The sequence below is a fragment of the Pantoea sp. BAV 3049 genome (assembly GCF_009765445.1).
In the GTDB taxonomy this organism is placed as follows: domain Bacteria; phylum Pseudomonadota; class Gammaproteobacteria; order Enterobacterales; family Enterobacteriaceae; genus Erwinia.
In genome coordinates this window covers 2,705,580-2,763,029 of the sequence record NZ_WHOY01000031.1, presented here as the reverse complement: position 1 = coordinate 2,763,029, position 57,450 = coordinate 2,705,580, and the positions used below count along the sequence as shown (strand labels likewise).

Genomic DNA, 57,450 nt, shown 5'->3' with positions numbered 1-57,450 from the left:
GGCCGAAGACCTCAATCGGTTTACCGTCGGCGGTGGATATCAGATAGCCACTGATGAAAATGGCAAACAGGATGCCGTACAGCAGCAGATGAACGCCGACGGCACTGATGCGGGTCAGAGCGGAATAGCTGGAGAGCGGCTTCGGTGGCGGAGAGATAAATCGCCAGATCGCTCTCAGGATCATCACCGCAAACAGCGTGATGCCTATGCTTTTATGCAGCTCCGGAGCTGGGTGGTACCAGCTGTCGTAATAGCCGAGAGTGACCATCCACAGGCCCAGAGCGAACATGCCATACACGGCCAGGGCCACCAGCCAGTGAAGCAGCACGCTGAGATGACCTAAACGGGTTGAGGTATTTTTCCACTGCATCAGGATGTCCAGCCAGTCATTTTTTTGCCAAGCCTGACCAGGCTGAAACTTAAAATCAACAACTAATTACCATAAGTAAACAAAATTATAATTTTGTTCAAAATTACTGCAATAAATGATGTTTTATGTGCATTTATTTCGGCCTTACTCAGAAGTTACGGAGGGAACTCCCTGTCATTTCCAGAGATGTGCGTGCCTTTTATGAGTGGGTTTAATTCTATTTATTTGATGTTATTTAAAATGTATGTCAATTATTTGTCATTTTGTGTCAGCATCACACTGCGGAATTGATAATTTTATTTTATTAATTCCGCCATGAGTTAATTTTTAATGCGGTGCAAAAGTTTCCCAATAGTGACCAAAGTATAAAAGTCCCGGTGGAGATTTATAGCGAACATCAGGGTTTAAATGGCGGATAGACGACGGTTTTTGGATAAAATCAGCGATAACTGTCACAAACTTGATAAATCAAAGTCTGTCGTATAGAGTAAATTACCGTAAAGAGCCGTTGTTAAAGCGCCTCGCTGTTCATTCTCGCTGCTTTATAGCTTTCTTTCCCTTCACCACTCCAGTACCCAGGCAACGAAAGCTATGACGCTGCTTCATTCATTCCATCATCAAGGGGATCCGTATGAGCACCGCATCTGAATCATCCACAAAGCCGAAGAAGCACTTCTGGCAGAAAAAGTCGAAAGAACTGACCGTTGAAGACATCACCATCGTTGACGGCGATATGTTAAAGCGCGCCGTTGGCGCTGCCGCACTGGGCAATGCCATGGAGTGGTTCGACTTTGGCGTCTACAGCTATCTGGCCGTGACCATCGGTAAGGTGTTTTTCCCCGGCGGCAACGCAGCGGCACAGCTGCTGGCAACCTTCGGTGCTTTTGCCGCGGCCTTTCTGGTGCGCCCGGTCGGTGGCCTGGTATTCGGTCCTTTAGGTGACAAAATTGGCCGCCAGAAGGTGCTGGCCATCACTATGATCATGATGGCGGTAGGGACTTTCTGTATCGGGCTGATCCCCAGCTACAGCTCTATTGGCATCCTTGCACCAATCCTGCTGCTGGTGGCTCGTCTGGTGCAGGGGTTCTCTACCGGAGGGGAATATGGTGGTGCGGCCACATTTATCGCCGAATACTCAACCGATAACCGACGTGGCTTTATGGGCAGCTTCCTGGAGTTTGGTACGCTGGGAGGCTATCTGCTCGGAGCCGGGCTGGTTACCGTGCTCACTGCTGCGATGCCGGAAGCCACACTGCTGGACTGGGGCTGGCGCATCCCGTTCTTTATCGCCGCGCCGCTCGGCCTGTTTGGCCTGTATGTCCGCCTGAAGCTGGAAGAGACGCCAGCGTTCCAGAAACACATGGAAAAACAGGAGGCGCTGGAGCACAGCAAGCCACGTCTGACGCTGTTGCAGATGCTCAGCAAGTATCGTGCGCAGATGTTGAAGTGTATCGGTCTGGTGCTGCTGTTTAACGTCTCCAACTACATGCTGACTTCCTACATGCCAAGTTACCTGACCGGTATTCTTGGCCTGAGCGAAATGAGCAGCCTGATGCTGATCCTGGTGGTGATGTTTGTAATGATGCCGCTAACCCTGTTCTGGGGACACTGGAATGACCGTCTGGGACGCCGTCCGGTGATCTGGGGAGGCGCGGTGTCGCTGATCGTTCTGTCAGTGCCGTGTCTGATGCTGATCGGCACCGGCAATATGCTGTGGGTGTTTGTCGGCCTGATTATTCTGGGCGTGATCCATACCTGCTTTAGTGGTTCGATGCCTGCCACGCTGCCAGCCCTGTTCGCCACCGATATTCGTTACAGTGCGCTGGCGATAGGTTTTAACCTCTCAGTTTCCCTGTTCGGGGGGACCACTCCGCTGGTCACGACCTGGCTGGTGGAGAAAACCGGTAACCTGCTGATGCCGGCTTACTATCTGATGGGAGCTGGGGTGATTGGGGTGATCACCGTGTTTACCATGCGTGAAACCGCCCGTAAGCCGCTGTCCGGTTCTGCGCCCGCCGTTGCCACTGAAGCAGAGGCACGCAGCCTGGTGAAGAAATTGCGACTGCGTCAGCAAAAGAAAGAAGCCGCAGCACTGGCCGCGTCAAAATAAAATAAAGCGGGACGACAGTATTCGCCCCGCGATGAAATAAATGGCAATCAGATAAAACTTAATTCAGATTTCATCGCAAAAGACGGCCTCATTCAGGCCGTCTTTTTTATTCAGAAGCGGGACAGTGCAAAGGGAGATAAATCAAATTCTGCCGGTTTACCCTGGGCAAAATTCGCGGCAATTTCACCTAATACGGTGGCGAATTTAAAGCCGTGGCCGCTTAGTCCGCTAATTAACAGCCTATCCGGTGAGCCGGGCAGGGTATCAATAATAAAGTCTTCATCCGCCGTATTATCATAGGTGCAGGCCTCACCTCGCAGGCAGACCCCCACCCCAGGTAAGAAATGGCGCAGGAACGAAAACAGTTCGCTGCCATCTTCTGCCACCGCACCGAAAGCCTTGCGCTGCTGCGGAGAACTGATGGCCTGGCCACCATTGTGCTTACCAATTTTGATTGCGTTGTTATCCGCCGGGAAGCCATAGAAGTGATCGCCGTCAGGCATTTCAACGGTGAAGGCCGGGAACTTGTTGTTTTCACTGTAGCGTCCATCCGCCTGATGCCAGGCGAAAACTTTGCGTACCGGCGTGATGGGCAGTTCCGGGAACAACGTTTTCACCCAGGTTCCTGCACTCAGCAGCAGTTTTCTGCCGCTATAGATACCGTCATCAGTGTGTACCAGCTGCAGGCCATCGCGCTCTTCAAGAGAGTGTACGGGGCAGTTGAACAGCTGGGCGCAACCAGACTGCTCGGCAAGGCGGACCAGCTGGCGGACAGCAATTTCAGATTTCAGATAGCCGGAATTGGGCTCAAAAATACCGGTATAGCCTTCAGGAACAGAGAGTTGCGGCCAGCGGCGGATCACTTCTTCCCCGGTCAGCGTTTCCACCGGCAGCGAAAATTCTGCCGCACTCTGACGAACATTCCGGATAAATTCTGAGGATTCGGGAGCCAGGTTGATCACTCCACTGCGGTGCATAATGCGTTCGCCACACTGTGCTTCAAGTTCATCCCACAATTTCTGCGCGCGCAGCACCATTGGCACATAGCGCGAACCTTCGCCGTATGCATGGCGGATCAGGCGTGATTCGCCGTGGTGGCTGCCGTCACGATGAGGAGGATGAGCACGGTCAATCATCAGCACCTTCAGGCCCGCCTGAGTTGCATACCTGCCTGCGGCCGCACCGACAGACCCGCTGCCCACCACTATTAAGTCATAAATCATTCCCGGCTCCTCTGATATACAGGCAATACCGGCAGAATAGCAAAATGTGGTGGGAATGAAAAAGGCACCCCGTGGGGTGCCTTGCAGGTATCGCGTTGGGAATTAGTGCTTTTTGTAATCGCGGTCCTGATATTCTGTTGCTTCGATCTTAGCAATGCCAGCTTCGAGAATGGAGATAAATTGTCTGGCGACGTCAGTGGTTAACCAGTATGTCTGACCAACCTCTGCTTCATCAGCCTGCTGCTCGTTGGAGGTGAGCGAATGCAAACGGATCATCATGGCATCGTAGCTGTCTACGGTACTGATATCCCACCCAATGAGGGGATGTGTCTGGATAACATCTTTGTTTCTGTCCATTATAACCCCCTTTATTACTCGTGTTAGTAATGCAACGAAGTGATTTATCGAGGTTCAATGCGGCCATTTTTGTTACAGAGCAAGGTAATTATAACAGGATTTTTATTTCGCGCAGAATGAAATTTTTATCGCGGGGAGTGAACTTTTAATTTCAGCTGATTTGAATGGGGGCCGATAATAAAAGCCCCCAGAATAAATTTTCAGGAGAGAGGGACGGCTGATTCTGGCGAAATATTAATCACCCCATGGCGCTTTTCCAGTTCGTCGGCCAGCGCGGAAAAATGCTGCTGCATATTTTCATCGCGATCCTGATTTTGTGCTTCCAGTCGCAGGCTCTGGATTAGCAGCAGCGAGGCTTTAGCATCCAGGCAAAAAGAGAGCGAGGAAAAGGCGTTTTCCAGTACGCTGAGGCGCCGCTGCTGATCGGCAATCAGCGTCAGCAGTTCACCAAACGTCATGGCCTCTTCCGGGTTTTCCGCATTCATAATCACACCTTATTCAGTCTGGGAGAGCCAACCTGTAAAACAGTTTACTACGACTGATGGCATCAGGCGAATTTATGGGCGGGAAAGCAAAAAAGCCGGATAGCGACACCCGGCAAACAACGGCAAAAGTGGCGGCAGGGATCAGTCGGTAATAAACCAGTCGTCCGCGCTTTCCCAGGTTTCCTGCAGGATCTCGGTGATGCGATCTTTCGCCTCATGGCCGCCGCCCATCACCGTCAGGTTGTTGGCCCCGGCATAGCGTACGGAGACGCAGTGGGTTGATTCAGGAAACTGCTTGTCAATACGCTTACTCAGTTCCGAGGTCAGTGCGTCAATGGCACCGGCCGGGAGAGAGGTGGTTTTTGCTACAGTGACTTCAATACGCATAAAAGCCTCCGGTTAATATACTGTAAATATATACAGTAAAATAACCGAAGGCAATATTTATTATGCCGTTCAGGGCAGATGATTATAGCTCAACGCTCCAGTTTAGCGTTTCACCTGCCAGGAATGGCACCAGGCTGTGCTCACCCAGCTTGACACTCTCCGGGACGGTCCACGGCTTGCGTACCAGCTTCACTTTACCTTCATTCAGCGGCAGACCGTAGAAGCGCGGGCCATTCTCCGAGCAGAAGGCTTCAAAATGCTGCAGGGCATTCATCTCTTCAAACACCGTCGCGTAGGCTGGCAGGGATGACGGAGCATTGAAGACGCCTGCACAACCACAGCTGGCTTCTTTCAGGTGGCGCAGGTGCGGGGCGGTATCGGTGCCCAGGAAGAAGCGATCATTGCCACTGGCGACCACGTTACGCAGCGCTTCCTGATGCACGTTACGCTTGAGGATCGGCAGGCAGTACAGGTGCGGGCGCACGCCGCCCACCAGCATATGGTTACGGTTAAACATCAGATGCTGAGGGGTGATAGTCGCGCCAAGGAAACGATTGCCTTCCTGCACGTAAGTTGCCGCTTCTCTGGTGGTGATATGCTCGAACACCACTTTCAGCTCCGGATACTGTTTACGTAGTGGCTCCATCACCGTTTCGATAAAGCGGGCTTCGCGGTCAAAAATATCGATGTGCGAGTCGGTCACTTCACCGTGGATCAGCAGCGGCATGCCGATTTTCTGCATGCGTTCCAGCACGGTAGCAATGGAAGCAATGTTGGTCACGCCATGGCTGGAGTTGGTTGTGGCATGTGCCGGATAAAGCTTGGCTGCGGTGAACACGCCTTCGCTGAAGCCTTTTTCCACTTCATCCGGGTCCAGCGAGTCGGTCAGGTAGCAGGTCATCAATGGGGTGAAGTCATGCCCGGTCGGGACAGCGGCATAGATACGGTCGCGATAGGCGATGGCCGCGGCCACGCTGGTGACGGGCGGAACCAGGTTTGGCATCACGATCGCACGTGCAGAGACCTCGCTGGTAAAAGGCAGCACGGCCTTCAACATTTCATCATCACGCAGATGAATATGCCAGTCGTCAGGGCGGCGGATCAGAAGTTCCTGGGGTTTTGCAGTCATAAACAGGCTCCGGCAGAAGTGACATCGGTGTGGCTGATTTGGCCGGGTTCCAAGCATAAGGATAAAGGCGGGGCTTTGCACCTGCTTTATTACGGGCGGCAGAAAATAGTCGTCAGGCAGTGGAGAACGGCAGAACGTTCTCTGCCCACAGAGGAACAGAGAACAGTTATCGCTTAGTCGGTGAAAGGGATCACCAGCTCGCCGGGCTTCACTTCCAGCCCTTTGGCAAAGCGCTTAGCCAGGGATTCCGCTTTGCTGCGGTCGCTGCTGAGTATGTAGGCCGGTTTCTGGTTGAAGTAATCCTTCAGCGATTGGTTCAGATACGGTGTCAGGGTTTTCAGTACGCCCTGCATTTTTTCTGGCTGGACCTGCACATCCACCAGTTCCATATCTTTCAGATACACCGCACCCTGATCTTTATTAAATACCGGCTGCGCCTTCATGGTCAGTTTCATGTCGGCGCTCTGTGGACCAAACAGCGAGCTGATGTTCACTTTGGCATTGCCGGTCAGCATGATTTTGTTTGGCTCCTCGCGGCCAATCTGGCTGTTGAGATCGGTCAGGACAATATGGGCATCAACCAGCCCGGCCACGCCAATCTGCTTCTCATAGTTATTGTGTTTTTGCAGCGCCTGGTTCACTTCCTGTTCGCTGATAGTGTATTGCGTCAGTTGGTTACAGCCGCTCAGTAATCCCACCAACAGCAGGGCACTCAGCCCGGCTAAAAACTTCTTCATAGCTATCCTCATGATGTGATGCCGTCAGTTACCCTTCTGACGGGAGGGCATAGCTTGCACGACATTATGGCCCGAGTCACCAGGATAACCGATAAAGAAAAAGGGGAAACTGTAACGAGGGAAAAAGAGCCGGCTGAACCGGCTCCTGAAGATCAGGCAGCGATTGAAGATAACAGGTTAATTTGGGTCTGCTTAGCCATGTTGTCGCGATAATCCGCAACGCGACTTGGGTATTCCACTCCGGCAACCAGTGACAGCGAACGCAGCACAGGGAACAAATTGATATCGTCCAACGACAGTTCGCCGTTCACCGCGTTGGGCTTCACAATCAGCTTATCGAGCTTGCGCAGATCGTCATTGATGTTTTTGATAAAGCCTTCAGAATGCAGTTTCAGTTCATCAAAGCTGCCCATATTGGCTTCCTTCTTATGATGGAAGTTGCTGCGGGCCTCCGGTGTGGCGAATTCGGCAAAGGGCGCGGCGGCGATGCGTGGCAGCAACAGCTTGTTGAGGTAGCCGTTGATGTGGCGCAGCCAGTCAGTGATCGCCGGATTGGTTTTGCCAATAAGCAGGGGTTCGCGATCTTTTTTATCGACATAGCTGACGATATCCAGGCTCTCCGGCATGCAACTGCCATCTTCCTTCATCAGGATCGGTGCCATTTTCTGGCCGATCAGTTTCTTCGGCGTCTCTTCGTCGTCGCTGAGCATCACCACCAGCTCAACGGGCACATTTTTCAGGCCGAATATCATCCGGGCCTTCACGCAGAATGGGCAGTGATCGTAAATAAACAGTTTCAAGAACGCCTCCTTACAGCGATGACGGCGGCGGTGGCCACCATCAATCTTTTGAATGCATTAAGGAAGTATGGAAGAGAAAAGCGCCCAGGGCAAACCGCAGCGGGCGCTTCTCCGAACATTTCCGGCTCGACAGCGCGACGGTAAAACTGGCGGTAAAGGGCAAAAAAGGTGATAAGACCGACGGTTGCGAGCATCAGCCACGGCAGTGCCGGTTGATTAAATTCCCGTCCCATATCGTACATCCAGCCGCCGCCTGTATAGCCCACCGCGCCACCAAGTGCCAGACCCAACCGGCTGAAGCCCATGTAGCTTCCGCGCGCTCTGGCATTGGCCAGCGAGGCCCCCAGAGTTTCACGAGCCGGTTCGGCAATAATCGAGCCGATATAAAAGGTACAAATCAGCATAAAGACCTGTTGCAGCGAGGTGACCATACCGATTGGGGCAAGGCTCAGGCTCATTACCAGCAGCCCGGCCATCAGCCTCTGCTCCAGACGAAAGCGTTTTTCGCTCCAGCGGGCAATGGGATACAGCAGGGTCAGCGACAGGGTAGCCTCAATGGCATACATCCATTTCACCGCTCCCGGCGCACCGGCAATCTGGTTCACCACGATGGGTAGCATCAGCATGACCTGCACAGCCAGAGTGTAGTAACCCGTCAGGGTAATGACATAGGCGCAGAAGCGTCTGTCATGCAATACGCTCAGCAGCCCTTCACGCATGGGTGTCCGTACGGTCGAAAGACGCCAGGGAGGGAGCAGGAAGTAGTTACAGGCTGCGGCGAGCACAAACACCAACGCACCGACCCAGCAAACCACACGAAAGTCCCACGCCAGCAGCCAACTGCCGATCAGTGCGCCGATCACTGCTCCCGCGCTGTCCTGCATCATCAGCAGGGAGAAGAAGCGTCCGCGCTCGTGCGGACGAATCAGTTTGATTACCATAGCCGTGCGCGGCGGGTCAAACAGCGTACCGCCCAGCCCGGAAAGAATACAGGAAAGCCACAGTACCCAGGGTTGATGCGCCAGTGCCATGCAGGCGAAGCCCGCTGCCCGTAGCAGCATTCCGGTGACGATCATCGGTCTGGCACCAAACCGGTCCGCCACCGCACCGCCAAAAATCCCCAGTCCCTGCTGCACCAGCTGGCGCAGGCCCAGGGCAATGCCCACCATCAAAGCGGCCCAGCCGAGCTGGTCGACAAAGCGGATAGAGATAAGCGGAAAGACAACGAAAAAGCCTAATACCACCAGCATATTATCCAGCAGCAGAAATGCTTTACCCAGGCTTCTTGCCCGTGCGGTCCGTGACATGTTGATTCCTGACAGGGGAGAGTGGAAAACCTTCCAGATGGTCCATTTTCACCCGCGGGTTGGGCTTTTCCCAGCGAAAGCAGGATGATATTTTTTCATCGATGGTTTGCTTTTTATGCGAGTTTTTCAGTCGCTTCCATGACAAAATCCCGGAAATTTTCTCCGCAGCGTTTTACCCGCCCATAATTACGCGGTTATAGTGGTGAGTAACAACCGAAAATGGCGGTCAGCGGTGAGACGGGCTGACCGGCAGCGGCGGTTTATCAATCAAATTTATTCATCTATCGGCCGGATTCAGGAGAGAAGATGTTTGGCTATCGTTCCGCTGCCCCGAAAGTACGCCTGACAACCGACAGACTGGTGGTGCGTCTTGTTCATGAACGTGACGCCTGGCGTCTGGCGGACTATTACGCTGAGAACCGGGCGTTTCTCAAACCCTGGGAGCCCATCCGTGATGACAGCCACTGCTACCCCTCCGGCTGGCAGGCGCGGCTCGGCCTGATCGCGGAAATGCACAAGCAGGGCAATGCATACTATTTTGCCGTGATGGACCCGGATGAAAACGAAGTCCGCGGCGTGGCTAATTTCAGCAACGTGGTGCGCGGCTCATTCCATGCCTGCTATCTGGGCTATTCTCTGGGCGAAAAGTGGCAGGGGCAGGGCATGATGTTTGAGGCGTTGCAGTCGGCCATCCGCTATATGCAGCGCCAGCAGCGCATCCATCGCATCATGGCTAACTATATGCCGCACAACCAGCGCAGTGGTAACCTGCTGGCCCGGCTCGGTTTTGAGAAAGAGGGCTACGCCAAAGACTATCTGCTGATCGATGGTCGCTGGCAGGATCACGTGCTGACCGCGCTGACTGCCAAAGACTGGATCCCTGAACGACGTGGACAATAACGCTGATGAAAATTCTTCTTTCCGCCATTGAAGCCCGCGTGATGGGTTGCCTGCTGGAGAAGCAGGTCACCACGCCAGATCAATACCCGATGTCACTGAACGGCGTGGTGACTGCCTGCAACCAGAAGTCGAACCGTGAACCGGTGCTGACGCTGAGTGAGTCAGCGGTGCAGGACACGCTGGATATGCTGGCGAAAAAGCATCTGGTCACCACTCAGAGCGGCTTCGGTAACCGCGTGGTGAAATATGAGCACCGTTTTTGCAATACCGAATTTGGACAGCTCAAGCTCAATCCCGGCGAATTCGCCCTGATCACCACATTGCTGCTGCGCGGTGCGCAAACTCCGGGTGAACTCCGTACCCGCAGCACGCGGCTGCATGAGTTTGCCGATATGGCGGAGGCGGAGAAGGCGCTGGAAAATCTGGCAATCAGGGAAGACGGGCCTTTTGTGGTCCGACTGGCCCGTGAAGCGGGCAAGCGCGAAAGCCGCTATATGCATCTGTTCAGCGATGAGGGGGATGATGTTGCGGCCGGGGCTGAACCAGCCGCAGACGAGAGCGGGCTGGCGGCCAGAGTGACCGGACTGGAGCGCGAGATGGCCGAAATCAGGCAGCAGCTGGCGGAACTGCTGGGCAAGGGAGAGTGATATGGCCGGATTAAAAGTAGGAATTGTCGGGCTGGGTAGCATTGCGCAAAAGGCCTGGCTGCCGGTAGTGACCAGAACGGATGGCTGGAAGATCGCCGGAGCTTTCTCTCCCAATCAGCAGAAAGCACGGGGGGTGTGTGACAGCTACCGAATCCCGCTTTTCTCCTCGCTTGATCAGTTGGCTGCGGCCAGTGATGCCGTGTTTGTGCACACTTCCACTGAGAGCCATTTCAGCATTGTAAAACAGCTGTTGCTGGCTGGCGTGGACGTCTGTGTAGACAAGCCGCTGGCGGCGACGCTCAGCGAGGCCGGGCAACTGGTAGAGCTGGCCCACAAGAAGGGGCGCAAGCTGATGGTGGCCTTCAACCGTCGTTTTGCTCCGCGTTATCTGCAGCTGAAAGACGGGCTGGATCAACTGGCCTCGCTGCGCATGGATAAACACCGCAGTGACAGCATTGGTCCGCATGAGCTTTTCTTTACGCTGCTGGACGATTATCTGCATGTGGTGGATACCGCGCTGTGGCTGGGTGGAGGGCAGGGCCTGTTGCAGGGCGGGACGCTGGTGACCAATGACGCCGGAGAAATGATCCGGGCCGAGCACCATTTCAGTCATGCTGACATTCAGATCACCACCAGCATGCATCGTCGCGCCGGAACCCAGCGTGAATCGGTAATGGCCATAACCGACGGCAGCGTCTGGCAGATTGATGACATGCGCGACTTCCGTCAGGAAACGGCAGGGCAGATCATCACCGATCCGATCCCGGGCTGGCAGAGCACGCTGGAGCAGCGGGGATTCGTCGGTGCTGCACGGCATTTCATCGACTGCGCGCAAAATCAGACAATGCCGCAAACCTCCGGCGAACAGGCGCTGATGGCGCAGCGGATCGTGGAAAAGCTCTGGCGTGATATCGACCGGGAATAACGCTGTAACAATCGAATGTGGTTATTTCCTTCAGCATCAGTAGACTATGCCGGTTGCTGGCCCATTCACCGGGACAGAAGATAACCGTGGCCCGCGCCACCGATCCCGTAGAAAAATCAGGAACCCCATGAACCTGTTGAAATCGTTAGCAGCGGTCAGCTCAATGACCCTGTTTTCTCGCGTGCTGGGATTTGCCCGCGATGCCATTGTGGCAAGAGTTTTTGGTGCAGGAATGGCGACGGATGCCTTCTTTGTGGCCTTCAAATTACCAAACTTACTGCGCCGCATCTTTGCTGAAGGCGCTTTTTCCCAGGCCTTTGTGCCGATCCTCGCAGAGTACAAAAGCAAGCAGGGTGAAGAGGCCACCCGGGTTTTCGTCGCTTATGTGTCGGGCCTTCTGACGCTGGCACTGGCCGTCATTACCCTTCTCGGCATGCTTGCGGCCCCGTGGGTGATCCTGGTCACGGCACCGGGCTTTGCGGACACTGCCGATAAATTCGCGCTGACTTCTGCGCTGCTGCGCGTGACGTTCCCCTATATCTTTCTGATTTCTATGGCCTCGCTGGCCGGAGCGATCCTCAATACCTGGAACCGGTTTTCCGTTCCGGCGTTTGCGCCGACGCTGCTGAATGTCAGCATGATTGGGTTTGCGCTGTTTGCCGCGCCGCACTTCCATCCGCCGGTGATGGCGCTGGCGTGGGCAGTAGTGGCGGGTGGCGTACTGCAACTGGGTTATCAGCTTCCGCACCTGAAGAAAATCGGCATGCTGGTTCTGCCGCGCCTGAACCTGAAAGATGCCGGTGTATGGCGGGTAATGCGCCAGATGGGTCCGGCGATCCTTGGCGTTTCCGTCAGCCAGATCTCGCTGATCATCAACACTATTTTCGCCTCGTTCCTGGTGTCCGGCTCGGTTTCATGGATGTACTACGCGGACCGTCTGATGGAGTTCCCTTCCGGCGTGCTGGGCGTGGCGCTGGGCACGATATTGCTGCCTTCGCTGGCGAAAAGTTTTGCCAGCGGTAACCATAATGAATACAACCGCCTGATGGACTGGGGTTTGCGCCTGAGCTTCCTGCTGGCACTGCCGAGCGCAGTGGCGCTGGGGATACTGGCCAAACCGCTGACTATTTCTTTGTTCCAGTACGGCAAGTTCACTGCCTTTGATGCGGCGATGACCCAGCGCGCGCTGGTGGCTTACTCGGTCGGCCTGATGGGACTGATCGTGGTGAAAATTCTCGCGCCGGGTTTCTATTCCCGCCAGGACATCAAAACGCCGGTCAAAATTGCCATGGTCACCCTGCTGATGACGCAGCTGATGAACCTGGCGTTTATCGGGCCGCTGAAACATGCCGGTCTGTCGCTGTCGATTGGTCTGGCTGCCTGCCTCAATGCGGCGCTGCTTTACTGGCAGTTGCGTAAGCAGAAAATTTTCCAGCCTCAGCCGGGCTGGTTCAGCTTCCTGCTGCGCCTGTTGATAGCCGTTATGGTGATGGCGGCCGTGCTGCTGGGGCTGCTGTGGGTGATGCCGGAGTGGGCGCAGGGCAGTATGCTGTGGCGCCTGGTTCGTCTGGCTGCGGTCTGTGCTGCCGGTGGCGGGGCTTATTTCGCGGTGCTGGCACTTCTGGGCTTCCGCGTCAGGGACTTTGCCCGCACGACGGCGATCTGATACTGCAACTCAAAAAGCAAAACCCCGGAACAGTTTCCTGTTCCGGGGTCTGAGCCAGCGGTGACCGGGCGCTACACTTTACGGCTGATGAATGCGTTGGCGGTTGCCTGCCCGTCCGGGCCATAAAATTTCTGCGTCTGGTGTGGCCTCAGCACCTCTAGCGCCTGCCCGGTAAAACCAATCTGATGGTTAAGCAGCAGTCCGTTGTGCAGATTGGTATCCCGCAGCTTCATTGTCTGCTCCTGAATGGCTGCCCAGCGGCGGGCCATCTCAGGGTTAAGGCTGTAAGGCGCGTGCAAACCTGCTTCTTTCTCAGCGTCGCGGCGCAGCTGCTCAAGAAAATTGAGCGTCGCCAGCAGTGAGCTTTTATCTTCGGTAATACGTTGCAGTAAGCTGCTGTTGATCTGACCGCCTGAGAGCTGTTGTTGCTCTGATGTCATCACATCGGCCAGACTTGCCAGCACTTCCAGCATTTTATCAAGCGCGGTCAGCAGCTTATTCATTTACTCAGTTACCTTCTACGGAATCTTTTGCCTGCTGAATCAGGGCATCGGCGATTTTGCCGGTATCCATTTTCAGTTCGCCATTACGGATGGCGGTTTTAAGTTGTTCCACGCGCGCGGTATTAATGTCCTGCGAGCTGGATTTGGTCAGCTGTGACTGTGCACCGCTCAGGACCACCTGAGTGGCCGTAGCGGTGCCTGCTGATTTGGACTCGACCTGACGGGCCTTTGGTGCTGCGGCATCGGAAGTGTCGCGTGGCTGAACGGTGGCGGCCGGTTTCATAGGTTGAGTTCTGTCGATGCTCATATCTGACTCCTGTATGCTCAGGCGAATTATCGGCCTGATAAAATAAGTGTACTACGTCTGTTATTCATACTATCGGCAGAACTGAACCCTTCTTTAGGTCTTTATAGGGCCTTTACAGCGTAATCAGAATATTCCCATCCGCGCCCACTTTTCCGCTCACTATCTGACCGGAATTCATGCGTACCCTCACCAGTTGGGCTGCAGTGGCATTATTCATCGCACGGCCCTCACTTGAGACATTAAAACCGTCACCGCTGGCGGTGACCGTCACGTTCTGACCGGCTTTAACGCGCCATGGCTGGCGGACCATCATCAGCGTCATTGGCTGTCCAGGAATGATATCACGCAGCGCGACCGCATCGGTTATCTCTTCGGCGGTCATTACCGCGCGGGAAGGCAGCGTATCCAGACGACCATGCTCAACTTTCACATCGGCAGCGGTGAGTGCTGTTCCGCGTGAAACCTGACGGGCGGCCACAATGTAATCGCCGGTGACCTGCACTTCAACCTGCAGGTAGCGGCGGTTCTGGTCGCAGTTGGCGGCCACGCTCATGTTGCCCCACATCCGGCTATTACCCGGCAGGGAAAATTGTGGTGCTTCACAGCCGGGCCACTGCGACTGTGGGGTTTTCACCACCACTTTCAGGGTATCGGCACTCTGGCCGGATTCCCCATAGCGCGATTTAAAAAATTGACTGAGTTGTGCGGTCAGATCGCCCGCACTGGCTGACAGAGTCACCAGGCTCAACAGGCCGGCGACCAGAAAGGTTAACCCACGCATCTTCTCATCTCAGTTATTGAAAACATGGCGACGATTCTACTCGTGAGCCTGCGGGGTCAAGGCGCAAATTAGCGACGCTTTTTAGCGCTATTCCGACGATAACACTTTCCCCCCCGAGATTATGCTGTCAGCTCTGAATTTTCATTTTGCGGAGGAAGCATGCTCGACAAACTCGACGCAGCACTGCGGTTTAACACCGAAGCGTTGAACCTGCGTGCCCAGCGGCAGGAAATCCTGGCGTCTAACATCGCCAACGCGGATACACCCGGCTATCAGGCTCGCGATATCGATTTTGCCAGCCAGATGCAGAAGGTGATGGAGCAGGGGCGGGCGCAGGGATCGGGTCTGCAGTTGGCGGTTACTTCAAATCGCCATATTCCAGCGGAATCACTTCAGCCGGCATCCATGGACCTGATGTATCGGGTTCCGGATCAGCCGTCTGCAGACGGCAACACGGTTGATATGGACCGGGAACGTACGCAGTTCGCGGACAACAGCCTGAAATACCAGACGGATCTGACCGTTATCAGCGGGCAGATCAAGAGCATGATGTCCGTGCTACAGGGGCAATAATTTATGGCACTTCTGAATATTTTTGATATCGCCGGATCGGCGATGAACGCCCAGTCGCAGCGTCTGAACGTGGCTGCCAGTAACCTGGCCAACGCCGACAGCGTGACCGGTCCTGACGGTCAGCCTTACGTGGCCAAGCAGGTGGTTTTCCAGACCATGGCATCGCCAGGCTCACCTACCGGTGGCGTTCGTGTGGCGCAGGTGGTTGATGATCCGACCCCCGCAAAACTGGTTTACGAACCGGGCAATCCAATGGCCGACGCTAAAGGCTATGTGAAGATGCCCAACGTTGATGTGGTCGGGGAGACGGTTAACACCATGTCCGCGTCGCGCAGCTACCAGGCCAACGTCGAGGTGTTGAACACCGTTAAACAAATGATGATGAAAACCCTGACGATGGGTCAATAAGGAGAAGGTCAATGGGCATTACCGTAGGCGTTAATGAGTCAACGGATAACACGGCGATTACCACCACGTCGTCGACTTCCGATACGTCGTCCGCAGACCTGCAAAGTCAGTTCCTGACGCTGCTGGTCACCCAGTTACAGAACCAGGACCCGACAAATCCGATGGATAACAGTCAGCTGACTACCCAGCTGGCGCAGATCAATACCCTGAGCGGCATTGAAAAACTCAATACCACATTAGGGTCTATTTCCGGTCAGATCACCAGCGGACAGTCTCTGCAGGCTTCCACGCTGATCGGCCATGGTGTGATGGTTGATGGTTCCCAGATCCTGGTGGGCAGCAGCCAGACCACGCCATTTGGCGTAAGCCTGGAGCAGGCCTCCACGGCGACCACCGCCACGATTTCCGATTCATCAGGCAAGGTGGTGCAAACCATCAACCTGGGTGCCCTCAGCTCAGGCGTGCATACCTTCTCATGGGATGGTTCGCAGGCAGATGGCACCACCGCAGCCGACGGGAAGTATTCCGTCTCGCTCAGTGCGAGCAATGCTACCGGTCAACTGGTTGCGCAGCCACTGAACTATGCGCTGGTTAATGGGGTAACTAACGACACCAGCGGTGCCGTTTTAGACCTCGGCACGATGGGTACGACCACCGTAGCAAACGTTCGTCAGATTATTTAACTAATCCCCCTTTTTCAGGAGTTTACACATGGCATTTTCTCAGGCAGTCAGTGGCTTAAACGCCGCCTCCAGTAACCTTGACGTGATCGGTAACAACATCGCCAACTCCGCGACCGTTGGTTTTAAATCCGCGACCGTTTCTTTCGCTGATATGTTCGCCGACTCTAAAGTGGGTCTGGGCGTTAAGGTGGCTGCGGTGACTCAGGACTTTGGCGACGGCACCACCACTTCCACCAGCCGTGGCCTGGACGTGGCAATCAGCCAGTCAGGTTTTTTCCGTATGACCGACACCAGCGGTGCGGTTTACTACAGCCGTAACGGCCAGTTCACTCTGGACGCTAACCGTAATATCGTTAACGCCGATGGCCTGCAGCTGACGGGCTACCCGGCAACCGGCACGCCACCGACCGTACAGACCGGTGCTAACCCCGTGGGTCTGAGTATCCCGGATGCGGCGATGCCAGCTAAAGCGACCACCACTGCGGCGATTACTGCCAACCTGAACTCGACCGACAGCACGCCAGCTACCACGCCGTTCGACTCTGCCAATGTGGATACCTACAACAGCAAAGCGTCAATGACCACCTATGACTCGCTGGGTAACGAACACACCATCAACCTGTACTTCGTGAAGGGCGCTACCGACTCCACCACTGATCCGACTAACCCGACCACGACCTGGAACGTACAGGCCGTGGATTCAAGCACCGGAGCCAGTGCCGGTACCTGGGATATGACCTTCAACAGCAGCGGTCAGCTGACCTCTTCAGCCACCCAGACCATCAGCATGGCGACCCTGAACGGTTCAGCGCCAAGCTCGTTCACTCTGAATCTGGCGGGCAGCCAGCAGCAGAACACCGGCACCAGCACCTTTGGTAACCCGACTCAGAACGGTTACAAGCCGGGTGACCTGACCAGCTACCAGATCAACAACGACGGTACTGTGGTTGGCAACTACTCCAACGAACAGACCCAGACTCTGGGACAGATCGCGCTGGCTAACTTCGCTAACCCGGAAGGCCTGAAGTCTAAAGGCAATAACGTGTGGTCTGCGACCAACTCTTCCGGTCAGGCGCTGGTCGGTCTGGCGGGCACCGGTAACCTCGGCACCCTGACTGCAGGCGCGGTGGAGTCCTCCAACGTCGACCTGAGTAAAGAGCTGGTGAACATGATTGTGGCACAGCGTAACTATCAGTCTAACGCCCAGACCATCAAAACTCAGGACCAGATCCTCAACACCCTGGTCAACCTGCGCTAATACGGCTAACAGGATCGTCTTATGGATCACGCGATATATACCGCAATGGGGGCTGCCAGTCAGACCCTCGAACAGCAGGCAGTGACGGCGAGCAACCTCGCCAATGCCTCTACACCTGGCTTTCGTGCGCAGCTTAATGCGCTGCGTGCGGTGCCGGTGGAAGGGCTTTCTCTGCCAACGCGCACGCTGGTGACGGCGTCCACGCCCGGTGCCGATATGACCCCGGGGCCGATGGACTACACCGAGCGCCCACTGGATGTGGCTGTCCGTCAGGACGGCTGGCTGACGGTGCGTGCCCCCGATGGTTCCGAGGCTTATACCCGAAACGGCAACATGGAACTGAACCCGGCAGGGCAACTGACCGTCCAGGGCAACCTGGTGATCGGCGACGGCGGCCCGATTGCCGTGCCGCAGGGGTCGGAAATCACCATCGCTGCTGACGGTTCTATCACCGCGCTGAATCCGGGCGATCCGCCGAATGCCACTGTCCAGTTGGGCCGTCTGAAACTGGTGAAAGCCACCGGTTCAGAAGTGACTCGCGGCGATGACGGGCTGTTCCGTCTCACCGCGAGCGCTCAGGCACAGCGCGGTGCCGTCCTGCAAAACGATCCGACCATTCAGGTGATGCCTGGCGTGCTGGAAGGCAGCAACGTCAAAACTGAGCAGACCATGGTCGATATGATCGCTAACGCTCGCCGCTTTGAGATGCAGATGAAAGTCATCTCCAGCGTCGATCAGAATGAACAACGCGCTAACCAGCTGCTGTCACTGAGCTAAGTGCAAGAGGAAAATCTATGATCCGTTCTTTATGGATTGCCAAAACCGGTCTTGACGCCCAGCAAACCAATATGGATGTCATCTCGAACAACCTGGCCAACGTCAGCACCAACGGCTTTAAACGTCAGCGTGCGGTGTTCGAAGACCTGATGTATCAGACTATCCGCCAGCCGGGTGCGCAGTCATCCGAACAGACTAACTTACCTTCTGGTATGCAACTGGGTACCGGTACCCGTCCGGTCGCCACCGAGCGCCTGCACACTCAGGGTAACCTGAACAAAACTGACTCCTCGAAAGACGTGGCGATCAGCGGGCAGGGTTACTTCCAGGTGCAGATGCCGGATGGCACGCTGGCCTATACCCGTGACGGTTCGTTCCAGACCGATCAGAATGGACAACTGGTCACCAACGGCGGCTTCCCGGTGCAGCCTGCCATTACCATTCCTGCCAACGCCCTGAGCATGACCATCGGTCGTGACGGCGTGGTCAGCGTAACCCAGCAGGGGCAGACCCAGCCGGTGCAGGTTGGTCAGCTGACGCTGAGCACCTTTATCAACGACGCAGGTCTGGAAAGTAAAGGTGAAAACCTCTACCAGGAAACTCAGGCTTCCGGTGCGCCAACTGACAGCACCCCAGGTAACAACGGCGCGGGCCTGTTGTACCAGGGCTATGTCGAAACTTCAAACGTCAACGTGGCGGAAGAGCTGGTCAGCATGATCCAGACCCAGCGCGCGTATGAGATCAACAGTAAGGCAATCAGCACTTCCGATCAGATGCTGGCCAAGCTGACTCAGCTGTAATCGCAGTAATGTAAACCAGCCGGGTTCGCCCGGCCCTTAATAAAAGACCTTCTGATTATTAAAGGTAGTGATTCCATGGCGAAGCAAATCTCAATGCCTGGACGTTTGTTGGTAGCCATGCTGCTCCTGACGCTTAACGGTTGTGCTTTAGTTCCACGTAAGCCACTGGTCGAAGGCTCGACAACGGCCCAGCCGCTGCCTGCTTCGCCGCCGGTGGTTAATGGCTCCATTTTTCAGGGCATCATGCCGATGAACTACGGCTATCAGCCGCTGTTCGAGGATCGTCGCCCACGTAACATTGGCGATACGCTGACCATTACCCTGCAGGAAAACGTCAGTGCCAGTAAGAGTTCAACCGCGTCTGCCGGACGTGATGGCAGCGCCACAGTGGGTCTGACCGCTGTGCCAAGTGCGCTGACCGGCCTGCTGGGTGGTGATAAAGCCACGCTGGATGGCAGCGGCAAAAATACCTTTGCAGGTAAGGGTGGCGCTACGGCGAACAACACCTTTACCGGCACCATCACCGTTACCGTGAATCAGGTATTGCCAAACGGCAACCTGAAAGTGGTTGGTGAGAAACAGATTGAGATTAACCAGGGTACGGAATTCATCCGTTTCTCGGGCGTGGTTAACCCACGCACCATCAGCGGTAGCAACAGCGTGGTTTCGACCCAGGTGGCGGATGCCCGCATTGAATACGTCGGCAACGGCTATATCAATGAGGCACAGACGATGGGCTGGCTGCAACGGTTCTTCCTGAACCTGTCACCATTCTAAGAGGTTACTATGCGTAGAATTCTTCAACTCACCCTGCTGCTGCTTGCTTCTGTCAGCACGCTGGCGAATGCAGACCGCATTCGCGACCTGACAACTGTCGGCGGCGTGCGGGATAACTCCCTGATCGGTTACGGTCTGGTGGTGGGACTGGACGGTTCCGGTGACCAGACAACCCAGACGCCTTTTACCACTCAGAGCCTTAACAACATGTTGTCCCAGCTGGGCATTACCGTCCCGAGCGGGACTAACATGCAGCTGAAAAACGTGGCGGCAGTGATGGTCACCGGAAAACTGCCCGCATTTGGGCGTCAGGGGCAGGTGATTGACGTGGTCGTTTCCTCGATGGGGAACGCCAAAAGCCTGCGCGGCGGTACGCTGCTGATGACCCCGCTGAAAGGCGTGGATAACCAGGTCTATGCGCTGGCGCAGGGTAACATTCTCGTGGGGGGGGCCGGAGCTTCTGCCGGTGGCAGCAGCGTGACGGTTAACCAGGTAAACGGCGGCCGCATTACCGGCGGCGCGACCATTGAGCGTGAACTGCCTAACAACTTTGGCACCAGCAACGTGCTTAACCTGTTCCTGAACGATGAAGATTTCAGCATGGCGCAGCGTATCGCCGACGCTATCAACGCGCGCAGTGGCTACGGTTCTGCGCAGGCAATTGATGGCCGTACCGTGCAGGTGCAGGTTTCCGCCAACAGTACCTCACAAGTGCGTCTGCTGGCTGATATCCAGAACATTGACGTGTCCGTGCCGATTCAGGATGCGAAAGTGATTATCAACTCACGTACCGGCTCGGTAGTGATGAACCGTGAAGTGATGCTCAGCTCCTGTGCGATTGCTCAGGGCAACCTGTCGGTTACCGTCAACCAGTCGCAGAACGTCAGCCAGCCGAACACGCCGTTTGCCGGTGGACAGACTGTGGTGACGCCGCAGACGCAGATTGACCTGCGCCAGAGCGGGGGATCGCTGCAAAGCGTTAATGCCAGCGCCAACCTGAACAGTGTGGTGCGTGCGCTGAACGCGCTGGGGGCGACGCCAATCGACCTGATGTCCATCCTGCAGTCAATGCAGAGTGCAGGCTGCCTGCACGCCAAACTGGAAATAATCTGATGAGTGATACCCAGTCTCTGATGAATGCAGCTTACGACAGCCGCTCACTCAACAACCTGAAACGTGAAGCCAGCAAAGACCCGAAAGCGCATGCGCGGGAAGTGGCAAAACAGGTGGAAGGGATGTTTGTACAGATGATGTTGAAGAGCATGCGCCAGGCGTTGCCGCAGGATGGTCTGCTGAGCAACGATCAAACCAGGCTCTACACCTCGATGTACGATCAGCAGATTGGGCAGCAGATTGCGGCCAAAGGACTGGGGCTGGCCGACATGATGGTCAAGCAGATGGAGCAGGCACAGGTACCGGATGAAAAAGCCGGAACCGTGCCGATGCTGCTCGACAGGAACTTTATCAACACGTTGCCCCCGCTGGCTATGGAACAGGTGGTGCGCAAAGCCGTGCCCCGCCTTCCTTCAGCCGATACGCCTCTGAGCGGTGACAGCAGCGATTTTATCGCTCAGCTCTCGCAACCTGCGCAGATGGCGAGTGCGGAAAGCGGCATTCCCCATCACCTGATCCTCGCTCAGGCCGCGCTGGAATCAGGCTGGGGACAACGTCAGATCCTCACTGCCCAGGGCAAACCGAGTTACAACGTGTTTGGCATCAAGGCGACGGGTAACTGGCAGGGTAAAACCACCGAAGTGATGACCACGGAATATGAAAATGGCCAGGCGGTAAAAGTGAAGGCTAAATTCCGCGTTTATGACTCCTATTTCGATGCGCTGAATGATTACGTCAAACTGATCGGCAATAACCCGCGCTACTCCGCGGTGACCACGGCAGCAACCCCTGAGCAGGGCGCTAAAGCCTTGCAGGCAGCGGGTTATGCTACCGATCCGAAGTACGCGCAGAAGCTGGTAGGAATGATTCAGCAATTCAAAAGCATGGGGGAAAAAGTGGTCAAAGCTTACTCCCAGGATATTGGCGATTTGTTCTGATTTATCGCTCAAGTTTGTCCCGGTTGAACCGATAACTGTTACAGGCCGGATTTGTGTTAAAGCAGACCGGCAACCGATTGTTAATGCCGGCCCGTGCTGAGTCAGGGTTAAAAAGGAACCGACATGTCTAACTTAATTAATACCGCTTTAAGCGGGATAAACGCCGCCTCGGCTGCGTTGAATACCACCGGTAACAACATCAGTAATTACAGCGTGGCCGGCTATTCACGTCAGACCACTATCCTTGCCCAGGCCAACAGTACGCTGAGCGGGACTAACTACTACGGTAACGGCGTTTCCGTTGCCAGCGTTAACCGTGAATACGATGCGTTCATCACCAACCAGCTGCGCTCTGCCAGCACCATGTCCAGCGCGATGACCACGCAGTACAGTCAGCTGTCGAATATTGATGATATGTTCTCCAGCACCACCAACACGCTGTCGACCAACATGCAGGACTTCTTCTCCTCGATCCAGACGCTGGTGAGCAACGCGGACGATCCTTCCGCACGCCAGGCCGTACTGGGACAGGCGAATGGCCTGGTTAACCAGTTCCAGGTGACGGATACTTATCTGAAAAACCTGGACAGCAGCCTGAATACTTCTGTCACCTCCACGGTGGATCAGATCAATGGTTACGCCAAGCAGATCGCTAACGTTAACCAGCAGATTGCCAAGCTGAAAGGCGCGGGCGACGGCAGTGCGCCAAATGCTCTGCTGGATCAGCGTGATCAACTGGTCAGCAACCTGAACCAGCTGGTCGGCGTTTCCGTCAGCCAGCAGGACGGTGGCAGCTATAACATCACTATCGGCAACGGTATCAGCCTGGTGCAGGGTGACAGCTACAACACTCTCGCTGCAGTGCCTTCCAGCGCCGATCCAACCCGGACCACCGTCGCCACGGTGGATAAAACTACCGGTGCGACCACTGAAATTCCTGAGAAATTGCTCACCACCGGTTCGCTGGGCGGTCTGCTGGCCTTCCGCACCGATCTGGATAACACCCGCAATCAGCTGGGACAGATGGCGTTGGGTCTGGCGAGCAGCTTCAACGCCCAGCACGAAGCGGGCTATGACTCCAACGGTGATGCGGGAGAAGCTTTCTTCAGCTATGGCAGCCCTTCAGTAACGATCAACACCACGAATAAAGGTACGGCATCGATGACTGCTGCCGTGACCGATGCCAGCCAGGTGCAGGCATCCAACTATAAAGTGAGTTACGACGGCACCAACTGGAACGTGACCCGCCTGTCGGATAACGCTTCAATTTCTGCCACCTCAGGTACGGATGCGTCCGGTAACTCAACTCTCAGCTTTGACGGATTGCAGGTGACCCTGGGCGGTACACCGCAGACTAAAGACAGTTTCCTGGTGAAACCGGTGGCTGACGTCATCGGCAATATGAACGTCAATATCACTGACGAAGCTAAAGTTGCTGCCGCCGGTGCCGATGATGGTGTGAGCGATAACACCAATGCGCAGTCGCTGCTGGATTTGCAGACCAAAAAGGTCATTGGCGGAGCCAGCACCCTGACTCAGGCTTATGCCAGCATGGTGGCGAATATCGGTAACAAAACCAGCACTCTGGAAACAACCAGCACCACCCAGAGTAACGTCGTGACGCAGCTGACCAATCAGCAGCAGTCCATATCGGGTGTTAACCTGGATGAAGAATACGGCAACCTGACCCGCTACCAGCAGTACTACACCGCGAATGCTCAGGTGATCCAGACTGCCAGCACAATCTTTAACGCGCTGATCAGCGCTGTCAGCTGATCGAGCATAAGGAGTTAATCATGCGTCTCAGTACCGCCATGATCTACGATCAGCAGATGCGTGGGATTTCGACTTCCCAGGCAAGCTGGCTGAAAGTAGGTGAACAACTGTCATCCGGTAAACGTGTTGTGAACCCGTCGGATGACCCGGTTGCGGCCGCTCAGGCGGTTGTGCTCTCTCAAGCTCAGTCCCAGACCAGCCAGTATCAGACGGCGCGCAACTTTGCCACTACCAGCGTTTCTCAGGAAGAGACCAACCTGCAGCAGGTGACCAGTGTGATCCAGAGCGCGCAGACTATCGTGGTGGCGGCCGCTAACGGTACGCTCTCCGACGATGACCGCGCGTCCTATGCCCAGCAGCTAACCGGCATCCGCGATCAGCTGCTGAACCTGGCAAACTCCACTGATGGCAACGGTCGTTATCTGTTTGCCGGTTACAAAACGGATGCGGCTCCTTTTACTCAGGATGCCAGCGGCAACGTGACGTACACCGGTGGCACCACGCCAATCACCCAGAAAGTGGATTCCAGCCGGACTATGGTGACCAGCCATACTGGTGACCAGATATTTATGGCGCTGACCAGCAACGCGAAAGCAGAGCCGGACGGCAGCACCAGTGAAGCGAATATCTTCACCACGCTGAATACCGCAATTAACGCGCTGAATGCACCGATTGCCGATGCTGATGATGCCGGTGTTCAGGCATCTGCTGATGCGCTGGACAAGACTAACCGTGGCCTGAGCAATTCGCTGAACAACGTGCTGAAAGTGCGTTCTGAACTGGGTACCCAGTTGAACGAGCTGAGTAATCTGGATGCGAAAGGCGACGATACAAAAGTGAACCAGGCAACCCAGATGAGCAACCTGGTGGATGTGGATTACACCAGCGCGATCTCTTCCTATACCATGCAGCAAACTGCGCTGCAGGCGTCGTACAAAGTCTTTACTGACATGTCCAGCATGTCACTGTTCAAACTGAACTCTTAGTCAATTTTCAACATTTTGAACGTGCTTAAACCGGGTACGTTCAGTTTCTCCCGTCACCAGCTAACCTCTGATGACGGGTTTTTTTTGCCTGCTATTCAGGGCTGATCGATGGCAAAAAAAAGCCCCGGTCAGAGACCAGGGCTTTTCATCAGGTGTGCGGTTTATTCCGGCCGGGTAGCCGGTGCCGTTGCCTGATGAGTGGCAGCGTGACCGCCAGCAGAACCTTTACCTTCAAAGTTGAAGTCAGGGCGCACCCAGTCGCTTTGACGGGCTGGCTCTGGCTGATACTCCGGTGCTGGTGCTTTAGTCATCGGTGCCGTGGCATGATGCTTGAACGCCGGTGCCACCGTGCTCTGTGCAACTGGCGCAGCAGTGACAGCCGGAGCAGCCGCAGTTTCAGGTGCAGCGGCAACAGGTGCCGGTACTGCGGCTGGTGCGCTGGCTGGTTGTGCAACCGGAGCCGCAGGCGCTTCATGCTCTACAGCAACAGGCGCCACTGATTCATCGGCAACTGGCGATGCAGGTTCAGCGGCCACCGGCGCGGTTGGTTCAACGGCAACAGGTGCAACCGGTTCAGCAACAACAGGGGCCGCAGGTTCAGCCTCGATCGGAGCAGCAGGCTCTTCAGCCACCGGTTCGTCACGGGCAGGAACCGGTGCATGAGGCTCGGTTGCCACTACAGGTTCTGCTACCGCTTCCGGCGCGTTCAGCACTTCTTCAACCTTTTGCTCAGTTTCAGAGCTGACGTCACCGGCATTCACGCTCGCCTGCTGGCTGACTTTCTCAGCAATACGCTGCTCTTCAGCCTGCTTCGCTTCTTCCACGATCTCTTCTACCGCGTTAACAAAAGCTTCGACGGCCGGGCGGGTTTCTTCCGCTGGCAGCGCTTCTTCAGCTACCGCTTCTGCGACAGGTTCGTCAGCAGCAGAGATAACGGAAGGTTCTTCGTTAACTGGCGCTTCAATCGCATCGGTCTCATCAGTGTTTACCAGCGTAACAGCAGGCTCATTTGAAGGCTGCGGTTCAGCGATGTGCACTGGCTGAGCTTCACTCTTAACCTCTTCTGGCTGCGCGATAGCAGCGGCAGAAGCCACGGCAACGGCTGCGGCAGTCTCTTCGTGACCGTAATCCGGCACGATGGATTGCTCAATTTCACTCTCATCAGTTGCCTGAGCAACAGGATAAGAGATCCACACTTTACCGGAAGCCATTTCTGGCGAAGCAACGGCAAAGGTCAGCGGCATTGGCGACTGGTTAGGGTAACGCTCGTCACGGTAGCGACGACGACGCTGTCCACTGACACGCAGGTGGCGTGGCGAACGACGAGAACGACGTGGCATGCTGTTGCTGTCACGATCTTCACCTTCATCGGCATCCACAGCGGCGTCAACTGCTGCTGGCAGAGCGGCCGATGGCTCTTCTGCCGACGCGGTTTCTGCCGGGGCGAAAGAACGGGCTGCAGTTTGCTCAGCCGTTTCGATACGCACTTTCTGGTTCAGCTGGCGCGGCTTACGACGCGGCATTACCTGTACGTGCTCATCACTACTTTCAACGGCTTCTTCAGGGATCAGAGCAGGATCCACAACTTTTTCTTCCTGCGCGGCCTGGCGTTTATCTTCCGGGCGACGACGCTGGCGATCGCCACGGCGTGACTGCTGCGGCTGTTGCTCACGGGACTCCTCGCCTGGCTGAAGATCTTCGCGTGCTCCAGCCTGAGCAACGTTGTTACGTTTATTACGACGGTTATCTTCACGGCCTTCAGCTGCCGGATCCTGGTCGCGTACCATTCGCTCATTATGGTTGCTGTTGCGGTCGTTACGAGAGCCGCGGTCGTTGCGCTCATTACGCTCACCACGTTCGCTGCGTTCATTACGATCGCCGCGTTCGTTACGCTCGTTGCGATCATTACGTTCGTTACGATCTGCATTACGGCTGTCAGAACGTTCGCTGCGGTCACCGTAACGCTCACCACGCTCACCGTTATTACGGTCGCGGCGGTTGTTCTGGCGGCGGTTATTGCGGCGCTCACTGCGTGGTGCAGCAGCTTCCGGCGCTTTCTCTTCCACCACGGCTGGCTGAGGCTGTTCAACCGGCTTCTCAGCGCCTGAAAACATCTTCTTCAGACCACGGAAGAAGCGGCCCACCAGGCTTTCTTCAGCGGCTGCTGGCGCCTTGGCGCTGACAGTGGCTTTAGCGGCAGCCGGAGCAGCTTCTGGCACGGTTTCCTGCGGAACAGGAGGTGCATCAGGCATCACGAAGGCGGCCAGAGCCGGTTGCTCAGGGCGCTTACGCTCGGCATGCTCTTCTTCCGAAGGCAGGGCCATTTCCGCTTCATGCAGCTTCGGCAGGTGGTAGCTGAGCGTCTGGGTCTCTTCGCCACTGCGCACGCGCAGTACGGAGTAGTGTGGGGTTTCCATCTGATCGTTTGGCACGATGATGGCTCGCACGCCGCCCTGACGTTTTTCGATGGCGCTGACTGCGTCGCGTTTTTCGTTCAGCAGGTAAGATGCAATCTGCACCGGCACAATAGCGTGGACTTCTTTGGTGTTCTCTTTCAGCGCTTCTTCTTCAATCAGACGCAGGATCGAGAGCGACAGCGACTCATTATCACGGATGGTGCCTGTGCCGCTACAGCGTGGGCACACGTGATGGCTGGACTCGCCCAGTGACGGGCTGAGGCGCTGGCGGGACATCTCCAGCAGGCCGAAACGAGAGATATGGCTGATCTGAATGCGCGCACGGTCCTGACGGACAGCTTCACGCAGGCGATTCTCTACTGCACGCTGGTGGCGAACCGGAGTCATATCGATAAAGTCGATAACGATCAGGCCGCCGAGGTCGCGCAGGCGCAGCTGACGGGCAATTTCGTCTGCCGCTTCCAGGTTGGTGTTGAAGGCTGTTTCTTCGATATCGCCACCGCGTGTTGCGCGTGCGGAGTTGATGTCGATAGCGGTCAGCGCTTCGGTAGTATCGATAACAATCGAGCCGCCGGAAGGCAGACGCACTTCACGCTGGAAGGCAGATTCAATCTGCGATTCAATCTGATAGTGGCTGAACAGCGGGATTTCACCGGTGTAGAGCTTAATTTTGCTGCTGAAGTCCGGACGGCCCAGCGCAGCGATATGCTGACGAGCCAGCTCCAGTACCTTCGGGTTATCGATAAGGATTTCACCGATATCCTGACGCAGGTAGTCGCGGAAGGCGCGAACGATAACGTTGCTTTCCTGATGGATCAGGAACGGAGCAGGGCGGCTCTCTGCGGCTTTCTTAATGGCTTCCCAATGCTTCATCCGGAAGCTTAAATCCCACTGCAGCGCTTCGGCAGATTTGCCGACGCCAGCAGTACGTACAATCAGACCCATGCCATCAGGGAGTTCCAGCGAGGAAAGGGCTTCTTTCAGCTCGGTGCGGTCGTCGCCTTCGATACGGCGTGAAATACCGCCAGCGCGTGGGTTGTTTGGCATCAGCACCAGGTAGCTGCCCGCAAGGCTGATAAAGGTGGTTAAGGCTGCGCCTTTATTACCGCGTTCTTCTTTATCAATCTGGACGATAACTTCCTGACCTTCACGGAGAACGTCCTTGATATTAGGGCGGCCGTGGGAGGAATAATTGCTGGGAAAGTATTCGCGGGAGATTTCTTTCAGAGGGAGGAAACCGTGTCTTTCAGCACCGTAATCAACGAATGCTGCTTCAAGACTGGGTTCAATACGGGTGATCTTGCCTTTGTAGATATTAGCTTTCTTCTGTTCGTGTCCTGGGCTTTCAATATCCAGATCGTACAGACGTTGTCCATCCACAAGGGCGACACGCAACTCCTCCTGCTGAGTCGCGTTTATCAACATTCTTTTCATCGTAACTTACTCATTATTCTTACATTAGTGACAAAGCTACGGGCAATAGTAACGCTGGACGTGATTAACCGATGGCCCCGAGTCTCATCGCAAAGTCGTCAACCTCCCGGTTGTCGCCTGCTAAGGGGCGCAAAATCTCGGTAGCCTGTTTTTCATTTGGAAAAACAGCGCTTTTAAAAAAGGGGGGAACCGCCAGTCAATAACCAGAGTGAACCAATCCCGTCTTGTCGTCCAGGCTGCAACCCGCAGCCCGCTAAATGCCTGATTACACAATACGTCTTACGCCATTGCTGCGTGTATGGGCTATCCGGCAAAATTTCTTGTTACTCTATTTTCTTGTTAGCCAGGGGTAGAAACTGGAAAACAGAAACATTATTCCATTGCTAACCTTGTGATAGCAAGGTGACTTTTCCCGCTCTGCGAAGTTTATTCCAGCTTTTCAGTCGATTTGCATCGCAATTCAGCAAATTGCCTAAAAACTGGGCATAAAGCGCCGACCAGTAAGGGTCACTGTCAGTTAAGCACAGAAAAAGAGGTGGCGCTATCCTGGCGCTCTATTTAGAATCGCCGACCATGAAAACCAATACACCTGCAGTCCGGATTGTGACTATTTCTGCCGATGAGGCAGGACAGCGCATCGATAACTTTTTACGCACGCAGCTTAAAGGCGTGCCAAAGAGTATGATTTATCGCATTTTGCGTAAGGGCGAAGTGCGCGTTAATAAAGGCCGAATCAAGCCAGAATACAAGCTGGAAGCAGGCGATGAGGTGCGTATCCCGCCTGTTCGCGTGGCAGAGCGTGATGAAGAGGCGGTGTCGCCTAAGCTGGCGAAAGTGGCGGCACTCTCTGACGCAATTCTGTTTGAAGATGATTACATCCTGGTGATGAACAAACCTTCAGGGACGGCGGTGCATGGTGGCAGCGGGCTGAGTTTTGGGGTGATTGAGGGTTTGCGTGCGCTGCGTCCGGAGGCCCGCTTCCTGGAGCTGGTGCATCGTCTTGACCGCGATACTTCCGGGATCCTGCTGGTGGCGAAGAAGCGCTCTGCGCTGCGTTCACTGCACGAGCAGCTGCGTGAGAAGGGGATGCAGAAGGATTATCTGGCGCTGGTACGCGGTCAGTGGCCATCATATATAAAGGCAGTGGAGGCCCCGTTGCTGAAAAACATTCTGCAAAGCGGCGAGCGTATAGTGCGGGTGAGCAGCGAAGGCAAGCCATCCGAGACTCGTTTTAAAGTTGAAGAGCGCTATGCCCACGCCACGCTGGTAAAAGCCAGTCCGATTACCGGCCGTACGCATCAAATTCGTGTGCACACGTTGCATGCCGGTCATCCGATTGCGTTCGACGATCGCTATGGTGAGAAAGAATTTGATTCACAACTGGCGGGCACTGGCCTCAAGCGGCTTTTCCTGCACGCGGCGGCTCTGAAGTTCACCCACCCGAACACCGGGGAAGTGATACGGGTGGAAGCCCCACTGGATGAAGAGCTGAAGCATTGCCTTGCGGTGCTGCGGAAAAATTTCCCAGCGAAGTGAGTTCTGGATCGGCTTTGATACGGGCTAAAGCCAAAACCGGACCGGAGATCGGCGTCAGTAAGGGGCAGCTTAGCCGGGACGCCGTGGAATCGTCCGTGATGGCTTGATTGCGGCGTCCATGCCGCAAACACCCGGCTAAGCTGCCCCCTACCGCCACCTGCGGACTTCGAAGCCGTTGGTGAGTGAAAACAAAAAGTTAAAGACGGCTCTTCTCTGCAGCAATGCTATAGCTCTGCTTTACTGACCGTCTGAAGCGACTTACGCGCTGAACGTCTCAGATCCTGCAGCAATAACCCGTTTTTGATGCGACTAAGTTCGTACACCGAGAATTTCTAATTATCCCGCCAGCGGATCAATCCCCGCAGTTCGCAGCATTTCACACAGCGCAATCAGTGGCAGACCGACCAACGTATTTGGATCGCGTCCGGACAGACGGTCGAACAGCGTTATCCCCAGTCCTTCGCTCTTGAAACTTCCCGCACAGCTCAGCGGCTGCTCTTTACGCACATAATTAATGATTTCCTGCTCGCTCAACTGGCGAAAATCCACGCTGAACGGCTCACAAATCACCTGCATGTTATTATTCCGGCTGTCGAACAGGGCAAGGCCAGTATAAAAGATGACGCTATGCCCGCTTGCCTGGCTTAATTGCGCGCAGGCTTTCTCTTCGGTATGCGGTTTGCCGGTTATTTTGCCGTCAATAACACACACCTGGTCGGAGCCAATAATACAATGTTGCGGGAACTTATCCGCCAGCGCACGGGCTTTAGCCGCAGCCAGTCGCATCACAAGATCGGTAGCATTTTCATCCGGTTGTGCTGCCTCATCCACCTCGGGTGCGGCGGTAATAAAGGGGATGCCCAGTTTCTCAAGCAGTGATTTTCTGAACGGCGAGGTAGAGGCTAAAACCAGCTGTGTCATCTTTTTTTCCAGAATAGATAGCGAATCCGTTCCGGACATTTTAAACTGTGCGCCGCACTGGATGCGAATATTAGGTGAAAGATGCCGTGAACCGGCCTTTTTCTTTGACTCTAAGTCGTTACAAAGTTAATATGCGCGCCCTATGCAAAAAGTAAAATTACCCCTGACTCTCGATCCGGTTCGTACCGCTCAAAAGCGCCTTGATTATCAGGGTGTTTACACCCCTGAACAGGTGGAGCGCCTTGCTGAATCGGTAGTCAGTGTGGACACTGATGTGGATTGCAACATGTCTTTTGCGATCGACAACCAGCGTTTAGCGGTGCTTAACGGTACTGCGGCGGTTTCCGTTACGCTGTCTTGTCAACGCTGCGGACAGTCCTTCCCGCATCATATCCACGTAACGTATTGTTTCAGTCCGGTCGTCACTGACGAACAGGCTGAGGCACTACCGGAAGCGTACGAGCCGGTCGAGGTCAACGAGTTTGGCGAAATTGATCTGCTGGCGGTGGTGGAAGATGAAATTATCCTCGCCCTGCCTGTCGTTCCGGTGCATGATTCTGAACACTGTGAAGTGTCCGAGGCGGACATGGTCTTTGGCAAACTGCCTGAAGAGGCGGAAAAACCAAATCCATTTGCCGTATTAGCCAGTTTAAAGCGTAAGTAATAGGAGTAAGGTCCATGGCCGTACAACAGAATAAACCAACCCGTTCCAAGCGTGGCATGCGTCGTTCACACGATGCTCTGACCACTACCACTCTTTCCGTAGATAAAGTTTCTGGCGAAACTCATCTGCGTCACCACATCACTGCGGATGGTTACTACCGCGGTCGCAAGGTCATCACTAAGTAATTCGCGGCCCAGCCGGCGATACTTTGACACGATTGACCCTGGCGATAGATGCCATGGGCGGGGACTTCGGTCCCTGCGTGACAGTGCCTGCGGCAATGCAGGCACTGGCCTCTAACTCGCAACTGCATCTTCTTCTGGTCGGCAATCCCGACAACATCTCGTCATTACTTGCAAAAGCTGATTCTGCCTTAACGGCTCGTCTGGAGATTATTCCTGCCGAATCGGTTATTGCCAGTGATGCCAGACCCTCACAGGCGATTCGTCAGAGTCGTGGCTCCTCAATGCGCGTGGCGCTGGAGCTGGTGAAAGAGGGAAGGGCTGAGGCCTGCGTCAGTGCCGGTAACACCGGGGCGCTGATGGGGTTGTCAAAATTATTGCTCAGGCCGCTTGATGGCATTGAGCGTCCGGCGCTGATGACGGTTCTGCCGCATCAGCAGCACGGGAAAACAGTCGTGCTGGATTTAGGCGCGAATGTAGAATCGGACAGCGCCATGCTGGTGCAGTTCGCTATTATGGGCGCGGTGGTGGCTGAAGAAGTGCTGGCCATCGACACTCCCCGTGTGGCGCTGCTGAACATTGGCGAAGAAGAGACAAAAGGGTTGGACAGTATTCGCGAGGCCGCAGCAATTTTGCGTGACTCTTCAGAAATTAACTATATTGGATACCTCGAAGGCAACGATCTTCTTACCGGGAAAACGGATGTGCTTGTCTGCGATGGCTTTGTGGGCAACGTCACGCTGAAAACCATGGAAGGCGTGGTAAGAATGTTTCTTTCGCTGTTGAAATCACAGGGCGAAGGTAAAAAAAGGGCCTGGTGGCTGACTCTGTTAGGACGGGTGTTAAAAAAACGTCTGGCTAAACGGTTCGGCCATCTCAACCCCGACCAGTACAATGGCGCCTGTCTGTTAGGATTACGCGGTACCGTGATTAAGAGTCACGGCGCGGCTAATCAAAGCGCATTTGCTGCGGCGATAGAACAGGCAGAGCAGGCGGTGCGGCGGCAAGTTCCGGAACGGATTGCTGCCCGCCTTCAAGCTGTATTACCTAAGAGTGACTGAGCGTACATGTATACGAAGATTATCGGTACGGGCAGCTATTTGCCCGAACAGGTGCGGACTAACGCCGATCTGGAAAAAATGGTGGATACATCGGACGAGTGGATTGTCACCCGCACCGGTATCCGTGAACGCCGCATTGCCGGACCGGATGAAACCGTGGCAACAATGGGCTTTCACGCCGCTGAGCGTGCGCTGGAGATGGCGGGTATCGACAAGGACGATATCGGCCTGATTGTGGTTGCGACCACGTCTTCCAGTCACGCCTTCCCAAGTTCAGCCTGCATGATCCAGCAATTGCTGGGTATTAAAGACGCCGCGTCTTTCGACCTTGCGGCCGCCTGTGCAGGTTTCACTTACGCTTTAAGTGTTGCCGATCAGTACATCAAAAACGGTGCGGTGAAACACGCGCTGGTGATTGGTGCTGACGTGCTGGCACGCATGCTGGATCCAAACGATCGTGGCACCATCATTCTGTTTGGCGACGGCGCGGGCGCGGTAGTGCTCGGGGCCAGCGACGAGCCAGGCATCATCTCTACCCACCTGCACGCCGACGGCAGCTACGGTCAGTTGTTAACGCTGGCGCACCAGGATCGCGCGCATCAGGAACAACCTTCCTATGTGACGATGGCGGGTAACGAAGTATTTAAAGTCGCGGTCACCGAACTCGCCCACATCGTGGAAGAAACGCTCCAGGTTAATAACCTCGAACGTGAAGCGATTGACTGGCTGGTTCCACATCAGGCTAACCTGCGTATTATCAGCGCCACGGCTCGTAAGCTGGGAATGGGCATGGAAAAAGTGGTGGTGACGCTTGACCGTCACGGCAACACTTCTGCTGCTTCTGTTCCCAGCGCGCTGGATGAAGCGGTACGTGATGGCCGTATCAAGCCCGGACAGCTGATCCTGCTGGAAGCGTTTGGCGGTGGATTTACCTGGGGCTCGGCGCTGGTTCGTTTTTGATTAACAGGGTATGACAATGACGAAATTTGCAATGGTTTTCCCCGGACAGGGTTCACAGACGGTTGGCATGCTGGCCGAACTGGCTGCAGAGCATCCACTGGTTGAGCAAACCTTCCGTGAGGCTTCAGATGCTCTGGGCTACGACCTGTGGGCGCTGGTGCAACAGGGGCCAGCTGAAGAATTGAACAAAACCTGGCAAACTCAGCCAGCGCTGCTGGCCGCATCTGTTGCAATTTTCCGCGTTTGGCAGGAAAAAGGCGGAAAGGCCCCGTCAATGCTGGCAGGACATAGTCTGGGCGAGTATAGTGCGCTGGTTTGTGCCGGTGTGCTCGATTTTGCCGAAGCTGTCAGGTTAGTAGAACTGCGTGGCAAACTGATGCAGGAAGCTGTTCCTGCGGGCACTGGCGCTATGCAGGCAATTATTGGCCTGGATGATGCAGCGATTGCTAAAGCCTGTGAAGAGTCTGCGCAGGGACAGGTAGTTTCACCTGTTAATTTCAACTCGCCAGGTCAGGTTGTGATTGCCGGGAACAAAGAAGCGGTAGAGCGTGCTGGTGCTGCCTGTAAGGCCGCCGGAGCAAAACGCGCTCTGCCACTGCCGGTCAGCGTGCCGTCGCACTGCGCGTTGATGAAGCCAGCCGCCGATAAACTGGCGGTGGCGCTGGAAAAACTGACTTTCAACGCCCCGGCATTCCCGGTGGTGAATAACGTTGATGTCAAATGCGAAACCTCACCAGAGGCCATTCGCAGCGCGCTGGTTCGCCAGCTGTACAGCCCGGTTCGCTGGACTGAGTGCGTGGAATTTATGGCAGGCCAGGGCGTAACGTCGCTGCTGGAAGTCGGCCCTGGTAAGGTGCTGACCGGCCTGACCAAACGTATTGTTGACACCCTGACGGCGGCGGCGGTAAATGACCCGACCAGCCTGTCAGCGGCGCTTTAACAAACAGACGAGGATGAGAATGAACTTCGAAGGAAAAATCGCGCTGGTTACCGGTGCAAGTCGCGGCATTGGCCGTGCTATCGCGGAAACGCTGGTAGCTCGTGGTGCTAAAGTCGTGGGAACTGCGACCAGCCAGAGCGGTGCTGATGCGATAAGCAGTTATCTGGGCAGTAACGGCAAAGGCCTGCTGCTGAACGTGACCGACAGCGCATCCATTGACAGCGTGCTTGAAAATATTCGCGCTGAATTTGGCGAAGTGGACATTTTAGTCAATAATGCTGGCATTACACGTGATAATCTTCTGATGCGAATGAAAGATGATGAGTGGCAGGATATCCTGGACACCAATCTGACTTCTGTATTCCGCCTGTCAAAAGCGGTTATGCGCGCTATGATGAAGAAACGTGCAGGCCGAATTATTACCATCGGTTCCGTAGTTGGAACCATGGGTAATGCGGGCCAGGCAAACTACGCGGCAGCAAAAGCGGGTTTGATTGGTTTCAGCAAGTCACTGGCGCGTGAAATTGCGTCACGTGGTATTACCGTTAACGTCGTGGCACCTGGTTTCATTGAAACCGACATGACGCGCGCGTTGACTGAAGATCAGCGTGCGGGCATTCTGGCGGAAGTGCCGGCGGGTCGCCTTGGCGACGCGCAGGAAATCGCCAATGCCGTTGCATTTTTAGCCTCTGACGAGGCCGCGTACATCACTGGTGAAACGCTGCACGTCAACGGCGGAATGTATATGGTCTGATAATCACGAAATTTATTTGCGTTATTTGCGGTTATACCCGCAAAATAGCGTAAAATCGTGGTTGGACCAGCCGGGATTTAGTTGCATCTTTTTCACCATTTTATACACTACGAAAACCATCGCGAAAGCGAGTTTTGATAGGAAATTTAATAGTATGAGCACTATCGAAGAACGCGTTAAGAAAATCATTGGCGAGCAGCTTGGCGTTAAGCAGGAAGAAGTTGTTAACACTGCCTCTTTTGTAGAAGATCTGGGCGCTGATTCTCTTGATACCGTTGAGCTGGTAATGGCTCTGGAAGAAGAGTTTGATACCGAGATTCCGGACGAAGAAGCTGAGAAAATCACTACCGTTCAGGCTGCTATTGATTATATCAATGGTCACCAGGCGTAAGTGAGCATCTCCAGGCGGTCACTCGACCGCCTGAGTTTTATCTGAACCACCGCGTATCCTTTTTTCCCTCCCTGGAGGACGAACGTGTCTAAGCGTCGTGTAGTTGTGACCGGTCTTGGCATGTTGTCTCCTGTCGGCAATACCGTAGAGTCTACCTGGAATGCTCTTGTTGCCGGTCAGAGTGGCATCAGCCCGATCGACCATTTTGATACTAGTGCCTACGCAACACGTTTTGCTGGCTTAGTAAAGGATTTTAACTGTGAAGACTTCATCTCGCGTAAAGATCAGCGCAAGATGGACGCCTTTATTCAATATGGAGTTGTGGCTGGCATTCAGGCCATGCAGGATTCCGGTCTGGTCATTACTGATGAGAACGCCCATCGTATTGGTGCCGCTATCGGCTCCGGTATCGGCGGTCTCGGTCTGATTGAAGAGAACCACTCGTCGCTGGTTAACGGCGGCCCGCGGAAAATCAGTCCTTTCTTCGTTCCCTCCACGATTGTGAACATGATTGCTGGTCATCTGACGATCATGTATGGCATTAAAGGCCCGAGCATCGCAATCTCCACCGCCTGTACTACCGGTGTGCATAACATTGGGCAGGCTGCGCGAATGATCGCCTATAACGACGCCGACGCGATGCTGGCAGGCGGTGCCGAAAAGGGCAGTACGCCGCTGGGCATCGGTGGTTTTGGTGCAGCGCGTGCGCTGTCCACCCGCAACGACAATCCTCAGGCGGCAAGCCGTCCGTGGGATAAAGATCGCGATGGCTTTGTACTGGGCGACGGTGCGGGCATCGTGATGCTGGAAGAGTACGAACACGCGAAAAAACGCGGTGCGAAAATTTACGCTGAACTGGTTGGTTTTGGCATGAGCAGCGATGCTTACCATATGACCTCACCACCGGATAACGGCGCAGGTGCTGCGCTGGCGATGGAAAATGCCCTTCGGGATGCGCAACTGTCGTCAGAACAGATCGGCTACATCAACGCGCACGGCACTTCAACGCCTGCCGGTGATAAAGCAGAAGCTCAGGCAGTGAAGTCCATCTTCGGTGCCAGCGCGGACAAAGTCATGGTCAGTTCCACGAAATCCATGACCGGTCACCTGTTAGGCGCGGCTGGCGCGGTAGAGTCTATTTTCTCTATCCTCGCGCTGCGTGACCAGGTTATCCCGCCGACCATCAACCTGGATAACCCGGATGAAGGTTGCGATCTGGATTTTGTGCCACACACAGCTCGTCAGGTCAAAGGTCTGGAATACACCCTGTGTAACTCCTTCGGCTTTGGCGGAACCAACGGTTCGTTGATTTTCCGTAAAGTCTGATCGCTTTTGATGCTTTAAAGCCCGCTTCGGCGGGCTTTTTTGTTTTAGCCTTTCGCCTCAGGCATGTTTTCATCTCTGTACAATTTTGCACGGACATTCGGATGAATCCGGCGCGTCTTGCAGGTAATCTTGATCGTAGTGCAAAGGTCACTTAGGGGAATAAACAGTGTGGATAAATGGCGAACCGCAGGACAGCCTGGCGGTCAGGGATCGTGCGGTGCAGTTTGGCGATGGTTGTTTCACCACTGCCCGTATTCTGTCCGGCACAGTCGTAGCGCTGGAAGCCCATCTGCAACGGCTTGCGCATGGCTGCGAGCGGTTGATGATCCAGCATGTCGACTGGGCCGCTCTGCGTGATGAAATGATTTTCGCCGCATCCACCCGCACCGGGGGCGTGCTGAAAGTGATCCTCTCGCGCGGAGCTGGTGGCAGGGGGTACAGTGCATTGGGCTGCGACAGACCCACGAGGATAGTTTTTCTCAGTGATTATCCCACTCACTATCACCAGCTGCGACAGACCGGCGTGAAGCTGGCCCTCAGCACCGTCCGACTGGGTCGCAACCCACTGCTTGCGGGGATCAAACACCTCAACCGACTGGAACAGGTACTGATCCGTACAGAGCTTGAGCAGACTGATGCTGACGAGGCGCTGGTGCTTGACACTGAAGGTATGCTGGTGGAATGCTGTGCGGCGAATTTGTTCTGGCGCAGGGGCAATCAGGTCTTTACCCCGTGCCTGGCCGGGTCGGGCGTCAGCGGAATTCAGCGCCAGCGGGTCATTCAGCTGCTGCGGGAGCAGGGCACAGAAGTGGCCGAAGTCAGAGCGCCGGCCGAAGTGCTGGCTACCGCAGATGAAGTGTTTATCACCAATGCGTTGATGCCGGTCCTGCCGGTTTACCAGATTGAACAGCACACATACAGCTCCAGACAATTATTTAACCTGATACGCCTCCAGGACGATTAACAGGGATTTTTTATGACAGCAAAAAGAAAAGTTTTCACCGGGATTGTCGTCCTTATTGTGGCGGGCATAGCCTTCAGCTACTGGCAGATTAAACAGTTTGCTGCTGTGCCGTTATCCATTGAGAAAGAAACTATCTTTACGCTGCCCGCCGGTTCCGGCCGGGTTGTGCTGGAAGCCGAACTTAACCGGCAGAAAATCGTGCCGAAAACCATCTGGTTCGGCTGGCTGCTGAAGCTGGAACCGGAGCTGGCGAAGTTCAAGGCGGGTACCTATCGTTTTAACCAGGGCATGACCGTGCGACAGATGCTGGAACTGCTGGCCAGCGGCAAAGAGGCGCAGTTTCCGGTACGCTTTGTGGAAGGCACAAAGATGCAGGAATGGCTGACCGAACTGCGTGCCTCCCCCTACATCAAACACACGTTGACCGATGATAAGCTGGCGACGGTGGCCACTGCGCTGAAGCTGCAGGAGCAGGATGTTGAGGGCTGGTTCTATCCCGATACTTACTCTTACACTGCCAACACTCCCGATGTGGCGATCCTGAAGCGCGCCCATGAGCGGATGACAAAACTGGTCGATACGCTGTGGCAGAATAAAATGGAAGGCCTGCCATATCAGAACAAGAACGATATGGTAACCATGGCATCAATCGTCGAGAAAGAGACCGCGCTCAGTGATGAGCGCAGCAAGGTTGCCTCGGTATTTATCAATCGCTTGCGGCTTGGCATGCGCCTGCAAACCGATCCTACGGTGATCTACGGCATGGGCGACAGCTACAATGGCACGCTGACACGCAAGGATCTTGAGACGCCGACCCCTTATAACACCTACCTGATTGCGGGGATGCCGCCCGGGCCGATAGCGATGCCGGGTAAGGCCTCACTGGAAGCTGCAGCACAGCCGGTTAAAACAGATTTTCTCTATTTCGTGGCCGATGGCAAAGGCGGGCACACGTTCACCACTAATCTCGCCAGCCATAATAAAGCGGTACAGGCATGGCGCCTGGCGCTGAAGGAAAAAAATGGACAGTAAATTCATCATCATTGAGGGGCTGGAAGGTGCGGGTAAAACCACGGCGCGTGATGTGATCGTTGCCACGCTGCATGAGCAGGGGATCGCTGATATCGTGCTGACCCGTGAGCCGGGCGGCACGCCGCTGGCAGAGAAGCTGCGCGATCTGCACAAACAGGGCATCGAAGGCGAAAAAGTCACTGATAAGGCCGAGTTGCTGATGTTGTATGCCGCACGTGTCCAGCTGGTTGAAAATGTGATCAAACCAGCTCTTGCGCGTGGCGCATGGGTGGTAGGCGATCGTCACGATCTCTCCTCCCAGGCTTACCAGGGGGGAGGTCGCGGTATGGACAGCGAGCTGATGAATCAGCTCAGGAAAAGCGTGCTGGGCGATTTTTCCCCTGATATTACCCTGTATCTGGACGTGACGCCGGAGATCGGCCTGCAGCGTGCCAGAGCCCGTGGCGAACTGGACCGCATTGAGCTGGAATCACTGAATTTCTTCACCCGTACCCGCGAACGCTATCTGGCACTGGCCGCCAGGGATGAACGCATCAAAACTATCGATGCCACGCAGTCCATAGAGCAGGTGACCGCGGCTATCCGGCAAACCATGATGCAGTGGCTGCAGGCACAGCAATGATCTGGTATCCGTGGCTGAACCAGCCCTATCGCCAGATTATTGGTCAGCATCAGGCAGGACGCGGACACCATGCGTTGCTGCTGCAGGCGCTGCCCGGTATGGGTGATGCCTCGCTGATGTGGGGGATCAGCCGCTGGCTGATGTGTCAGCAGAGGGACGGGCTGAAAAGCTGTGGCGAGTGCCACTCCTGTCAGCTGATGCAGGCCCATACCCATCCGGACTGGTATACACTGGAAACGGAAAAGGGCAAAAGCTCACTCGGGATTGATGCCGTGCGCAGCGTGACAGAAAAGCTTTATCATCACGCGCAACAGGGTGGGGCGAAGGTGGTCCTGCTGCCCGATGCGGCTCAGCTGACCGAAGCCGCAGCCAACGCATTATTAAAAACGCTGGAAGAGCCGCCGAAAAACACCTGGTTTTTGCTCAGCTGTCAGGAGCCATCACGACTACTGGCGACCCTTCGCAGCCGCTGCCTGAATTTTCATCTGGCGGTGCCGGATGAGGCGCAAAGCCTGGCCTGGCTGCAAAAGCAGGCGAATGTGACACAGCAGGACGGACTGAGCGCGTTACGTCTGAGTGGCGGCGCACCGGCGGCGGCGCAATCGCTGCTGGAGGAGAAAAGCTGGGCGGCTCGTCAGGCTTTGTGTCGCGCACTGCCCACGGCACTGCGTGGGGATATGTTATCCTTGCTGGTCGTGCTTAATCACGATGACGTCCTGGAGCGCACCGGCTGGCTGTGTGCCCTGCTGGTGGATGCCATGAAGTGGCAGCAGGGAGGCGGACAGTTTATTGCCAATATCGATCAACAGGCGCTGATTGCTGACATGGCGATGCAGCTTCCCGGTAGCGCCCTGGATGAGAGCGTGCGCCAGTGGATATCCTGCCGGGTACGGCTGAATGTGGTCGCTGTTAACCGTGAATTATTACTGACCGACCAGCTGCTGAGCTGGGAGCAGATGCTGCATACCCCGCTGGCCGGTTAACCTGATTAGAGAGTCGTTATGTTTTTAGTGGATTCACACTGCCATCTTGATGGTCTGAATTATGAAAGTCTGCATCAGGACGTCAGTGACGTACTGGCCAAAGCCGCCGCGCGTGAAGTGAAATTTATGCTGGCAGTTGCCACCACGCTGCCCGGCTATAAAGCCATGACTCAACTGATTGGCGATCGTCCCAATGTGGCTTACTCCTGTGGCGTTCACCCGCTTAATCAGGAACAGCCGTACGATTTTGCTGAACTGCGTCAGCTTGCGGCCGACGAGCGAGTGGTGGCGATGGGTGAAACAGGCCTTGATTACTTCTACCAGAAAGAGACCAAGGCGCAGCAGCAGGCCTCTTTTCGTGAGCATATCCGCATCGGCCGCGATCTGAACAAACCGGTCATTGTGCACACGCGCGACGCTCGTGAAGAGACTCTGGCTATTTTGAAAGAAGAGCAGGTTGAAGGGTGTGGCGGCGTGCTGCACTGCTTTACTGAAGACCGTGAAACGGCAGAAAAACTGCTGGATATGGGCTTTTACATCTCGTTCTCCGGTATTGCCACCTTCCGTAATGCTGAAACTATCCGCGAAGCTGCACGCTATGTGCCTCTGGATCGTATGCTGGTGGAAACTGACTCACCGTATCTGGCACCGGTTCCGCATCGCGGTAAAGAAAACCAGCCCGCCTATGCCCGTGACGTTGCTGAGTATATGGCGGTGGTCAAAGGCGTCAGCATTGAACAACTGGCAGCAGCTACCACGGAAAACTTCTCCCGCCTGTTTCACGTGCCGATGTCCCGCCTGACCGACTAAAGGTTTTATTTTTCAGCTCGTAATTAATCAAAGTAAATCGTAAAGTGCATCGCCCAAATTTGGGCGGTGTGGTTTTTTTTTGCTCAAAAACTGGCGATTTGTCGACAGATAAGCTACGGATCTGGCGGATGTTGAGTGAAACGTGATACCCATCAAACTAATTTAAGCTGATTTATTTTACAGTCCGTAATAAATACTGAGAGCGCCAAAACGCTCCAACCATAACGGGATCCTCCCCCCGTTATCACGCGCACCGCGCGTAAAAAAGCACTCATACTCAGGAGCACCATAACTATGTTCAAAAATGCTTTTGCCAACCTGCAGAAGGTCGGTAAATCGCTGATGCTGCCGGTTTCGGTACTGCCGATCGCCGGTATCTTGCTGGGCGTCGGCTCAGCGAACTTCAGCTGGCTGCCAGCCGTGGTTTCCCACGTGATGGCCGAGGCGGGCGGTTCTGTGTTTGCCAACATGCCGCTGATCTTCGCGATCGGCGTGGCGTTAGGTTTCACCAATAATGACGGCGTGTCTGCGCTGGCTGCAGTGGTGGCATACGGCATCATGGTGAAAACCATGGCGGTGGTGGCTCCGCTGGTGCTGCATATGCCTGCCGGGGAAATTGAAGCGAAGCACCTGGCCGATACCGGCGTGCTGGGCGGGATCATTGCCGGTTCGATAGCCGCGTACATGTTCAACCGCTTCTACCGCATCAAGCTGCCGGAATACCTCGGCTTCTTTGCCGGTAAACGTTTTGTACCGATCATTTCCGGCTTCACCGCTATCTTTGTGGGTGTGGTGCTCTCCTTTATCTGGCCTCCGGTGGGAACAGCGATTCAGGAGTTCTCACAGTGGGCGGCTTATCAGAACCCGGTGGTGGCATTTGGCCTGTACGGCCTGATTGAGCGTTCACTGGTACCGTTTGGTCTGCACCATATCTGGAATGTTCCTTTCCAGATGCAGATTGGTGAATTTACCAACGCAGCGGGTCAGGTGTTCCACGGTGATATCCCTCGCTATATGGCGGGTGATCCGACTGCCGGAAAATTGTCTGGTGGCTTCCTGTTCAAAATGTACGGTCTGCCCGCTGCTGCCATTGCCATCTGGCACTCAGCTAAACCTGAGAACCGTGCGAAAGTGGGCGGCATCATGATCTCTGCCGCGCTGACCTCGTTCCTGACGGGTATCACCGAGCCAATCGAATTCTCATTTATGTTTGTGGCGCCGGTGCTGTATGGCATCCACATCCTGCTGGCCGGTCTGGCTTTCCCAATCTGTATCCTGTTGGGCATGCGTAATGGCACCAGCTTCTCACACGGTCTGATCGACTTTATCGTGCTGAGCGGCAACAGCAGCAAAATCTGGTTGTTCCCGATTGTGGGTATCATTTACGGCCTGATTTACTACACCGGGTTCCGCTTCGTGATTGCCAAATTCAACCTGAAAACCCCGGGCCGTGAAGATAGCAGCACAGAGCAGGCTGCCGGTTCATCCAACGAAATGGCCGGTAACCTGGTGGCGGCGTTTGGTGGTAAAGAGAACATCACTAACCTTGATGCCTGTATCACCCGTTTGCGCGTCAGCGTGGTCGACGTGGCTAAAGTTGACCAGGCCGGACTGAAAAAACTGGGCGCTGCTGGCGTGGTGGTTGCTGGTTCGGGCGTTCAGGCTATCTTCGGCACCAAATCCGATAACCTGAAAACCGATATGGACGATTACATTCGTAATATGTAAGCCATGTCATCAGGATCAACGCCAGTCACTTCGGTGGCTGGCTTTTTTTTGTCCTGCACCTGACAACGGGCACGTCTGTTAATCCCAAATCCGCAGCGGAGCTGCATGTTTCCTCAGCGTCGTTGAAGTCTTTACTCGGGGCTGAGAGAGGACTTACCCACTCAGTTTTTGCTGCTAACTCCGCTCTCCCGGGCGATAAAGAGAAGAAAAGTGACGAGAAGGTTGAAAGAAAACAAATATCTCGCTCATACTGCGGTAACTTAATTCGCCACCTCAGGATCAGCACTATGGCCGAAGAAACCATTTTCAGTAAAATTATCCGCCGTGAAATTCCGGCTGACATTGTGTACCAGGACGAGCTGGTTACCGCGTTTCGCGATATCTCTCCCAAAGCCCCGACCCACATTCTGGTGATCCCCAATATTCTGATCCCTACAGCCAATGATGCGGTAGCCGGTCATGAAGCGGCCCTGGGACGGATGATCGTGGTGGCAGCAAAAATCGCTAAACAGGAAGGTATTGCAGAAGATGGCTATCGCCTGATCATGAACTGCAACCAGCACGGCGGGCAGGAGGTCTATCATATCCACCTGCATCTGGTTGGCGGCCGTCCTCTTGGACCGATGCTGGCTGGCTGACACTCTGATGCGGACACACTCTATGATGCGGGCAATCGTAACGGGCTTAACGTTACTGGCACTCCTGAGCGGGTGCAGCAGCGATCGCACCACCATCAATACTTCGCAATCGCTGGTGATGGAGTCTTCGGTTCTGTCGGCGGGAATTACCACCGATGAACCGGTGATGTCAGAACATGACGGGCAACAGCGTGCTTCCTCGGTCCTGTTCAATCAGCAGGAAAAAGCGGTCACCGTGCATTACCGGTTCTACTGGTATGACGATAAGGGGCTGGAGATCCTGCCCTTCGAACGTCCGCGCACGGTCAGCGTTCGGCCTCACGACAAAGTTGAAATATCATCGCAAACGGGTAACCTGACGGCCAGTAAAGTCCGGCTGTACCTTTATCTTTAGGAGATGCTTGCGTGGAAAGGAATATAACTAAACTCTCTGGCGTTATGCTGCTGGCGCTGATCCTCAGTGGTTGTGTCGTTAAACAGCAGCAACAGCCGCAACCTCCGGCCCCGGTGGAACCTGCGCAGCCAACGCAGCCCGTTCCTCCTCCGGCACCGCCGCAGCCGCCGGAAACGGTGCCACAGCCGCCTAAAATGCAGTCCATTAACTGGGATGCCAGCGTCACCCCGATGGTGGCTCAGATGCTGAAAGCCGATGGCGTCACGCCGGGGAGCGTTTTACTGGTGGATGGCATCAAAAACAGTACCAACGGCAGCCTGCAGCGTTCGAAGGCGACGGCAGCGCTGAACAACGCGCTGAAGAATAACACCCAGTTTAAACTGGTCCCGGCCGATCAGTTGGCCACGGCTAAGCAGACTCTGGGGCTGTCAGCAGAGGACAGCCTGAGCTCGCGCAGCAAAGCGGTTGGCCTGGCCCGTTACGTGGGAGCTCAGTACGTGCTGTACAGCAATGCTGAGGGCGATGTGAAGTCTCCGACGCTGCAGATGCAGCTGATGCTGGTGCAGACCGGTGAAATCATCTGGTCAGGTAACGGTGTCGTTCAGCATTGATCCCCGCTTAAGCAGGCTCATCGCACAACAGTTTCCGGCGGCAAAAACCGCCGGTTCTTTTTTTCCGCTGCCCGGACTGACCGGGATGAGTGGAAAGGTTGAGCTGGAAGGGACAACATTGCTGGCGCGCTATCAAAGTCAGCAGGAGCCCATACCGGGCGTGGATCGCCGCCGCGAATATCATATTTTGCGTAAGCTCGACGGGACGGGGCTGGCCCCTGAAGTGCATGGCTACGCGGACAACTGGTTGCTGCTAAGCTGGCAGGCGGGTGAACGTTTATCGGATGCCGGATTCCTGCAGGCGCTGGAGTCGGTGACGGAATGCGTGGCCTCGCTGCACCGCCAGAAGCTTAGCGGCTACCGTCTGTCGGTGCTCAGTTTGCTGGAGCAGTACTGGCAGCTAAGCCGCCCGGCAAGGCGACATTGTGGCTGGCTGCGGGCGCTGCGGTGGCTGCAAAAGCATGGAGAACCGCGCCCATTGCGACTCTCTCTGCTGCATATGGACGTTCATGCAGGCAATATCATCCGTGGCAGTAACGGCCTGAAGCTGATTGACTGGGAGTATGCCAGCGATGGTGATGTGGCGCTGGAACTGGCGGCAATAGCGCTGAGTAATCAGCTCAGCGACGCGCAGCAACAGGAGATGACGGAGCATTACGCTTCCCTGCAGAGGCTGGATGTCATGAAGCTCCAGCGGCAGATGCTGCGCTGGCAGCCATGGCTGAACCTGCTGGTTGCCTGCTGGTACGAACTGCGCTGGCAGAAAAGTCATGAAGAGCTATTTTATCCGCTGGCAGAACAAGCCTGGCAGCGGGTGTTATCAGATTAAGAGGTGAAGTGTGGGACCGGTAATGTTAGACGTGCTCGGTTACGAGCTGGACGCGGAAGAGCGTGAAATTTTACAGCATCCGCTGGTTGGCGGTCTGATCCTGTTTACCCGCAACTATCACGATCCTGAGCAGCTTGCCGAGCTGGTTCGGCAAATCCGTGCCGCCTCCCGTAATCGCCTGGTAGTGGCAGTGGATCAGGAAGGTGGACGTGTACAGCGTTTCCGTGAAGGGTTTACCCAACTGCCTGCCATGCAGTCGTTTTCTGCGCTTAACAGTCAGGCAGAGGCTGCCACGTTGGCACAGCAGGCAGGCTGGCTGATGGCTTCTGAAATGATCGCCATGGATATTGATATCAGCTTTGCGCCGGTGCTGGATATCGGCCACGGCAGCGCGGCCATTGGCGAGCGCAGCTTCCATGAAGATCCCGTTATCGCGCTACAAATGGCACGCCATTTTATCAATGGCATGCACGACGCCGGGATGAAAACCACCGGAAAGCATTTCCCGGGACATGGTGCAGTCAGTGCGGATTCTCATAAAGAGACGCCACGCGATAACCGCAGCGAGGCGGTAATCCGCCAGCATGATATGCAGATCTTTAAGCAGCTGATTGACGAACAAGCGCTGGATGCCATTATGCCCGCGCATGTTATCTATCCTGAGGTGGATTCACGACCGGCCAGTGGCTCATCCCACTGGCTGAAAAGGGTGCTCAGAAGCGAGCTGGGCTTCGACGGGGTGATCTTCTCGGATGACCTGTCGATGGAAGGCGCGGCGATTATGGGCAGCTACGCTGAGCGTGGTCAGGCTTCTCTGGATGCGGGCTGCGATATGATCCTGGTCTGCAACAACCGCCAGGGCGCGGTAAGCGTGCTGGATAATCTGTCTCCGATCAATGCTGAACGTGTTACCCGCTTGTATCATCAAAAGACATTTACCCGCCAGCAGCTGCTTGCCTCACCGCGCTGGAAGGAAGTACACCAGGCGCTGACTGCATTGCAGACGCGCTGGCTTGAGCAGAAGGGCAGCTGAGCGGCAACCATCTGAGAGGATAGCGATGATCATCTACCTGCATGGCTTTGATTCAACCAGTCCGGGCAATCACGAAAAGGTGCTCCAGCTGCAATTTATCGATCCGGATGTGCGGCTGCTGAGCTACAGCACTCTGCATCCGAAACACGATATGCAGTACCTGCTCAATGAAACGGATAAGATCCTGCGCAGTGCAGGTGACGATCGTCCGCTAATCTGTGGCGTCGGGCTGGGAGGCTTCTGGGCAGAGCGGATTGGTTTTCTCAGTGACATCCGGCAGGTGATTTTCAATCCTAATCTCTGGCCGGAAGAGAACATGCCGGGCAAAATTGACCGCCCGGAAGAGTATGTGGATATCGCCACTAAGTGCGTCAGCAATTTTCGTGAGAAAAACCGCGACCGTTGCCTGGTGATCCTCTCCCGCAAAGATGAAGCGCTGGACAGCCAGCGATCGGTCTCGGCGCTTCATCCGTTCTATGAAATCGTCTGGGACGAGGTGGAAGGGCATAAATTTAGAAATATTTCCCACCATCTCCAGCGCATTAAGGCTTTCAAAACGCTGGGCTGACCCGGCGACTTACATTGGCCAGCGATCAATCCGGATGCCCCGGGCAGCAGCGCCCGTCTGGAAGTCTGCCAGGGTCATCCTGATATCCGGATCGATATATTCTGCACTCTCATGTTCGGCGATAACCACACTGTTATCCGGAATTTTATCCAGTTGCTGCTGCAAACGAGGATTGTGCAGGAAGGTCAGATTCTGATTAAAGCGCACCACGTAATGGTCGTCATAACGAGTGAGTTGAATAGCACTGCGATGACTGCCCCAGGTGCTGTAGAGTAGTTGAGCCAGGACTCCAGCTGCCAGCCCCACAAGCATGCCAAATGCGATGATACCCGCAACGGTCACCAGAAAAGGGAGAAACTGAGACAATCCTCTGCGCCACTGCCTGATAAACAGCGCAGGTGAGGCAAGTTTGTAGCCGGTAAAGATTAATACCGCAGCCAGACTGGCCAGAGGGATGGTGTTCAGCAGCTCCTCAAAGAACAGACCACAAACCAGCAGCAATATGCCGTGCCAGATAACGGACAGCTTCGACTGCGCACCTGCGTTGACATTGACCGAACTGCGGACGATCACTGCGGTAATGGGCAGACCGCCCAGAAAACCGCTCAGCATATTGCCAATCCCCTGAGCACGTAACTCTTTATCAGGTGAAGGGGAAGGAAGCTGATTTTTTTAAGAGCCTCCTGGCTCAGCAGCGTTTCAAGGCTGGCGACCAGTGCCAGGGTCAGTGCAATGTACCAGACCTCTGGATTGTGCCAGGCACCTGCAAAGTCAGGGTGGACAAACTGCTGGGCCAGTTCCCGGGCGGAGTCCAGTTCCGGCAATCTGATGCGCTCCAGCGTGGCAAAGTTTTCTGGCATCAGATAGTCGCCGGCGACCACCACCATGCTCCCCCAGATAACGGCAACCAGAGAACCGGGTAGCAGGCCGATCCCTTTACTGCGTTTAATCAACGGCGTCTGCCATAAATAAAGGATTAGCAGCGCACCGAGGGCAACAATGAGCGCAGTAGCAGAAAACAGCGACTGGTTATTGCCGAGTTCGATGCTCATTGTGACGGGAGCCTGTTGCATGATCAGCAACAGGCCGATAGCGACCATCATCCCCTGAATAACTGAACCTGGAATAAGACCGATCCAGCGACCAGCGCGCAGAATACCCATCGCGACCTGCATAAATCCGGCCAGCACCATTGCGACCAGTACCAGCGAAAATGACTCAAGGGTTGCCATAGCGCCGGTAATGATAGTAACCAGCCCGGCAGCCGGACCGCTTACGGCAAATTTCGATGGGCTGAGCAGGGTCACAACCAGACCACCAATGACGCCGGTTAACAGCCCGACAAAAGGTGGCAGATCGCAGGCCTGTGCGATACCCAGGCTGAGCGGAAGCGCAACCAAAAAAACCACCGTTCCGGCAAGAATATCTTTACGTAGATCCTTTATTGTCACTATCACTAATTCGTTCCTTCATGAATGAGTTGTTTTAAATGCCCACTATGGAGATCGTAAACACAGCCATAGATATCCAAATCTTGCTTTTTAATAAATGCTTCCCTGACCAGACTACATTGCAGCAGATGTGAAAACTGACAGAGAACATGATATTCAACAATGTGATCAAATGAGGTGTTTTCATCCTCATGATCAATATTAATGTAATCCTGCAATGACTGATGTAACTGCACTAAACGACGTGTCAGAGCCGAGTTCTCTCCGGAGGAAATGGGCGGTTTTTTAAGCGCAGCTTTGACGCCACCACAACCATAATGCCCGCAAAGAACAATGGCTGTAACCTGAAGATGGAGCAGCGCATATTCCAGAACGCTCATCAGGCTATCATCCTCTTCCAGCACCATATTGGCAATATTGCGATGGACAAAGAGTTCACCAGGCTGAGCGCAGGTCAGGACTTCGGCCGGAACCCGGCTGTCAGAACACCCGATCCACAAAGCCTGTGGTTGCTGGCCAGAAACGTGATTTAAAAAAAATTCAGGATTCCGTCTTTTTTGCTGTTTTGCCCAACTCCTGTTGCGGACCAGCAGCGTATTGAGTATTTCCATAATTTTTTCGCTTTTACAGGTAATATTGATTTATAAAGCTGACATATTCCACTGAGTTGTTATTTTATTCTGATAATAAAGAGTGTGATTTTTATATGGTACGTGAAAATATCGGTAAGACTGTTGTGATGGCGATGTTAAAGATGAAATCTTAAGGGAATCTTAAGAAAAACCAGAGGGTATTATCAGGGGGAGTTTAAATATCCATCCTTTATGTTTTCGTTAAGAGGAATTGTTTAATTATCGGCTGTATTAAGTTGTTTATTTTGAACTCTTCAGAGTTAATCAGGACTAAAGTAGGTTTTTTTTTCCTATTAATATCTGTTCAGACCTTATTCCTGTGAGCGTAATTAGCTCATTCCCGGGTAATTGCAGCTGTCACGTACAGTTTGAACTGGCGACTCGTTTCGTCAATTTCTGAGTGAGGGGAGGGGAATAAACGTCACAAACCAGCAAGACAGCGGGTGTTGATTTAGATCAATTTTAACAGGACTGAAGATTTTCCCCGTGCTATTCTGCCAACAGATAGCGAATTAACTCGCCAACCCTATGTTAATTAAGGATATTACCTTAACCTTAAATTAACGATTGGTTTACATTTTTAAGGGGGTCAATTGACTACACCAATGAAGAGAATTGTGATTGTCGGCGGGGGGGCCGGAGGGCTGGAGCTGGCTACGCAGCTCGGCCATAAGTTGGGTCGCAAAAAGAAAGCAGAAATCATCCTGGTGGATCGCAATCACAGCCACCTGTGGAAGCCTTTGCTGCATGAAGTGGCTACCGGATCGCTGGACGAAGGGATCGATGGTCTGAGCTATCTGGCTCATGCGCGTAATCACCATTTCCAGTTCCAGCTAGGCACGCTGACCGACATCAATCGCGAAGGCAAAAAGCTCCAGCTGGCCGAGATCCGTGATGCACAGGGCGAGTTGCTGGTACCCGCGCGCGAGCTGGCTTACGACACGCTGGTGATGGCGCTGGGCAGTACCTCGAACGATTTTGGTACTCCGGGTATCAAGGACCATTGTATTTTCCTCGATAACCCGCACCAGGCGCGTCGTTTCCATAACGAGATGCTTAACCTGTTCCTGAAGTTCTCTTCCAGCGACAGTGCTCAGGAAAAGGTCAACATCGCTATTGTTGGCGGTGGCGCGACCGGGGTGGAACTTTCTGCCGAGCTGCATAATGCCGTGAAACAGTTGCACAGTTACGGCTATAAAGGACTGGATAACCAGGCGCTGAACGTGACGCTGGTGGAGGCCGGCGAGCGTATCCTGCCTGCACTGCCGCCGCGCATCTCCGCCGCTGCGCATCAGGAGTTGACCAAGCTGGGCGTGCGCGTGCTGACCCAAACTATGGTCACCAGCGCGGACAGAAATGGTCTGAACACTAAATCCGGTGAGTTTATCGAAGCCGACCTGATGGTCTGGGCTGCCGGGATCAAAGCACCGGACTTTATGAAAGAGATTGCCGGGCTGGAAACCAACCGCATTAATCAGCTGGTGGTTGAACCCACGCTGCAGACCACCCGTGACGCGGATATCTATGCGATTGGTGACTGTGCCTCCTGTGCGCTGCCTTCTGGTGGTTTTGTTCCTCCACGCGCCCAGTCTGCTCACCAGATGGCTTCGCTGGTGCTGAGCAACATTCTGGCACAGATGAAAGGGGAGAAGCAGAAGCCTTACGTCTATAAGGATCACGGTTCGCTGGTGTCGCTTTCACGCTTCAGTACGGTAGGTAGCCTGATGGGGAACCTGATGCGAGGTTCAATGATGGTGGAAGGGCGAATTGCGCGTTTCGTCTATATCTCACTGTATCGCATGCATCAGGTGGCGCTGCATGGCTATTTCAAAACTGGCCTGATGATGCTGGTTGGCAGTATTAACCGTGTAATCCGCCCAAGGTTGAAACTCCACTAAATCGATTCAGCCAAATCAGTACCGCAGAAACTGGAATAAAAAGGCTTATGGTGCAGTCGTTATCATAAGCCTTTCGTTTCATAACCTCCTCGCAGCCCGCTTCTAAGAACACTCTTAAAAGCATTCTCTTATGTCTGGCAACATTCATTTCGTCCTGTTTTCTTATTGTCACATTTGGTCCTGATGCGCAAAATTTAACTCAGAACAGACGGCGCGTCGTGCACGCCGGGTAAGATGCTTCCGCACCGGGATGTCGGCAGAGGCGAAAATGCGCGGTAACAATGTCAGGAGGTAGTCCTGTGAACAAATCAATGTTGGCGGGTATTGGAATTGGTGTGGCAGCGGCTCTGGGCGTGGCTGCCGTAGCGAGCATGAATGTGTTTGACCGCAGTCCACAGTATGCGCAGGTGCTGTCAGCTACTCCAATCAAAGAAACGACAAAGAATCCTCGTCAGGAGTGCCGGAACATTACCCTGACTCATCGCCGTCCCGTTCAGGATGAAAACCGCATTGCCGGTTCCGTGCTGGGTGCTGTCGCCGGTGGCGTGCTTGGTCACCAGTTTGGTGGCGGACGCGGACGCAGCGTGGCGACCGTAGCCGGTGCGCTGGCAGGTGGTTACGGCGGTAATCAGGTGCAGGGCGCGATGCAGAACAACGATACCTACACCACTACCGAACAGCGTTGTAAAACCGTTTACGACAAGCAGGAAAAAATGATGGGTTACGATGTGACCTACAAAATCGGTAGCCAGCAGGGCAAAATCCGCATGGATAATGACCCGGGCACCCGCATCCCGCTGGACAGCAACGGTCAGCTGGTGCTGAATAACCAGGCCTGATAAAAAAAAGCGGCGATTAGCCGCTTTTTTTATGCATTACGTTTTCAACGCAAAACGGTGCAGGCGCCGCAAATACTAAACAGTGGAGGCACGTGGCTCAGGCCGCTCATAAAGACGCAAAAAACGCCGTCCAGGGCAGCTCGACTCAGGCCGTCTCTGGCCTGTAACTCTCGCTTCAGACATCTCAGTAAAATCAAGCCGCGTTAGCCAGCACCTGAGCCATAAAGTCCCGTACCCACTTCATTCGCACCTTCCGCTCCGCCAGATCGCGGATAAACTTCAGTCGCGTTGGTCCATCCAGTCGCCAGTGCTGCGGTTCTTTCTGCAGCAGGCCAATCAGCCAGCCCGGATCGGCTTTGTTCTTCTCGGCGAACTCGATAAATCCGCCTTTCTCGCTGGCTTCCACGCGGCGGATGCCAATTTTGCGTGCGGTTAAGCGCAGCGCGGCAATATCCAGCAGATTGCGGGCGGCATCGGGCAGTTGACCAAAGCGGTCAATCAGCTCCACTTTGAGATCGTCCAGTTCACCTTCTTCCTGTGCGCTGGCAATCCGCTTGTAGAACGACAGTCGCGTGTTCACATCCGGGATAAAATCATCCGGCAGCAGGGATGGCATCCGCAGTTCGATTTCGGTCTGGTTGCTGGTCAGGTCTTCCAGCGATGGCTCACGGCCCTCTTTCAGGGCATCCACCGCGTTTTCCAGCAGCTCCATATATAGCGAGAAACCAATAGTTTCCATCTGCCCGCTCTGATCTTCGCCCAGCAGCTCGCCCGCACCACGAATTTCCAAATCGTGGGTGGCAAGAGCAAAACCAGCGCCCAGATCCTCCAGCGAGGCGATGGCCTCCAGACGTTTATGGGCGTCGGTGGTCATTGCTTTGGGATGCGGGGTCAGCAGCCACGCATAGGCCTGATGATGCGAACGGCCCACGCGGCCGCGCAGCTGATGAAGCTGCGCCAGACCAAAGTGGTCGGCACGTTCAATAATAATGGTATTGGCAGTCGGAATATCGATGCCGGTTTCGATGATAGTGGTACACACCAGTACGTTAAAACGCTGATGGTGGAAGTCATTCATCACCCGTTCCAGGTCACGCTCGCGCATCTGGCCGTGGCCGATGGCAACACGCGCTTCAGGCACCAGCTCTGTAAGGCGGTTCGCGGCCTTTTCGATATTTTCCACGTCGTTATAGAGGTAGTAGACCTGGCCGCCGCGCAGCACTTCACGCAGAATAGCTTCACGCACTACCAGATTATCAAACTCGCGAACGAAGGTTTTCACCGCCAGCCGCCGCGCTGGTGGCGTGGCGATAATGGACAGATCGCGCATGCCACTCATCGCCATATTCAGCGTACGTGGGATCGGCGTGGCGGTCAGTGTCAGAATATCGACGTCGGCGCGCATTGCTTTGATTCGCTCTTTATGACGCACGCCGAAGCGGTGTTCTTCATCGACGATCAGCAGACCCAGATCGCGCCATTTGATTTCGTTCTGCAGCAGCTTGTGCGTGCCAATCAGAATATCGACTTTGCCTTCACGGGCTTCCTCAAGGATCTGGGCCTGCTCTTTGGCGGTACGGAAGCGGGAAAGCATCTCGATGCGCACCGGCCAGTTGGCAAAACGGTCGCGGAAATTATCGTAATGTTGCTGGGCCAGCAGGGTGGTTGGCACCAGTACGGCAACCTGCTTGTGGTTTTCCACCGCCAGGAAGGCGGCACGCATCGCCACTTCAGTTTTACCGAAGCCAACGTCACCGCACACCAGACGGTCCATCGCCAGCGGCTGACACATATCGCTGAGTACCGCATTGATCGCCTGCGCCTGGTCCGCCGTCGTTTCAAACGGAAAACTTTCGCAGAACAGCTGATACTGCTGGCGATCGTGTTTGAAGGCGAAACCGGCCTTGGCGGCGCGCTGGGCATAAATATCCAGCAGCTCGGCCGCCACATCACGCACTTTCTCGGCGGCTTTCTGCCGGGCGCGTGACCAGGCATCGCTGCCCAGCTTATGCAGCGGGGCATTTTCATCCGCCCCGCCTGCGTAGCGGCTGATCAGATGCAGCGAAGAAACAGGTACGTAGAGCTTGGCATCTCCGGCATAAGCCAGCATCAGATATTCAGCGGTGATGCCGCCGGTTTCCAGCGTGGTCAGGCCGATATAGCGGCCGACACCGTGTTCGAGGTGCACCACTGGCTGGCCGGGATGCAGCTCTGCCAGGTTGCGGATAAGTACGTCCGGATTGATGGTCCGGCGGCTGTCCTGACGTCGGCGGCTGACTCGCTCTCCCAGTAAATCACTTTCACAAATCAGTGCGCGGTGGCGCAGGCTGTCGATAAAGCCTTGCTCGCTGGCCCCGATAATCAGGTAATGGCCTGACTCTTCTGCTTCTTCCAGCGCGTGGACAGATTTTGGGACAATCTTGATGCGGGCTAACAGCTCCTGAAGCGCTTCACGGCGGCCTTCACTCTCCACGGAGAACACCACCGGGCCGCTGAACTCTTCAAGGAAACGGCGCAGTGCATCCAGCGGTGCTTTGGCCTGCGCCTGTACCGCCAGATCCGGCAGAGGCTGGTAGCCGAGGTTGGTATTGGCGGCTTTCTCCGGCAGATGTTCGCTTTTCAGCTGAATACGTGGCCACTGCTTCAGCTCGCTGAACAGTTCATCGGTACGTAACCACAGCGTTTCCGGCGGCAGCAGAGGGCGCATCGGATCGACACGCCGACTTTCGAAGCGCGCCATCACGTCCAGCCAGAAGCGGTCGGCACTGCTTTCCAGATCGCCGGTGTTCAGCAGCAGCGTATTGGCAGGCAGGTAGCTGAACAAAGAAGGCAGAGGGCTTTCAAAAAACAGCGGCTGCCAGTATTCAATGCCGGTGGGCAGGGTGCCTTTGCTCACCTGCTGATAGATATGTTCCGCTTCGCGCCGCACATCGAAATGCTCACGCCACTGGGTACGAAACAGTTCGATGGCCGCTTTGTCGGTCGGGAATTCGTGCGCGGGAAGCAGATTAATCGCCTCGACTTCCTCCAGCGTTCGCTGGGTGTCCACGTCGAATACGCGCAGGCTGTCGATTTCGTCATCGAAAAAATCAATGCGGTATGGCTGCTCACTGCCCATCGGATAGAGATCCAGTAAAGCGCCGCGCGTGGCGTATTCGCCGTGCTCCATCACCTGGTCAACGTGGCGATAACCAGCTTGTTCAAGCTGGGTACGCAGCGTATCGCGCGACAGGCGCTGACCTTTTTTCATCACCAGCGCGTGACCGTGCAGATAACTGTGCGGACAGACGCGCTGCATCAGCGTGTTCACCGGCAGGATCAGTACGCCCCGCTCAAGGGTTGGCAGGCTGTAAAGAGTGGACAGACGCGAAGAGATAATTTCCTGATGAGGCGAGAAACTGTCGAACGGCAGCGTCTCCCAGTCCGCAAGGCTGATAACCGGTTCGTCGGTAAACTGCTTAATCTCATCCTGCAGGCGCAGCGCGTTTTGCATGTCCGGCGCAATCAGCACTACCGGACCCTTGTGACGTGCGACGATTTCAGCGGATTCAACCGCGCAGGCGGCTCCGCTCAGTTGCCCCAGCTGACGCTGGTCTCCTGCTTTAACGGGCAGGGTGTATCTGGATTGTTCAGGCATAATCAGTCAGGCGGTCTCTTAACGACAAGGAGAGCGGGGACGTGACATCCCCGTTTCGGCTAACCGGAGTATACCTCTATTTCGGTGATTGTTGGGTGTAGTGCATCCGGGGTCGGTCAATGTTTGCCCAGATCAGCTCTTTTTCTCCGTGGTAGCTGTGATTACCGTCATCCCACTTTACGTAGTAACCTGCCGGAGCGCTGTCCTGTTCAAAGACGTTAACAATCATCCCTTTGATGTCGCCAGTTTTGTGTCTGACAATACTGCCTTTAGGATATTTAGTCATTTTTACCACTCCCGGGCTTACGCTTAGCCGCTATTACCACTACAGTATTACCTCCATATCAGAGGGGTAAATATCAGTTTATGCCGATTATTGTGGAACAATTGAGCAATTAACGGGTGTTTTTTTGGGCGATATGAACTCGCCTGCGGTGCATGACGTCTTTGCTGACAAAACAATACAGCAGACTCAGCAGCTTAGAGGTTCCATAACGCGGGCCTGTCCTTTATCATCTTCGATCACTTTTTGCCATATTCACCGCCAGAAGACGGATTACATGTATCAACCTGTCGCGTTATTCATCGGTCTGCGCTATATGCGTGGACGAGCATCAGACCGCTTCGGACGGTTTGTTTCCTGGCTCTCCGCCATTGGTATCACCCTCGGGGTGCTGGCGCTGGTCACCGTGCTGTCGGTGATGAACGGTTTTGAGCATGAGCTGGAAAAAAGCACCCTCAACCTGATGCCTCAGGCGCTGATCACCAGCCAGAAAGGATCCATTAACCCTCAGCAGATCCCGGCCGACTCGCTGCAGTTGCAGGGGACTTCCCGTATTACTCCACTGACCACCGGCGATGTGGTGCTGCAAAGCGCCCGCAGCGTGGGCGTGGGCGTGATGCTGGGGATCAACCCGGACGAACCGGATCCGCTGACGCCGTATCTGAATAACGTTCAGCAGAACGTGCTGCAATCCGGCCAGTACAACGTGATCGTTGGCGAGCAGCTGGCAGAGCAGCTGGGCCTGAAGCGGGGCGACGAGCTGCGCCTGATGGTGCCTTCTGCCAGCCAGTTCACCCCGATGGGCCGCCTGCCCAGCCAGCGCCTGTTCACCGTGGCAGGGACCTTTGCGGCCAACAGCGAAGTGGATGGCTACCAGATTCTGGTCAATCAGCAGGATGCCTCACGCCTGATGCGCTATCCGCAGGGCTTCATTACCGGCTGGCGTCTGTGGCTGGACAAGCCGCTGCAGGTTGATTCGCTCAGTCAGCAAAAGCTGCCAGAAGGGCTGGTGTGGAAAGACTGGCGTGAGCGTAAGGGCGAGCTGTTCCAGGCGGTGAGGATGGAGAAAAATATGATGGGGCTGCTGCTCAGCCTGATTGTTGCCGTGGCCGCTTTCAATATCATCACCTCGCTCGGCCTGCTGATCATGGAGAAGCAGGGCGAAGTGGCGATCCTGCAGACTCAGGGC

General features: G+C 54.9%; 56 protein-coding genes and 2 pseudogenes (2 of these 58 running past the window's edge). 40 read left to right on the top strand and 18 right to left on the bottom strand.

What is annotated here, in order from left to right; translation table 11 throughout:
• On the bottom strand, positions 1-370 hold the 5' portion of the coding sequence (locus tag GSQ70_RS13935) for a cytochrome b (protein WP_158783098.1). It extends 185 nt beyond the left edge of the window; only the first 370 of its 555 coding nucleotides appear in the window; its start codon is at positions 368-370; the stop codon falls past the left edge of the window.
• Positions 371-1,001: 631 nt separating this feature from the next.
• On the opposite strand from GSQ70_RS13935, the gene proP reads away from it, so the two are divergent.
• Positions 1,002-2,480: a glycine betaine/L-proline transporter ProP gene (gene proP / locus GSQ70_RS13930; protein WP_158783097.1), complete on the top strand. Its 1,479-nt coding sequence runs from the start codon at positions 1,002-1,004 to the stop codon at positions 2,478-2,480.
• A gap of 110 nt (positions 2,481-2,590) precedes the next feature.
• On the opposite strand, the gene solA is transcribed toward proP, so the two are convergent.
• The 8 genes and pseudogenes from solA to mdtH all read right to left on the bottom strand — a co-directional run.
• Complete coding sequence (gene solA, locus GSQ70_RS13925; RefSeq protein WP_158783096.1) at positions 2,591-3,703, bottom strand: N-methyl-L-tryptophan oxidase; 1,113 nt, start codon at positions 3,701-3,703, stop codon at positions 2,591-2,593.
• A 102-nt stretch (positions 3,704-3,805) separates the two neighbouring features.
• Positions 3,806-4,060: a biofilm formation regulator BssS gene (gene bssS / locus GSQ70_RS13920; RefSeq protein ID WP_158783095.1), complete on the bottom strand. Its 255-nt coding sequence runs from the start codon at positions 4,058-4,060 to the stop codon at positions 3,806-3,808.
• 200 nt (positions 4,061-4,260) lie between these two features.
• Positions 4,261-4,545 carry a hypothetical protein gene (locus GSQ70_RS13915; RefSeq protein WP_158783094.1) on the bottom strand — a complete coding sequence of 95 codons (285 nt, stop codon included), beginning with the start codon at positions 4,543-4,545 and terminating at the stop codon, positions 4,261-4,263.
• Positions 4,546-4,686: 141 nt separating this feature from the next.
• Complete coding sequence (gene dinI / locus GSQ70_RS13910) at positions 4,687-4,932, bottom strand: DNA damage-inducible protein I (protein WP_158783093.1); 246 nt, start codon at positions 4,930-4,932, stop codon at positions 4,687-4,689.
• Positions 4,933-5,014: 82 nt separating this feature from the next.
• Positions 5,015-6,061, bottom strand: coding sequence for a dihydroorotase (gene pyrC, locus GSQ70_RS13905; RefSeq protein ID WP_158783092.1), 1,047 nt, complete (start codon positions 6,059-6,061; stop codon positions 5,015-5,017).
• 173 nt (positions 6,062-6,234) lie between these two features.
• Positions 6,235-6,798 (bottom strand): lipoprotein, encoded by a 564-nt coding sequence (locus GSQ70_RS13900; protein ID WP_158783091.1) that lies wholly within the window; start codon positions 6,796-6,798, stop codon positions 6,235-6,237.
• Between the two features lie 152 nt (positions 6,799-6,950).
• Positions 6,951-7,598, bottom strand: coding sequence for a glutaredoxin 2 (gene grxB, locus GSQ70_RS13895; RefSeq protein WP_158783090.1), 648 nt, complete (start codon positions 7,596-7,598; stop codon positions 6,951-6,953).
• Positions 7,599-7,720: 122 nt separating this feature from the next.
• Positions 7,721-8,905: pseudogene (gene mdtH / locus GSQ70_RS13890) on the bottom strand (multidrug efflux MFS transporter MdtH); the annotation flags it as partial.
• 306 nt (positions 8,906-9,211) lie between these two features.
• Between mdtH and rimJ the strand changes: the two are divergent.
• From rimJ to murJ, 4 genes are all read left to right on the top strand, one after another.
• Complete coding sequence (gene rimJ, locus GSQ70_RS13885) at positions 9,212-9,805, top strand: ribosomal protein S5-alanine N-acetyltransferase (RefSeq protein WP_158783088.1); 594 nt, start codon at positions 9,212-9,214, stop codon at positions 9,803-9,805.
• Between the two features lie 5 nt (positions 9,806-9,810).
• Positions 9,811-10,452, top strand: a complete 642-nt coding sequence (locus GSQ70_RS13880; RefSeq protein ID WP_158783087.1) for a DUF480 domain-containing protein — start codon at positions 9,811-9,813, stop codon at positions 10,450-10,452.
• Position 10,453: 1 nt separating this feature from the next.
• Entirely contained in the window at positions 10,454-11,377 is a 924-nt protein-coding gene (locus GSQ70_RS13875) for a Gfo/Idh/MocA family protein (protein ID WP_158783086.1), read from the top strand.
• Positions 11,378-11,504: 127 nt separating this feature from the next.
• The gene (gene murJ, locus GSQ70_RS13870) at positions 11,505-13,043 is read left to right on the top strand and encodes a murein biosynthesis integral membrane protein MurJ (RefSeq protein WP_158783085.1); all 1,539 of its coding nucleotides are present in this window, start codon (positions 11,505-11,507) and stop codon (positions 13,041-13,043) included.
• A 71-nt stretch (positions 13,044-13,114) separates the two neighbouring features.
• On the opposite strand, the gene flgN is transcribed toward murJ, so the two are convergent.
• The 3 genes from flgN to flgA all read right to left on the bottom strand — a co-directional run bounded on the left by flgN (position 13,115) and on the right by flgA (position 14,634).
• Positions 13,115-13,546, bottom strand: a complete 432-nt coding sequence (flgN, locus tag GSQ70_RS13865) for a flagellar export chaperone FlgN (RefSeq protein ID WP_158783084.1) — start codon at positions 13,544-13,546, stop codon at positions 13,115-13,117.
• 4 nt (positions 13,547-13,550) lie between these two features.
• Positions 13,551-13,853, bottom strand: a complete 303-nt coding sequence (flgM, locus tag GSQ70_RS13860; protein ID WP_158783083.1) for a flagellar biosynthesis anti-sigma factor FlgM — start codon at positions 13,851-13,853, stop codon at positions 13,551-13,553.
• A 112-nt stretch (positions 13,854-13,965) separates the two neighbouring features.
• Positions 13,966-14,634 carry a flagellar basal body P-ring formation chaperone FlgA gene (flgA, locus tag GSQ70_RS13855; RefSeq protein ID WP_158783082.1) on the bottom strand — a complete coding sequence of 223 codons (669 nt, stop codon included), beginning with the start codon at positions 14,632-14,634 and terminating at the stop codon, positions 13,966-13,968.
• Positions 14,635-14,793: 159 nt separating this feature from the next.
• On the opposite strand from flgA, the gene flgB reads away from it, so the two are divergent.
• The 11 genes from flgB to flgL all read left to right on the top strand — a co-directional run bounded on the left by flgB (position 14,794) and on the right by flgL (position 24,723).
• Complete coding sequence (flgB, locus tag GSQ70_RS13850; protein WP_158783081.1) at positions 14,794-15,207, top strand: flagellar basal body rod protein FlgB; 414 nt, start codon at positions 14,794-14,796, stop codon at positions 15,205-15,207.
• 3 nt (positions 15,208-15,210) lie between these two features.
• Positions 15,211-15,615, top strand: a complete 405-nt coding sequence (gene flgC / locus GSQ70_RS13845; RefSeq protein WP_158783080.1) for a flagellar basal body rod protein FlgC — start codon at positions 15,211-15,213, stop codon at positions 15,613-15,615.
• Between the two features lie 11 nt (positions 15,616-15,626).
• Positions 15,627-16,298, top strand: coding sequence for a flagellar hook assembly protein FlgD (flgD, locus tag GSQ70_RS13840; RefSeq protein WP_158783079.1), 672 nt, complete (start codon positions 15,627-15,629; stop codon positions 16,296-16,298).
• A gap of 28 nt (positions 16,299-16,326) precedes the next feature.
• A complete protein-coding gene (gene flgE / locus GSQ70_RS13835) occupies positions 16,327-17,556 on the top strand; it encodes a flagellar hook protein FlgE (RefSeq protein ID WP_158783078.1) in 1,230 nt (409 codons plus the stop codon).
• 21 nt (positions 17,557-17,577) lie between these two features.
• Complete coding sequence (locus GSQ70_RS13830; RefSeq protein WP_158783077.1) at positions 17,578-18,333, top strand: flagellar basal body rod protein FlgF; 756 nt, start codon at positions 17,578-17,580, stop codon at positions 18,331-18,333.
• Positions 18,334-18,350: 17 nt separating this feature from the next.
• Entirely contained in the window at positions 18,351-19,133 is a 783-nt protein-coding gene (gene flgG / locus GSQ70_RS13825; protein ID WP_158783076.1) for a flagellar basal-body rod protein FlgG, read from the top strand.
• 75 nt (positions 19,134-19,208) lie between these two features.
• The gene (locus GSQ70_RS13820; RefSeq protein WP_158783075.1) at positions 19,209-19,910 is read left to right on the top strand and encodes a flagellar basal body L-ring protein FlgH; all 702 of its coding nucleotides are present in this window, start codon (positions 19,209-19,211) and stop codon (positions 19,908-19,910) included.
• Positions 19,911-19,919: 9 nt separating this feature from the next.
• A complete protein-coding gene (locus tag GSQ70_RS13815) occupies positions 19,920-21,023 on the top strand; it encodes a flagellar basal body P-ring protein FlgI (RefSeq protein WP_158783074.1) in 1,104 nt (367 codons plus the stop codon).
• Positions 21,023-21,961 (top strand): flagellar assembly peptidoglycan hydrolase FlgJ, encoded by a 939-nt coding sequence (flgJ, locus tag GSQ70_RS13810; RefSeq protein WP_158783073.1) that lies wholly within the window; start codon positions 21,023-21,025, stop codon positions 21,959-21,961. The genes GSQ70_RS13815 and flgJ overlap by 1 nt, the downstream gene beginning before the upstream one ends.
• A 123-nt stretch (positions 21,962-22,084) precedes the next feature.
• Entirely contained in the window at positions 22,085-23,737 is a 1,653-nt protein-coding gene (gene flgK, locus GSQ70_RS13805; protein ID WP_158783072.1) for a flagellar hook-associated protein FlgK, read from the top strand.
• A gap of 20 nt (positions 23,738-23,757) precedes the next feature.
• Positions 23,758-24,723, top strand: coding sequence for a flagellar hook-associated protein FlgL (gene flgL, locus GSQ70_RS13800; RefSeq protein ID WP_158783071.1), 966 nt, complete (start codon positions 23,758-23,760; stop codon positions 24,721-24,723).
• 161 nt (positions 24,724-24,884) lie between these two features.
• Here the strand turns inward: flgL and rne are convergent, their stop codons facing one another.
• Complete coding sequence (gene rne / locus GSQ70_RS13795; protein ID WP_158783070.1) at positions 24,885-28,574, bottom strand: ribonuclease E; 3,690 nt, start codon at positions 28,572-28,574, stop codon at positions 24,885-24,887.
• 573 nt (positions 28,575-29,147) lie between these two features.
• Here rne and rluC point away from each other — a divergent pair.
• Complete coding sequence (rluC, locus tag GSQ70_RS13790) at positions 29,148-30,110, top strand: 23S rRNA pseudouridine(955/2504/2580) synthase RluC (protein WP_158783069.1); 963 nt, start codon at positions 29,148-29,150, stop codon at positions 30,108-30,110.
• A 336-nt stretch (positions 30,111-30,446) separates the two neighbouring features.
• On the opposite strand, the gene GSQ70_RS13785 is transcribed toward rluC, so the two are convergent.
• Entirely contained in the window at positions 30,447-31,031 is a 585-nt protein-coding gene (locus GSQ70_RS13785) for a nucleoside triphosphate pyrophosphatase (RefSeq protein WP_158783068.1), read from the bottom strand.
• Between the two features lie 142 nt (positions 31,032-31,173).
• On the opposite strand from GSQ70_RS13785, the gene yceD reads away from it, so the two are divergent.
• The 20 genes from yceD to ycfP all read left to right on the top strand — a co-directional run bounded on the left by yceD (position 31,174) and on the right by ycfP (position 47,521).
• Entirely contained in the window at positions 31,174-31,695 is a 522-nt protein-coding gene (yceD, locus tag GSQ70_RS13780; protein WP_158783067.1) for a 23S rRNA accumulation protein YceD, read from the top strand.
• Positions 31,696-31,709: 14 nt separating this feature from the next.
• Positions 31,710-31,880 (top strand): 50S ribosomal protein L32, encoded by a 171-nt coding sequence (rpmF, locus tag GSQ70_RS13775; RefSeq protein ID WP_016192161.1) that lies wholly within the window; start codon positions 31,710-31,712, stop codon positions 31,878-31,880.
• A 23-nt stretch (positions 31,881-31,903) separates the two neighbouring features.
• A complete protein-coding gene (gene plsX, locus GSQ70_RS13770; RefSeq protein ID WP_158783066.1) occupies positions 31,904-32,938 on the top strand; it encodes a phosphate acyltransferase PlsX in 1,035 nt (344 codons plus the stop codon).
• A 6-nt stretch (positions 32,939-32,944) separates the two neighbouring features.
• Complete coding sequence (locus tag GSQ70_RS13765) at positions 32,945-33,898, top strand: beta-ketoacyl-ACP synthase III (protein WP_158783065.1); 954 nt, start codon at positions 32,945-32,947, stop codon at positions 33,896-33,898.
• 16 nt (positions 33,899-33,914) lie between these two features.
• A complete protein-coding gene (gene fabD / locus GSQ70_RS13760; RefSeq protein WP_158783064.1) occupies positions 33,915-34,838 on the top strand; it encodes an ACP S-malonyltransferase in 924 nt (307 codons plus the stop codon).
• Positions 34,839-34,857: 19 nt separating this feature from the next.
• Positions 34,858-35,592 carry a 3-oxoacyl-ACP reductase FabG gene (fabG, locus tag GSQ70_RS13755; RefSeq protein ID WP_158783063.1) on the top strand — a complete coding sequence of 245 codons (735 nt, stop codon included), beginning with the start codon at positions 34,858-34,860 and terminating at the stop codon, positions 35,590-35,592.
• Positions 35,593-35,746: 154 nt separating this feature from the next.
• Positions 35,747-35,983: an acyl carrier protein gene (gene acpP, locus GSQ70_RS13750; RefSeq protein WP_004157115.1), complete on the top strand. Its 237-nt coding sequence runs from the start codon at positions 35,747-35,749 to the stop codon at positions 35,981-35,983.
• A gap of 84 nt (positions 35,984-36,067) precedes the next feature.
• Entirely contained in the window at positions 36,068-37,309 is a 1,242-nt protein-coding gene (fabF, locus tag GSQ70_RS13745; RefSeq protein ID WP_158783062.1) for a beta-ketoacyl-ACP synthase II, read from the top strand.
• A 166-nt stretch (positions 37,310-37,475) separates the two neighbouring features.
• Entirely contained in the window at positions 37,476-38,273 is a 798-nt protein-coding gene (gene pabC, locus GSQ70_RS13740; RefSeq protein WP_158783061.1) for an aminodeoxychorismate lyase, read from the top strand.
• A 12-nt stretch (positions 38,274-38,285) separates the two neighbouring features.
• Positions 38,286-39,305: an endolytic transglycosylase MltG gene (gene mltG / locus GSQ70_RS13735; protein WP_158783060.1), complete on the top strand. Its 1,020-nt coding sequence runs from the start codon at positions 38,286-38,288 to the stop codon at positions 39,303-39,305.
• A complete protein-coding gene (tmk, locus tag GSQ70_RS13730) occupies positions 39,295-39,927 on the top strand; it encodes a dTMP kinase (RefSeq protein ID WP_158783059.1) in 633 nt (210 codons plus the stop codon). The genes mltG and tmk overlap by 11 nt, the downstream gene beginning before the upstream one ends.
• Positions 39,924-40,910, top strand: a complete 987-nt coding sequence (gene holB / locus GSQ70_RS13725) for a DNA polymerase III subunit delta' (protein WP_158783058.1) — start codon at positions 39,924-39,926, stop codon at positions 40,908-40,910. Before tmk ends, holB begins: the two co-directional genes overlap by 4 nt.
• 18 nt (positions 40,911-40,928) lie before the next feature.
• Positions 40,929-41,720: a metal-dependent hydrolase gene (locus GSQ70_RS13720; RefSeq protein WP_158783057.1), complete on the top strand. Its 792-nt coding sequence runs from the start codon at positions 40,929-40,931 to the stop codon at positions 41,718-41,720.
• Between the two features lie 294 nt (positions 41,721-42,014).
• The gene (ptsG, locus tag GSQ70_RS13715) at positions 42,015-43,448 is read left to right on the top strand and encodes a PTS glucose transporter subunit IIBC (protein ID WP_158783056.1); all 1,434 of its coding nucleotides are present in this window, start codon (positions 42,015-42,017) and stop codon (positions 43,446-43,448) included.
• 287 nt (positions 43,449-43,735) lie between these two features.
• Positions 43,736-44,086 (top strand): purine nucleoside phosphoramidase, encoded by a 351-nt coding sequence (gene hinT, locus GSQ70_RS13710; protein WP_158783055.1) that lies wholly within the window; start codon positions 43,736-43,738, stop codon positions 44,084-44,086.
• A 25-nt stretch (positions 44,087-44,111) separates the two neighbouring features.
• On the top strand, positions 44,112-44,480 hold the full coding sequence (locus GSQ70_RS13705; protein WP_158785312.1) for a YcfL family protein: 369 nt from the start codon (positions 44,112-44,114) through the stop codon (positions 44,478-44,480).
• 44 nt (positions 44,481-44,524) lie between these two features.
• Positions 44,525-45,091 (top strand): penicillin-binding protein activator LpoB, encoded by a 567-nt coding sequence (gene lpoB / locus GSQ70_RS13700; protein ID WP_370521115.1) that lies wholly within the window; start codon positions 44,525-44,527, stop codon positions 45,089-45,091.
• Positions 45,051-45,920 (top strand): thiamine kinase, encoded by an 870-nt coding sequence (gene thiK / locus GSQ70_RS13695; protein WP_158783053.1) that lies wholly within the window; start codon positions 45,051-45,053, stop codon positions 45,918-45,920. The genes lpoB and thiK overlap by 41 nt, the downstream gene beginning before the upstream one ends.
• A 10-nt stretch (positions 45,921-45,930) precedes the next feature.
• On the top strand, positions 45,931-46,953 hold the full coding sequence (gene nagZ / locus GSQ70_RS13690; RefSeq protein WP_158783052.1) for a beta-N-acetylhexosaminidase: 1,023 nt from the start codon (positions 45,931-45,933) through the stop codon (positions 46,951-46,953).
• A 25-nt stretch (positions 46,954-46,978) separates the two neighbouring features.
• Positions 46,979-47,521 carry an alpha/beta hydrolase YcfP gene (gene ycfP, locus GSQ70_RS13685; RefSeq protein WP_158783051.1) on the top strand — a complete coding sequence of 181 codons (543 nt, stop codon included), beginning with the start codon at positions 46,979-46,981 and terminating at the stop codon, positions 47,519-47,521.
• 9 nt (positions 47,522-47,530) lie between these two features.
• Here the strand turns inward: ycfP and GSQ70_RS13680 are convergent.
• A pseudogene (locus GSQ70_RS13680) lies at positions 47,531-48,972 on the bottom strand (SulP family inorganic anion transporter).
• 5 nt (positions 48,973-48,977) lie between these two features.
• On the bottom strand, positions 48,978-49,583 hold the full coding sequence (locus tag GSQ70_RS13675) for a carbonic anhydrase (RefSeq protein ID WP_158783050.1): 606 nt from the start codon (positions 49,581-49,583) through the stop codon (positions 48,978-48,980).
• Positions 49,584-50,197: 614 nt separating this feature from the next.
• Between GSQ70_RS13675 and GSQ70_RS13670 the strand changes: the two genes are divergently transcribed.
• Entirely contained in the window at positions 50,198-51,502 is a 1,305-nt protein-coding gene (locus tag GSQ70_RS13670; RefSeq protein WP_158783049.1) for an NAD(P)/FAD-dependent oxidoreductase, read from the top strand.
• Between the two features lie 299 nt (positions 51,503-51,801).
• Positions 51,802-52,341, top strand: a complete 540-nt coding sequence (locus GSQ70_RS13665) for a glycine zipper 2TM domain-containing protein (RefSeq protein ID WP_199257261.1) — start codon at positions 51,802-51,804, stop codon at positions 52,339-52,341.
• A gap of 193 nt (positions 52,342-52,534) precedes the next feature.
• Here GSQ70_RS13665 and mfd read toward each other — a convergent pair whose 3' ends face one another.
• A complete protein-coding gene (gene mfd, locus GSQ70_RS13660) occupies positions 52,535-55,978 on the bottom strand; it encodes a transcription-repair coupling factor (RefSeq protein ID WP_158783047.1) in 3,444 nt (1,147 codons plus the stop codon).
• Positions 55,979-56,054: 76 nt separating this feature from the next.
• Complete coding sequence (locus GSQ70_RS13655) at positions 56,055-56,264, bottom strand: hypothetical protein (RefSeq protein WP_158783046.1); 210 nt, start codon at positions 56,262-56,264, stop codon at positions 56,055-56,057.
• A 274-nt stretch (positions 56,265-56,538) separates the two neighbouring features.
• Here GSQ70_RS13655 and lolC point away from each other — a divergent pair, with 274 nt between their 5' ends.
• Positions 56,539-57,450, top strand: the 5' portion of a protein-coding gene (lolC, locus tag GSQ70_RS13650) for a lipoprotein-releasing ABC transporter permease subunit LolC (protein WP_158783045.1). Its footprint extends 288 nt past the window's final position; only the first 912 of its 1,200 coding nucleotides appear in the window; its start codon is at positions 56,539-56,541; its stop codon lies off the right edge, out of view.

Bases quoted from the DNA above. Each gene is read 5' to 3' on its own strand.
- flgM (WP_158783083.1), bottom strand. From the start codon at position 13,853: ATGAGCATCGACAGAACTCAACCTATGAAACCGGCCGCCACCGTTCAG.
- GSQ70_RS13880 (WP_158783087.1), top strand. From the start codon at position 9,811: ATGAAAATTCTTCTTTCCGCCATTGAAGCCCGCGTGATGGGTTGCCTG.
- flgN (WP_158783084.1), bottom strand. From the start codon at position 13,546: ATGAATAAGCTGCTGACCGCGCTTGATAAAATGCTGGAAGTGCTGGCA.
- flgJ (WP_158783073.1), top strand. From the start codon at position 21,023: ATGAGTGATACCCAGTCTCTGATGAATGCAGCTTACGACAGCCGCTCA.
- lpoB (WP_370521115.1), top strand. From the start codon at position 44,525: ATGCTGCTGGCGCTGATCCTCAGTGGTTGTGTCGTTAAACAGCAGCAA.
- GSQ70_RS13815 (WP_158783074.1), top strand. From the start codon at position 19,920: ATGCGTAGAATTCTTCAACTCACCCTGCTGCTGCTTGCTTCTGTCAGC.
- flgD (WP_158783079.1), top strand. From the start codon at position 15,627: ATGGGCATTACCGTAGGCGTTAATGAGTCAACGGATAACACGGCGATT.
- rimJ (WP_158783088.1), top strand. From the start codon at position 9,212: ATGTTTGGCTATCGTTCCGCTGCCCCGAAAGTACGCCTGACAACCGAC.
- GSQ70_RS13765 (WP_158783065.1), top strand. From the start codon at position 32,945: ATGTATACGAAGATTATCGGTACGGGCAGCTATTTGCCCGAACAGGTG.
- flgE (WP_158783078.1), top strand. From the start codon at position 16,327: ATGGCATTTTCTCAGGCAGTCAGTGGCTTAAACGCCGCCTCCAGTAAC.
- rluC (WP_158783069.1), top strand. From the start codon at position 29,148: ATGAAAACCAATACACCTGCAGTCCGGATTGTGACTATTTCTGCCGAT.
- mltG (WP_158783060.1), top strand. From the start codon at position 38,286: ATGACAGCAAAAAGAAAAGTTTTCACCGGGATTGTCGTCCTTATTGTG.
- bssS (WP_158783095.1), bottom strand. From the start codon at position 4,060: ATGGACAGAAACAAAGATGTTATCCAGACACATCCCCTCATTGGGTGG.
- flgA (WP_158783082.1), bottom strand. From the start codon at position 14,634: ATGCGTGGGTTAACCTTTCTGGTCGCCGGCCTGTTGAGCCTGGTGACT.
- ycfP (WP_158783051.1), top strand. From the start codon at position 46,979: ATGATCATCTACCTGCATGGCTTTGATTCAACCAGTCCGGGCAATCAC.
- GSQ70_RS13675 (WP_158783050.1), bottom strand. From the start codon at position 49,583: ATGGAAATACTCAATACGCTGCTGGTCCGCAACAGGAGTTGGGCAAAA.
- ptsG (WP_158783056.1), top strand. From the start codon at position 42,015: ATGTTCAAAAATGCTTTTGCCAACCTGCAGAAGGTCGGTAAATCGCTG.
- acpP (WP_004157115.1), top strand. From the start codon at position 35,747: ATGAGCACTATCGAAGAACGCGTTAAGAAAATCATTGGCGAGCAGCTT.
- yceD (WP_158783067.1), top strand. From the start codon at position 31,174: ATGCAAAAAGTAAAATTACCCCTGACTCTCGATCCGGTTCGTACCGCT.
- holB (WP_158783058.1), top strand. From the start codon at position 39,924: ATGATCTGGTATCCGTGGCTGAACCAGCCCTATCGCCAGATTATTGGT.
- GSQ70_RS13720 (WP_158783057.1), top strand. From the start codon at position 40,929: ATGTTTTTAGTGGATTCACACTGCCATCTTGATGGTCTGAATTATGAA.
- flgC (WP_158783080.1), top strand. From the start codon at position 15,211: ATGGCACTTCTGAATATTTTTGATATCGCCGGATCGGCGATGAACGCC.
- GSQ70_RS13900 (WP_158783091.1), bottom strand. From the start codon at position 6,798: ATGAAGAAGTTTTTAGCCGGGCTGAGTGCCCTGCTGTTGGTGGGATTA.
- GSQ70_RS13705 (WP_158785312.1), top strand. From the start codon at position 44,112: ATGCGGGCAATCGTAACGGGCTTAACGTTACTGGCACTCCTGAGCGGG.
- solA (WP_158783096.1), bottom strand. From the start codon at position 3,703: ATGATTTATGACTTAATAGTGGTGGGCAGCGGGTCTGTCGGTGCGGCC.
- flgB (WP_158783081.1), top strand. From the start codon at position 14,794: ATGCTCGACAAACTCGACGCAGCACTGCGGTTTAACACCGAAGCGTTG.
- rne (WP_158783070.1), bottom strand. From the start codon at position 28,574: ATGAAAAGAATGTTGATAAACGCGACTCAGCAGGAGGAGTTGCGTGTC.
- GSQ70_RS13785 (WP_158783068.1), bottom strand. From the start codon at position 31,031: ATGACACAGCTGGTTTTAGCCTCTACCTCGCCGTTCAGAAAATCACTG.
- hinT (WP_158783055.1), top strand. From the start codon at position 43,736: ATGGCCGAAGAAACCATTTTCAGTAAAATTATCCGCCGTGAAATTCCG.
- GSQ70_RS13875 (WP_158783086.1), top strand. From the start codon at position 10,454: ATGGCCGGATTAAAAGTAGGAATTGTCGGGCTGGGTAGCATTGCGCAA.
- flgG (WP_158783076.1), top strand. From the start codon at position 18,351: ATGATCCGTTCTTTATGGATTGCCAAAACCGGTCTTGACGCCCAGCAA.
- GSQ70_RS13655 (WP_158783046.1), bottom strand. From the start codon at position 56,264: ATGACTAAATATCCTAAAGGCAGTATTGTCAGACACAAAACTGGCGAC.
- flgL (WP_158783071.1), top strand. From the start codon at position 23,758: ATGCGTCTCAGTACCGCCATGATCTACGATCAGCAGATGCGTGGGATT.
- tmk (WP_158783059.1), top strand. From the start codon at position 39,295: ATGGACAGTAAATTCATCATCATTGAGGGGCTGGAAGGTGCGGGTAAA.
- flgK (WP_158783072.1), top strand. From the start codon at position 22,085: ATGTCTAACTTAATTAATACCGCTTTAAGCGGGATAAACGCCGCCTCG.
- mfd (WP_158783047.1), bottom strand. From the start codon at position 55,978: ATGCCTGAACAATCCAGATACACCCTGCCCGTTAAAGCAGGAGACCAG.
- dinI (WP_158783093.1), bottom strand. From the start codon at position 4,932: ATGCGTATTGAAGTCACTGTAGCAAAAACCACCTCTCTCCCGGCCGGT.
- fabG (WP_158783063.1), top strand. From the start codon at position 34,858: ATGAACTTCGAAGGAAAAATCGCGCTGGTTACCGGTGCAAGTCGCGGC.
- proP (WP_158783097.1), top strand. From the start codon at position 1,002: ATGAGCACCGCATCTGAATCATCCACAAAGCCGAAGAAGCACTTCTGG.
- fabD (WP_158783064.1), top strand. From the start codon at position 33,915: ATGACGAAATTTGCAATGGTTTTCCCCGGACAGGGTTCACAGACGGTT.
- GSQ70_RS13830 (WP_158783077.1), top strand. From the start codon at position 17,578: ATGGATCACGCGATATATACCGCAATGGGGGCTGCCAGTCAGACCCTC.
- murJ (WP_158783085.1), top strand. From the start codon at position 11,505: ATGAACCTGTTGAAATCGTTAGCAGCGGTCAGCTCAATGACCCTGTTT.
- GSQ70_RS13820 (WP_158783075.1), top strand. From the start codon at position 19,209: ATGGCGAAGCAAATCTCAATGCCTGGACGTTTGTTGGTAGCCATGCTG.
- pyrC (WP_158783092.1), bottom strand. From the start codon at position 6,061: ATGACTGCAAAACCCCAGGAACTTCTGATCCGCCGCCCTGACGACTGG.
- rpmF (WP_016192161.1), top strand. From the start codon at position 31,710: ATGGCCGTACAACAGAATAAACCAACCCGTTCCAAGCGTGGCATGCGT.
- GSQ70_RS13915 (WP_158783094.1), bottom strand. From the start codon at position 4,545: ATGAATGCGGAAAACCCGGAAGAGGCCATGACGTTTGGTGAACTGCTG.